The organism is Micromonospora sp. NPDC049060, from assembly GCF_040649055.1.
In the GTDB taxonomy this organism is placed as follows: Bacteria; Actinomycetota; Actinomycetes; order Mycobacteriales; family Micromonosporaceae; genus Micromonospora; species Micromonospora reichwaldensis.
Map to the genome: position 1 here is coordinate 1 of NZ_JBEZEV010000058.1, position 40,409 is coordinate 40,409.

Consider the following 40,409-nt stretch of genomic DNA (forward strand, 5'->3'; position numbering starts at 1 on the left):
GGTGACCAGGCGGGCGGTGCCGTGGGCGACCACCGAGCGGTAGTTGGCGCTGTGGTGGAACTGCGAGCGGCCGTGCGGTAATGCCGTGATCGTGAAGCCGAGTGAGGAGACGCCTGGGCGCAGTTCCGCCGCGCGGATGACGGCGTCGACGGAGCCGACCTCGACCGCGCGCCGGATGTTGTGCACCCGGTCGAACTCGGCGGCCACCTCGCCCAGCTTCTCCACGCGCACCGACGTGCGCAGCTCGTCGAGCTCCGCGGTCAACGCCGCGCGGTCGGTGCCGGAGGCCGCCGCGACGCGGGCCTCCAACTCCCGCACGCGCGGGTCGGCCGCGGTGCGGGCGTTGACGTCGCCGGAGAAGACCACCGCGGCGGCGGGGGCGCCGCCGAGGACCGAGGCGAACGAGCCTTCCAGCGCGAGCACGGTCATGTTCGGGTTCAGCGCCTTCGAGAACACCACGAACGCGCCACCGTGGTACCGCGAGATCACGCAGAACACGATGGGCCCGCGGAAGTTCACGATCGCACGGCCGATCTCGGCGCCGTACTCCAGCTGGAGATTGCGCATCGACTCCGGCGAGCCGTCGAAGCCCGACAGGTTTGCCAGCACCACCAGCGGCCGGTTGCCGCTGGCCGCGTTGATCGCCCGCGCGGCCTTCTTCGACGACCGCGGGAACAACGTGCCCGCGGTGTAGGTGTCCGGGCCGTCGGTGGGCGGGAAGCCGCGCCGCGGCACCGACCGTGACTCGATGCCGATCAGGCACACCGGCATGCCACCGAGGTGTACGTCCTGCACCGCCACGGTCTCCGCGTCGGCCATGCCCGCCCACCGTTCCAGCACCGGGTGGTCCTGGTCGGAGAGCGCCCGCATCACGGTCCGGATGTCGAACGGCTTCTTGCGGTCCGGGTTGGCCTCGGCGGAGAAGATCTCGCCGACGGTGGTGAAGTCGCTACCCGCCACGACGTGCGGGAAGGCGGAGACGTCGCGGTCGACGGGGTCGGTCGTCCGCGCCCGCCGTGGTGCCTGCTCGCCGGGCGCGACGTACGTGTGCTCGTAGTGCGCCATCAGCACGTCCCGCGCGGCGGCCAGGTTCGGCGCCCAGTACTGCGCCTGCCCGTTGGGGCCCATCACCCGGTCGTAGCCGCCGATGCCGAAGTTGTCCTCGGCCGACACCCCGCCGGAGAAGTCGAGCGACTGCTTGCCGGTGAGCACCATCGCCGAGTCCGGCGTCATCACCAGCACGCCCTTGGTGTGCATCAGCATCGTCGCCTCGGCGTTCCAGTACGGCTGCGCGCCGACGTTGATGCCCGCGACCACGACGTTGATCTCGCCGCCGTCCTGGGTGAACTCGACGATCCGCTTGAGCGCCGCGGCCACCCAGTCCATGTTCTCCGTGCCCGACTCCATGGAGATCCGGGCGCCCGCGGACAGCGCGTACCACTCCAGCGGCACCTGCATCCGCTCGGCCAGGTCCAGCGCGGCGATCACGCGGCGGCACTCCGGCTCCGACAGCGCGCCGAGGGCCTTCGTCGGGTCGCCGAGCAGCACGACCCGGGTGACGCCCTGCGGGTGCCGCCGGGTCGGCGTGGTCACCACGCCCGCCACGATCGCGGCGGTGTTCTGCCCCTTCGGCCGCGCGACCGGCACCAGCGCGTGGTCGTCGTCGAGGTCGTGCTCGACGAAGGTGCCTAGCAGGCCGGTCAGCTCGTACGGGTAGACCGCGTTGCGGCTGCTCGCGCGCAGCACCTTCTGCCGGTAGTCGTCGAGCGGCTCGACCGGCTCGTCCGACGGCTCGCCGACGGTCAGCGCGGTGCCGCCCGCGGCGTCGAACGAGACGCGTACGGCGATCTTGGTCAGCTCGCCGGTCCGGCGGTCGCGCTGCCGCGCGATGAACAGGATCTCCTCCAGCCCGGCGCCCGCGGTCGTGGGCAGCACCCGCCGGGCGATCATCTCCAGCTCCGCGCGGGTGAGGTCGCTCGGCGGCCAGACGTAGACCACGATCCGGTTGGTGCTGAAGCGCTTCCTCGACGGCCGCAGCGACTGCGCGCGACGGATCGAGTCGAGACAGGTGGCGAGGACGTCCTCGGCCGTGGGCAGCGCCACCAGCCGCCCGTCGTGCTCGCGCAGCTCGGTGAGGTCACGCACCTGCGCGAACGCGACGAGGCGATCGTCCGACGGGTTCTCCCGCGCCACGCACTGGAAGAGGTAGACCTCCTCGTCCGACGACGGCAGCCGGGTGAGGTCGAACTTGCTGAGCCGCTCCATCTGCATCCGCTGCGCGATGTACGGGTGCAGGCCGCGGATCAGCCGCTCCTCCATCATCCCGATGGTCGACGGGCGGAACGTGAAGTGGTGGTGCATCACCGCGCCGCTGCGACCCGCGACGGTGGTGGTGAGCCTGCGGACCTGGTTCGGCAGCGGGTGCGCGCTGACGACCTCGTGCAGCGCCGCCGCCATCGCGTCGAAGTCCGCCGGCTGGTTCTCCCACGCCAGATAGATGTCGACGTCGATGGCGTCGTGGCCGCTCGCCAGCTCCGCGAGGCCGCGCAGCGCGCTGCCCAGCGCGTCGAAGCCCACGGCGGCGGAGACCACGCACGAGCCCGTCCGCTCGGCGACCACGAACGTGCAGCCCTCGACCTCGCTGGTGCGTACGCGGTTGAGGTCCTTGTTGCCGTAGTAGCGCCGGGTCAGCACCTCCAGCATGACCGCGTTGTCCACGTCGTCGCGGACGAGCCGCTGGCCGAGCAGCCGCACCAGCGGCTCGGTGGAGCGCACCATCTCGGCGACGCGCTCGGCGCGGTCCGGCGCGTCCGGGTGCGCGTCGAGGTGGCGCAGGTGCCGGCGCACGTCGGCGTAGACGCGGGCGCGGTTGCGGCGCAGCAGCGGCTGGGCGAACCAGGCGAACACCACGCCGCGCGCGAGGTCGCAGACCACCGGGAAGCGGACCTGCGTCGCGGCCACCAGCCGCTCCAGCGCGAGACCGGCGGGCTCGCGCAGCGACTCGTCCGGCGGCGGCTCCCGCAGCCAGGCGCGCAGCAGCGTCGCGACGACCGTGGCGTCGGCGGACGCGCGTTGCAGGGCGAGGAAGATCCGGAACACGGCGGCTTCGAGCTCGGGGCAGCGCTCCAGCTCGGTGACGCCGTAGTGCCCGAGCGCCTTGGCGAGCTTGGCCTGGAACGTCTCCGGCAGCCCGGCCCGGTCCACGTCGAGGTACTGCAGGTAGGTGTGGAAGTACTCGCGGGCGCTCGGCACGTGGCCGGCGCCGCCGCCGTCCTCGCCCGTCGGCCGGTTGCGGCTGAGCTCGGTGAGATCGGCGAACACGTCGATGAGGCCGAGTTCCTCGGCCAGCGGCCGGTGACCGTCCTCGGTGGCCGCCCGGCGCGCGGCGAGGTAGTCGTCGAGCAGCCGGCGCTCGTCGTGCGGGTCGAGGTCGAAGCCGAGCAGCAGGCTGCGCAGGTCCTCCTGGCCGCGCGTGGCGCGCTCCCGCGCCGGGATCCTCGCGGGCGCCTCGGGCAGGTCCAGCTCGACGGACTCGATCACCGAGGTCTCCCCGGCCTCGGCGTCGTCGGCGAGCGGCTCCAGCCGCAGCAGCGGCGCGCCGGTCTCCACCTGGGTGCCCACGGAGACGACGCATTCCTTCAGCCGCGCCTTGAACGGCGCCCGCAGCACCGTCTCCATCTTCATGCTCTCCAGCACCAGCACCGGCGCGCCCGCCTCGACCTCGGCGCCGACCTTCAACGGCGTGGCGACGACCAGCGCGGGGCTGGGCGAACGCAGGACACCGCCCTCGTCGCGGGTGACCCGGTGCGCCACGCCGTCCACCTCGACCAGGTGGATCGGCCCGTGCGTGCCGATGAGCAGGCGGTAGCGAGTGCCGTTGACGACGACCTGCCCGGTGTGCCGGTCGAAGCGGTCCAGCTCGACGTCGGCGGTGCGCACGGCGCCGCCCGCTTCGACGCCGACGCGGAACCGGTGTGCGCCGACCCGCGCAACGCGCACGCGGTAGTCGACACCGCGCAGCTTGAGGTCCAGCGGCCGGCCGCTCTCGTGCTGCACCTGCGGGCGTCCGCCGAACGCCGTCGACAGCAGCCGCTGCCGCTCGACGCGCTCCTCCTCCTCGTACGCCTCGATGGCGGCGGCCGCCAGCGCGACGGCCGAGTGCCGGTGCGTGACCAGCCTGCCCTCGCCCCGGACGCGGTCGATCCAGCCGGTGTCCGCGCTGGCGTCGATCACCTCCGGCTGGTCGAGCAGGTCGAGCACGAAGCTCTTGTTCGTCGCGCCACCCTCGATGATCACCGTGGTCTGCGCCATCGCCCGGCGCAGCCTGCCGAGCGCCTCGTCGCGGTCGCGGCCGTACGCGATGATCTTCGCGATCATCGAGTCGAAGTCGGCGGGGATGGTGTCGCCCTCGCTGACGCCGGTGTCCACGCGGATGCCCGGCCCGGCGGGCAGGTCCAGCCGCGCGATGCGGCCGGGGGAGGGCGCGAAGTCGCGGTCGGGGTCCTCGGCGTTCAGCCGGGCCTCGATGGCGTGCCCGCGCTCCACCGGCGGCTCGCCCTCGAGCCGCCCACCCGAGGCCACGTGCAGCTGCGCCCTGACCAGGTCGAAGCCGGTGGTGGACTCGGTGATCGGGTGCTCGACCTGGAGGCGGGTGTTGACCTCGAGGAACGCGAACAGCCGGTCGCCGGGGTGGTAGAGGAACTCGACGGTCGCCGCGCCGCGGTAGCCGACCGCGACGGCGAGCCGTTCGGCCGACGTCTTGAGTTCGGCCGTCTGCTCAGGACCGAGCACCGGCGACGCCGACTCCTCGATGACCTTCTGGTTGCGCCGCTGCACCGAGCAGTCGCGGACACCGAGCGCCCACGCGGTGCCCTGGCCGTCGGCGATCACCTGGACCTCGACGTGCCGGGCGCCGGTGACCAGGCGTTCCAGGAACACGACGCCGCTGCCGAACGCCCGCGCGGCCTCCTGGCTGGTGCGCTCGTAGGCGTCGGCGAGCTCGGCCTCGTTGGTGATCACGCGGATGCCGCGCCCGCCGCCGCCCGCGGTCGCCTTGAGCATCAGCGGGTAGCCGATCCCGGCCGCCGCCGCCAGGGCGGCGTCCAGGGTCTCGACCGCGCCGCGGCTCCACGGCGCGACCGGCACGCCGACCTCCTCGGCGATCAGCTTCGCGCCGATCTTGTCGCCCAGCTTGCGCATGGCGTCCGGGCTCGGTCCGACGAAGGTGACGCCGATCCGCTCGCACAGCTCCGCGAACGCCGGGTCCTCGGCGACGAAGCCCCAGCCGACCCACGCGGCGTCGGCCCCGCTCTCCACCAGGGCGCGCTCCAGGACCTTCAGGTCGAGGTACGGGCGCGCGGACGCGGGACCGAGGTCGTAGGACAGGTCCGCCTCGCGGACGAAGGTGGCCGTACGGTCGACGTCGGTGTGCAGGGCGACGGTCTCGATCCGTGTCCCGGTCTCCGCGGCGATGTCCCGTACGGCGTGGATGAGCCGCATGGCGGCCTCACCACGGTTGACGATGGCGACACGAGTGAACACCGACCGAGCCCTCCTTTAGACCAATGATGCGCGGGCCGCGACGCGGCGGCACCTTCGGCAGTGTCCACCCTCGTGCCTGTGGATCAAAAGGTCAGGGGTCCGAATCCGTTCGGCGAACGGACGATGTTGTGGCGTTGACCAGCCAAAACGCCGGGCACAACCGTGATCGTTTCCCGGCATGTGTTGCGGCCGTCCACTTGGTGGGAGGGTGATGCGCCGGCGGTGCGCAGGTGTTACCGGCGGGTTCGGGTCGAGCGGTGCCGCGACGGAGCCTCAGCGCTGTCTCGCGACGGAGCCTCAGCCGGGACCGGTGCCGCCGTCGACGTCGCCGAGTAGCGGGCCCGGAACAGGCATCCGCCACGCGTCGGTGACGAGCTCCGTCAGGCGGTCGACGCCCACCTGCGCCAGCCGCAACATGACCAGGGGCAGCCCCTCGTACGCGGGCGTGGTGAAGAAGACCTCGGGCTCGCCGAGGAGCAACGCCTGCTTCTCCGCCTCGTCGCCGACGTAGAGCACCGCGACGTCCGTCCGGATCAGGCGCGACGTGCCGGGCCTGCGCTCGGGGTAGGACCAGACGAACCCCTTGTCGGCGACCCGGAAGTCGAAGCCCTCACTGTCGATCTCGACCACGTGCGGCAGCGCCAGCGCCAGGTGCCGGACGTCGTCGGCGTCAGCCATCGGGGTCGCTCCGCACCATCGTCTCCCACACCCGCGCAGATTAGCTGCCACGGGTGACAACATGGTGCTGGCGCGAGGGCCCGACCGGCGGGACCCGGGCCGCGCGCAGCGGCTCCGGGCGCCGTTCGGCCGCCGCCGCCCGACTGTGAACTCCGTTACCTCGCCGTCCGGCGGGAATGAGATCACCGGATCCGGATTTGGAGCCAGATGTGACTCCTGCACTCTTCCCAGCCCGGCTGCCCACCGACCGGCCGGCGGCGAGCCGATGACGGCCGCCGTCGACGCCCCCAGGGGGCCGGCAGCCCCGCTGACGCCCGGTGACCTGATGAGCCCCCGGCAACGCCTGCGGCTCGTCCTCGTCCTCGGGTCGCTGATCGCGGTGGGTCCGCTGACCATCGACATGTACCTGCCCGCGCTTCCCACGATCGTCGACGAATTCCAGACGACGTCGGCGGCGGTCCAACTGACCCTCACCGGCACGCTGGCGGGCCTCGCCCTCGGCCAGTTGCTGATCGGCCCGCTGTCCGACGCCGTCGGCCGGCGAGCGCCGCTGATCGCCGGCATCGCGCTGCACGTCGTGGCGTCGCTGCTCTGCGTCGTCGCGCCGAGCATCGCGGTTCTCGGCGCGTTGCGGGTGGTGCAGGGCCTCGGCGTCGCCGCGGCCTCGGTGGTCGCGATGGCCGTCGTCCGCGACCTGTTCGACGGTGCGGCCTTCGCGAAACTGCTCTCCCGGCTGCTGCTGGTCATGGGGGCGGCGCCGATCCTCGCGCCGACCCTCGGCGGCGGGCTGCTGCGTTGGACGGACTGGCGCGGCGTGTTCGTGGCGCTGGCCGCCTTCGGCGTGCTGCTCGTGGTGGTCGCCGCGTTCGGCCTGCGCGAGACGCTGCCCGCCGAGCGGCGCCGGCGCGGCGGCGTGGTCGCGACGGTGGGCGTGTACGGCGCGCTGCTGCGTGACCGTACGTTCGTGGGCCTGGTCCTGGTCGCCGGGCTGGCCATGGCCGCCCTGTTCGCGTACGTCGCCGGGTCGTCGTTCGTCTTCCAGGACCAGTACGGCCTGGACGAGCAGCAGTTCGGCCTGGCCTTCGGGGCGGGCGCTGTCGGGTTGATCGCGGCGACCCAGTTCAACGTACGGCTGCTGCGCCGCCACCCGCCGCAGCGGATCCTCGTCGTCGCCCTGGCCGCGGGGAGCGTGGCCGGGCTGGCACTGCTCGCCTTCGCCGTGACCAATTTCGGCGGGCTGCCGGCCCTGCTGGTGTCGTTGTGGGTGGTGCTCGCGGCGGCGGGTCTCGCGATGCCGAACGCGCCGGCCCTGGCCCTGTCCCGCCACGGCGAGGCGGCCGGCACGGCCTCCGCCCTGCTCGGCGCCGTGCAGTTCGGCGTCGGTGCGCTGGCCGCGCCCCTGGTGGGCGTCCTGGGCACCGGCGCGGTCGCCATGTCCGTCGTCGTCGCGGGGGGCATGCTGGCGGCGACGGCGGTCCTGTTCGTCGTCGTGCGACCGTCCCGGCTTGCCGGCCTCGAGCCGGACGGGGTGGTCCTGGCCGCGCACTGAGCGGGCCCGCCGGGTGCTGCGCGGGAAGCAGTTGTCGGCGGAACGGGTGGCGGCCTAGCCTGCTGGCTGTGTACGCCCCCTGCCGGCGGATGCGCCGGGTGCGCCGGTGAGCAGCCGCCTTCGTGAGATCGCCCGACAGGGCGACCTGCACTACAGCGACCGGGTCATCTACTCCCCGGGCGTGCCGGTGTTCCGCGACGACAAGGGCGGGCTGCTCGACGCGGCCTACCGGACGTCGTTCCTCACCGCCGCGGCGCCGAACCTCGGCGCGATCGTGCGCACCCAGCCCGCGCACGCCCCCGACGTGCCGGCGGTGCTGCGCCGGCGTGCGCGGCGGGTGCTCGAGGTGGCCGCCGCGCACGGGCATCGGACGATCGTGCTGGGCGCACGCGCCGAAGCCCGGCCACGACGCCGCGCCGAGTCCCGGCCCGGCGGTGGCCGCGAAGCCGCCACCGCCGCTCAGCCCGCCGCCGGTTCAGCCCGCCGACGCCGTGGTCAGCGCGGCTTTTCGGCGAGGTCCCGGATGCCCTGCAACGTGCCGGTCATGGCGTCCCGCAGGGCGTCCAGCCGGCGTGCGATGATCTGCTCTTCGTTCTCCGGGGCCTGGTCGATGATCAGGCTGAGCCCGGTGCGGCCGGGTCCGATCCGCACGGAGTGGGACAGCCGGCATCCGCCGTCCTCGGCGGTGAGGCGGTACTGCCAGCTGGCGCCCGGTCGCGCGGGGTCGGTGGGGCCGCCGCCGAAGCGGTTGTCCGGGTCGAGCACGACCCAGCCGAAGGCCCGCGGCTCGTCGAACCGCACGATGTGCGAGATGGTGCGCCACTCGCCCAGCGCCGGATGGTGGTTGTGCCCCTCGAACCGGGCGCCGGGCGTCGGCTCCCGGCTGCCGTCCAGCCATCGCACCCGGCGCAGCTCCGGACTGAACCGCGCGGGCAGCTCGATGTCCGTGACCAGCTCCCACACCCGGGCGGGATCGGCTGCCACATGCAGGTCGCACTCGACCGCCGGGCCGTCGACGTAGCGCACGGCATCCTCCTTCGTGTCCTCGACTGACTTCCGGTCCGCGCGCCGCACCCGCCGTCGTAGGACGGGCGACAGCCGCACCGGACAAGGATGGCCCCTGCGGGCCGACCGCGCAGCCCCGTGACGCTCACCTGGGTCGATGGCGAGGGCCGGTCATGGCGGCGGCGTAAACGGGTATGCCGTCGACATGGGAACCGAGGTCGCCGTGATCGGTGCCGGCTTCTCCGGGCTGGCCGCCGCGCTCGCGCTCGCCCGCGCCGGGGTGCGGACGCGGGTGCTGGAGGCGCGCGACCGGGTGGGCGGCCGGGTGCTCACCCGGTGGCTGGCCGACGGCACCCAGCTCGACCTGGGCGCCCAGTGGGTCGGCCCCACCCAGGACCTGGTCAACGGGCTCCTCGCCCGCTACGGGATCGCCACCTTCCCGTCCGCCGCGCACGGCGCGTCGCCGGTGATCTTCCCCGACGGCCGGCACGCCGAGGCCCCCGAGGCCGCCGCGCGGGTCCTCGACCTGCTCGACGCGTACGCCGAACGGGTCGACCCGGTCGCGCCGTGGGCGGGGGCCGAGGCCGCCGAGTGGGACCGTACGACGCTGGCCGGCTGGCTGCGCACGGCCGCGCCGGACCCGGCCACCGCCCGGTACCTCGGGCGGCTGCTCGCGGGCGGGCTGCTGGCCGCCGGCCCGGACGAGATCTCCGTGCTCCAACTGGCGTTCTACCTGCGCTCCGGCGGCGGCAGCCGGGCGCTGCTCGCGATGGCCGGCGGCGCGCAGCAGGACCGGATCGTCGGCGGACCGCCGGTGCTGGCCGAGGCGCTGGCCGCCGCCCTCGGCCCAGACGCGGTGCGGCTGTCCGCGCCCGTGCGGGCCATCGCGCAGGACCGTGCCGGCGTGGTCGTGCACACCGACACCGACCGCGTCGAGGCGGACACGGTGGTGGTCGCCGTGCCGCCGACGCTGGCCGGGCGCATCCGGTACGACCCGCCGCTGCCGCCCCTGCGCGACGCGCTCACCCAGCGGATGCCGATGGGCTCGGCGATCAAGGTGCACGCGGTCTACCCGGAACCGTTCTGGCGCGCCGACGGCCGTTCCGGTGTCGCGTTCTGCCTCGCCGGGCCGGTGACCGAGACGGTGGACAACAGCACCCCGGCCTCCCCGCGCGGGGCGCTCACCGCGTTCAGCTACGGTCCGGAGGCGAACGCGCTGCGACGGATGCCGCCGGGGGATCGCAGGGCGAGCCTGCTCGACGCCCTCGCCGCCGTCGCCGGACCGGCCGCCCGGCGGCCCGAGGAGTTCGTCGAGTACGACTGGTCGGCGGACGAGTGGACGCGCGGTTGCTTCTGCGGGGCGCCGACCCCCGGCTCCTGGTGCGGCTACGGCCCGGAGCTGCGCCAGCCGGTGGGACGGGTGCACTGGGCCGGCACGGAGACCGCCACCCGGTGGGCGGGGTACCTGGACGGGGCGATCGAAGCCGGCGAGCGGGCGGCTGCGGAGATCCTGGCGCGGACGGGCGGCTGACCCGCTCGGCCACCCCCGAGAACCTTCTCGAAGGCGGCCGATGTCTGTGCGACGATCGTCGGGCGTCGTGCCGACCGGTCCGCCCCGCCGGTGCGCCCACGCACCGGCCTCTGACAGGCATGCGGGAAGGCTCCCCCCACCTCGTACCCCTTGGAGAGCATGATGTCCTCGTCCCCGGCCCGGGTCCTCGCCGCGCTGAACGCGGTGCGGCCACCCGACCAGGCGTCCCCGGTCATCGGCAGGGCCGTCGTGGTCGGCGGCAGCGTCGCCGGGTTGCTGGCGGCCCGCGTGTTGTCCGACTACGCGGAGAGCGTCGTCATCGTCGACCGCGACGATCCACACGTGACCGGCGGTCGGCCGGGCGTGCCCCAGGGATCGCAGCTGCACGCGCTGCTGCCCGGCGGGTTCCTCCAGCTCGAACGCCTGTTTCCGGGATTCCGCGAACGGGCCGTGGCCCAGGGGGCGATCGAGGCGCCACCGGCGGCCAGGCGGAACTACCTCGACGGTCGGCTGAAGGTCGTCGTACCCGACGACGCCGACAGCCTGGCGGGCACCCGGCCCCTCCTGGAGGGGCTGATCCGCCAGCAGGTGCTGCGGCTGCCCAACGTCAAGACGGTCACCGCCCGCGCCACGGGTCTGGTGTGCGACGGCGGCGTGGTCACCGGCGTCCACTGCGAGACCGGCGGGGCGGCGGGCGTCGAGTCGGGTGACCTCGTGGTGGACGCGATGGGACGTTCGAGCAGGCTCTCCGAGTGGTTGGAGCAGGCCGGCTGGGACCGGCCCGCCCTGCGGCGGATGACCGTGGACCTCAACTACGCGACCGCGCTGTTCCGGCGTCCGGAGGCGGCACCGGAGGCCACGGTCGTCCTGGCGCTGCACACCGCGAGGATGTCGTCGGACGTGGCCGGCGCCGCGTTCTTCGCCGTGGAGGACGGCCGGTGGATGGCCATGATGGCCGGCTACGGCGCCAACCGCCCGGGGCGTACCGCGGACGACTTCGCCCGCCGGCTGCGGGAGCAGTTCCCGCCGGAGTTCGGCGCGCTCGCCGCGAACGAGATGCTCGGCGAGGTGCGGACCTACCGCCACGCCGACAGCCGGCGACGCGACTTCCACGGGCTGAGGCGCCTGCCGGCCGGGCTCGTCAGCGTCGGCGACGCGGTCGCGTCGTTCAATCCGGTGTACGGGCAGGGGATGACGGCGGCGGCGCTGCACGCGGCCTGCCTGTCGGCGTACCTGCGGTCGGGCCCGGACCTGGGCGTGCCCGCGCGCCGGTTCTTCGCCCTGCAGAAGGTCGTGGTCGACGTCGCCTGGTCGATGTCGACCTCCGCCGACCTGGCGCTGCCGCACGTCGACGGGCCCTACCCGCGCGGCTACCGGCTCTCCAGTTGGGCCAGCAGGCAGATCGTCACGGCGACCGTCACCGACGTGCCGACCGCCCGACGCTTCAACGAGGTCGTCTCCATGCTTGCGCACCCGCGCTCGCTGGCCACCCCCGGCGTGCTCCTGGGCGCGCTGCGTGCACACCGACGGGCCCGCTGACCGCGCCGTCCGCCGCTCCGGCCCAGGCGTCCTGCCCGCAGGGGATCGCCAGCTTCGAGCCGCAGGTCAACGGCACGTTCGCCGGGACCGGCATCACCATTCGCACCGGGCCCGGCTCCGACTGCACCTCGCGTGGCCACGGCCAGCCCGGCCAGACCGCGACGTCCCGCTGCTGACGGACCGGGCACGACGGGGCCCGCTGGACCTACCTGCACAACCGCGCGACCGGCGCGTCGGGCTGGTCCCGAGCCGACCTGCTCTCCGGAGGGGGCGCCACGGTCGCGTGCGGCATCTGATCCGCAGCGCGGGGGCCTCCCGAGGCGACAACGCCTCGGGAGGCCCTCGCCCCGGTCAGTCCGCGCACCACCGCCGATTCACGGTCGTCCCGAGACTCGGCGCCTCCTGCCCCTGACCCGCTACGCAGGAATTCGAGACACCCTCACAGGGTGGTTTCGCCGTTGAGGCCGAAGTAGTCGTGCCATTTGGTGGCGGGGTTGAAGGTGGTGCCGGTGGAGAGTCCTACGTAGACGTCGTTGGTGGTGCCTTTGGTGAAGACGATGATGTCGTCCTTGCCGTCGCCGTTGGCGTCGGCGAGGTAGGGGAATTCGCCGTTGAGGCAGAAGAAGTCGTGCCATTTGATGGTGGTGCCGGCGAATGATGTGCCGGTGGAGGTGGCGGCGTAGACGTCGGCGTTGGTGTTGCAGGTGAAGGTGACGATGTCGTCTTTGCCGTCGCCGTTGATGTCGCCGACGCGGGGTTGTTCGGTGCCGACGGCGAAGAGGTCGTGCCATTTTTGGGGTGCGCCGAAGTTGGTGCCGGTGGAGAGGGCGATGATGACGTCGGCGGCGGTGTTGGGGCCTTGGGTGAAGGTGATGATGTCGTCGCGTCCGTCGCCGTTGACGTCGCCGATGGCGGGGTGTTCGCCGGCGTTGGAGATGTATTCGTGCCACTTCACCGCGGTGCCGGTGAACGACGTTCCGGTGGAGAGGGCGACGTAGACGTCGGCGTTGGTGTCGTGGGTGAAGGTGATGATGTCGTCTTTGCCGTCGCCGTTGACGTCGCCGACTGCGGCGACTTCGGTGTGGGGGGCGAACCAGTCGTGCCATTTGGTGCTGGGGCTGAAGGTGGTGCCGGTGGAGAGTGAGACGTGGACGTCGGCGAGGGTGCCGTGGGTGAAGGCGACGATGTCGTCGCGGTTGTCGCCGTTGAAGTCTCCGGTGAGGAGGGTTTCGCCGTTGAGGCCGAAGAAGTCGTTCCATTTGTTGGAGGTGCCGGCGAATGATGTGCCGGTGGAGGTGGAGACGTAGACGTCGTTGAGAGTGCCCTGGGTGAAGGCGACGATGTCGTCCTTGCCGTCGCCGGTGAAGTCCGTGGGCGAGCCCGCCAGATACCGACCACCCGACGGGGACGGACCGCAGTTGTCGCTGACCAGGTACTTCTGGTGGTACTGGCCGGGATACGGCGCGAGCGACGTGCCGTTGATCATGATCGTCTGCCCGACGCCGTTGTAGAGCTGCTCGTAGTGGATGTGCGCGCCGGACGAGTTGCCGGTGCTGCCCGTGGTCCCGATCTGCTGGCCCTGCTGCACGTACGCCCCGTCGGGCACGGAGTAGGAACTGAGGTGGAAGTAGTAGGTGGTCCACCCGCCGCCGTGGTCGATGACGATGTAGTTGCCGGCGCCGCTGGGCTGCGAGTACCGCCGGGCGACCCCGGCCGCGGAGGCGAGCTGCGGCGTGCCGGCGGTGGATCCTCCGTCAGCCCGCACGAAGTCCAGGGCCAGACGGACCTCGGCGCTGTGGTGTCCGTACGTCCACCGCTGGCCGCACGGGAACGGGGCCTTGAAGTTCGGCGCGGCGAGCGCGGGGGACGACGTGGCCACCGCCCCCGTCAGTACGCCGACCACCAGGGTGAGTAGGGAGACCAGGATGCGACGCACCCTGCTCCTCGAATGCCGTGACATGGGTGACTCCGGTCAGGGAAGAGTCGGACGGGTGGGTCGCGCACCAGCAGGCCCCGCTCGGGCTCGTCGCGCGCGGAAGGAGACCAGCCGTCGGAGCCGGAAGAGACCCCGACGGAGGTGGGCGTTGCTAGAGCTGACGACGCGCCGCCGACGGTGTGTGGGCGGCGCGTCGTCAGCCGGGAGTCAGCCCGCGCGGCGAAGACGTGCGAGCATCCCGTTGAGGTCCTGGGCGAAGATGTGCTGCCGGAAGAAGTGCCCGCCGGGCTCCTCGCGCCACTCGTGGGGGATACCGGCGCGGCCGAGGGCCGCCCGGAACTCGCGCTGGCCGGCGAGTACCTGGTTCTCGTTCACCGTGTCGAACCAGTTGACCGGGTCCGGCGAGGTGCCGGCGACCATGAAGATCCGCTTGTGGCGGTAGCTCTCGATGCGCTGGATCGGGTTGTCGGCGCTGACCCGAGCCTCGTCCCACAGTGGCGCGCCGTAGACGAAGCCGCCGCCCAGGTCCACGGCGGCGGAGGTCGCGTTGGCCCAGTGCACCACGAGCCCGAAGTCCCGGCGCAGGCTGGCCGGGCCGGAGTGGGAGCTGACCGAGCAGAAGTGCCCGTAGTACTTGGCGGTGTACTTGAGGGCGCCGAACCCGCCCATCGAGAAGCCGGCCACAGCGCGGCCGTTGTACTCGGCGAAGGTGCGGAAGTTCGAGTCGATCCATGGCAGCAACTGCGCCATGTGGAACGTCTCCCAGTTGCGGGGCCCGGTGTTGCTGCTGACCGGGTTCGAGTACCACCCGGTGGAGGCGTCCGGCATGACGACGATGAGTTCCCTGCCGGCGGTCAGGTTGATGATGTTGTGGTGCATGTGGAACTCGCGGAAGTCGGAGCCGCCGCCGTGCAGCAGGTACAACACCGGGTAGCGCTTGCCGCTGGTGTGGTAACCGTCGGGCAGCAGGACGTTGACCGCCGGGTCCCACTCGATGGCGTCGGTGGCGAACCGGTAGTACTGGAGCCGGCCGTAGTTCTCGTGCCTGACGATGCGCAGGCCGTGGCCGTCGCCAGCGGCGGAGGCCAGCCCCGGGGCGGCGAGGGCACCGCCGAACGCGCCCGCGGCGGCGACGCCCGCGGCGCCGGCGAGCAGTCGGCGGCGGCTGACGGACTTGCGGTCAGCAGGGATGTTTTCCATGAATTCCTCCATCGGGGTGGACCGCGCCGGATGCCGGCACGGAGCGTATTTCCGTCTATGTGGGACGTTTCAGAGGGTGGTTTCGCCGTTGAGGCCGAAGTAGTCGTGCCATTTGGTGGCGGGGTTGAAGGTGGTGCCGGTGGAGAGTCCTACGTAGACGTCGTTGGTGGTGCCTTTGGTGAAGACGATGATGTCGTCCTTGCCGTCGCCGTTGGCGTCGGCGAGGTAGGGGAATTCGCCGTTGAGGCAGAAGAAGTCGTGCCATTTGATGGTGGTGCCGGCGAATGATGTGCCGGTGGAGGTGGCGGCGTAGACGTCGGCGTTGGTGTTGCAGGTGAAGGTGACGATGTCGTCTTTGCCGTCGCCGTTGATGTCGCCGACGCGGGGTTGTTCGGTGCCGACGGCGAAGAGGTCGTGCCATTTTTGGGGTGCGCCGAAGTTGGTGCCGGTGGAGAGGGCGATGATGACGTCGGCGGCGGTGTTGGGGCCTTGGGTGAAGGTGATGATGTCGTCGCGTCCGTCGCCGTTGACGTCGCCGATGGCGGGGTGTTCGCCGGCGATGGAGAAGTATTCGTGCCACTTCACCGCGGTGCCGGTGAACGACGTTCCGGTGGAGAGGGCGACGTAGACGTCGGCGTTGGTGTCGTGGGTGAAGGTGATGATGTCGTCTTTGCCGTCGCCGTTGACGTCGCCGACTGCGGCGACTTCGGTGTGGGGGGCGAACCAGTCGTGCCATTTGGTGCTGGGGCTGAAGGTGGTGCCGGTGGAGAGTGAGACGTGGACGTCGGCGAGGGTGCCGTGGGTGAAGGCGACGATGTCGTCGCGGTTGTCGCCGTTGAAGTCTCCGGTGAGGAGGGTTTCGCCGTTGAGGCCGAAGAAGTCGTTCCATTTGTTGGAGGTGCCGGCGAATGATGATCCGGTGGAGGTGGAGACGTAGACGTCGTTGAGAGTGCTCTGGGTGAAGGCGACGATGTCGTCCTTGCCGTCGCCGTTGAAGTCCGTGGGCGAGCCCGCCAGATACCGACCACCGGATCCGCCGCCCGCGTTGACCAGGGAGATGTAGTGGTTCCAGTTCCAGTGCGGACCCGGGTCGGTGTGGTCGTTGCCCGGCAGCTCGTGGTGGCCCTTGATCGCGGTACGGTTCTTCGGCAGGCCGTACTTGTCGCAGAGATAGCGGGTCAGCGCGGCCGACGAGCGGTACATGGACTCGGTGAACCAACTCGGGTTGTCGACGAAGCCCTCGTGCTCGATGCCCACCGAGTACGGGTTGGCCGACCGCGCGTGGTAGGCGGTGTCGCCCTCGCGCACCATCTGGGTGATCTCGCCGTTGCTCGACTTCACCACGTAGTGGGCGCTCACTCCCGCCGACGGGTTCTGGAACCAGCTCACCGTGCCGGCGTACGAGCCCTGGGTCACGTGCACCACGACAGTGGTGATCCGCGACGAGCGACCCGCCGCGTAGTTGCCGCCGTACGCCGAGATCCACCGGGCCGGCGCGTACTCCGGCACTGCCGCGGCGAGGGCACCCGGTGCCGCCGCCCCGGCGGGGGCGACGCGGGCGTACCGGCCGAGTTCCGGCTGCACCCGCTGTGGCGCGACCCGTACGGAGGGCGCGCTGATGCCGGCGCGCAGGAGGTCGTAGACGTGGTCGGCGTAGAGGCGGGCCGTCGCGTCGTCGGCGGCGTGCGCGTACCGCGCGACCACCGGGTACCAGGCGGAGATCCGGTCCCGGTCGGCGGCCGTGAGCCGCTCGGCGTCGGCGATGTCCCGCAGGAGGGCCGCGCCGCCCCTGATGTTGGCCGAGGTCACCGACTTCAGGTCGGCCACCGGTTGCCCGGTCAGTTCGGCCGCCCGTTCCAGCGTGCGCTGGCGGGGGTTGCTGACCAGGTGCATGACGCCGTAGCCGTTGGCCTGGCTGGGCTGCCCCTCGTGTCCGTCGAGCCGGGTCTCGCCGTAGCCGACGGCGACCAGCAGGTCCCTGGGCACGTCGAACTCGCCGGCCGCCCGGGTGAAGGCCGTGTCGAGCGGACCGGCGGCGGGCCTGGCCGGCGCGGCGGCGGCCGGCGCGACGGGGCCCAGCAGCGCCGCCGCGAGGACGACGGCGGCACCCCCGCGCCAGGAGAGTCTGTCGGGTCTCATGATGGTCTCCCGTTCGCGGGTCACAGGGTGGTCTCGCCGTTCAGGCCGAAGAAGTCGTGCCACTTGGCGCTGGCGGTGAAGGTGGTGCCGGTGGATAGCGCGACGTGGACGTCGTTGGTGGTGCCTTTGGTGAAGACGATGATGTCGTCCTTGCCGTCGCCGTTGACGTCGGCGAGGTAGGGGAACTCGCCGTTGAGGCAGAAGAAGTCGTGCCACTTGACGGTGGTGCCGGCGAAGGTGGTGCCGGTGGAGGTGGCGGCGTAGACGTCGGCGTTGGTGTTGCAGGTGAAGGTGACGATGTCGTCCTTGCCGTCGCCGTTGATGTCGCCGACGCGGGGGAGTTCGGTGCCGACGGCGAAGAGGTCGTGCCACTTCTGGGGTGCGCCGAAGGCGCTGCCGGTGGAGAGGGCGACGATGACGTCGGAGGCGGTGGCGGGGCCCTGGGTGAAGGTGATGATGTCGTCGCGTCCGTCGCCGTTGACGTCGCCCAGGGCCGGGTACTCGCCGGCGATGGAGAAGTACTCGTGCCACTTCACGGCGGTGCCGGCGAACGAGGACCCGGTGGACAGCGCCACGTAGACGTCGCCGGCCGCGTTGTGGGTGAAGGCGACGATGTCGGCGCGTCCGTCGCCGTTGACGTCGCCGACCGCGCCGATCTCCGCGCCGGGGGCGAACCAATCGTGCCACTTCTGGCCGCCGCCGAAGCTGGTGCCGTTCGACAGCGCCACGTACACGTCGCCGGTGTTGCCGTGCGCGAAGGTGACGACGTCGTCGCGGCCGTCGCCGTCGACGTCGCCGGTCGAGGCGGTCTCGCCGCCGATCGAGAAGAAGTCGTTCCACTTCACCGAGGTCCCGGCGAAGCCGGCGCCCGTGGAGGTGCTCACGTAGACGTCGGCGAGGGCGTTCTGGGTGAAGCTGACGATGTCGTCGCGTCCGTCGCCGCTGACGTCGGTGGCGGACCCGCCGGCGATGGCGTGGGTCCGGGCCGCCTCGTCGAGCAGGGTCCGCGCCTTCGTCGCCACCTGGTCGTAGCGGTCGGGGAAGCCGGAGCGCTGCACGCACTGGGCGACCTGGCCGGCGGTGTAGCGGGGGTTGTTGCGGTCGCAGACGATCGCCCGGGTGACGTACTGGGTGGTGGCGTAGACCGGGTCCATGATCTGCTCCGGCGTGCCCCAGCCGTAGTCCCACCGCTGCTGGAACACCCCGAGCGAGGACTTGTCGCCGCACGGCAGGTTGTTCATGTGCGACTCGACCCAGCCGGCCTCGAACGCGGAGAGCATGACCTTGTCGTTGACGTTGTGGGCGCGGGCGACCCGGTAGACGATCACGCTGATCGTGGGGTCGTGGTTGGCGGGGATGGAGGTGCAGGCCAGCGTGCCGATCGGGGCGTCGGCCTGCGCCGGCGCGGTCGCCACGACCGACGCCAGCGCGGTGCAGAGGCCGACCAGCAGGGCGAGGGGAGTACGTCTCACGATGCTCCTCTGAGTGGTGTCAGCGGTGCGGCGAGCGGTTCCGCCACGGAGGCGCGCTGCCGCCAGGAGGGCCGCCCGGGCTGACGGGTGCGCCGCCGCGTCGACACCTCCCCGTCGGTGGGAAATCGATTGCCGAGGAGTATCGCCAGGCCCCCGACGGCTGTCAATGCGTCCTGGAATCTTCCTTCGGCAACTGAGCGGTGGCGGTAAAGTATTGACATCTCGCGATACCCCCCGGTTAACTCCCGAGCAATCGATTTCTCGCGGCTCCGACGGTCATCCTGGAGGGACATCCATGAAGCCCCACCTTCGCCGCTGGCTGGCTCTGGCCGCGGCGCTGGCGACCGTGATCCCCCCGGCGGCGGCGCACGCCGCCGGGCCCGTCCCGGCCCCGCGCGGTGTCGGGGCGCTCGCCGTCGTCGACGACAAGGGCCCGGTCGGCTGGGACGTCTACCGCCGCCTCGACCGGCTGCCCGAGCTGGCGGCCGGCAGCCGCACCCGGCAGTTCTCCAGCTTCGCCCGGGACGGCTCCAACGACGACGGTTTCGTCGGCACCTACTCGTGTCTCCGCCAGGCCGGCGGCTGCGTCATCGCCGAGGAACGCGGAGCCGGTGAGCTGCAATCGATCTGGTTCACCCGCGACGAGGGCAACGTCAGCGCCACCGGCTGGATCCGCGTCGAGCTCGACGGCGTCACGGTGGTCGACACCAGCCTCCAGCGCCTCGTCGACGGTGGCCTCGGCTCCCCGTTCGTGTGGCCGCTGGTCACCAACGCCGACCAGACCTCCGGCGGGGTCACCGTCAAGGTCCCCATGCCCTACCGCGAGTCCATGCGGATCACCACCCAGTTCAATCCGCTGTTCCACCACGTCACCTACCGCACGTTCGCCGACGCGGTCGGGGTGCCCAGGTTCGACCCCGCCGACCCCGCCGCCGACGTGGTCGAGAAGCTGCGCGCCGCCGGCCAGCGCGACCCGAAGCCGAGCCAGCCGGGCGCGAGCACCAGGACCGCCCGCGTCGACGTCCCGGCGGGCGGGCAGTCGACACTCGCCACGCTCACCGGCCCCGCCGCGGTCACGGCGCTGCGGCTGCGGCTGCCCGACGCCACCGCCACCGCGTCGACGCTGTCGGGCCTGCGGCTGCGGATCACCTTCGACGGGCGCGCCACGGTCGACAGCCCGGTGGGCGAGTTCTTCGGCGCCGGCCTGGGCGAGCGCTCCGTACGCTCGCTGATGTTCGCCATGGACTCCGCACCCGGCGGCTGGTACAGCGCCTGGTGGCCGATGCCGTTCCGCTCCACCGCGACGATCTCGGTCGCCAACACCACCGGCGCCCCCGTCGCCGGCGTCCAGGCGGAGGTGACCACCGCGCCGGGCACCGCCTGGACCGGCGCCCTCGCCCCCGACGGCGCCGCCGGCTACTTCACCACCCAGTCCCGCCGCGCGGAGACGGTCGGGGGCGACGACTGGATCGTCGCCGACCAGGCCGGCCGGGGACGGTTCGTCGGCGTGTCCCAGACCGCCCGCGGCCACATCGTCGGCGGCAACACCCGCAACTACCTGGAGGGCGACGAGCGCGTCCACGTCGACGGCTCGCCCACGCCGCAGATCTACGGCACCGGCACCGAGGACTTCTACGAGTCCGGTTGGTACTTCAACCGCGGCGAGTACAGCGGCGTCTTCACCGGCAACACCGCCCACCTGCTCCGCTCCGGCGGCTGTGCCGACGAGTGCGACGCCATGTACCGGCTGATGATCGGCGACGCGGTGCCCTACGCCACGGCGCTGCGCTTCGGCATCGAGCACGGCCCCGCCAACGACATGCCGGCGACCTACGCCTCGACCGCCTTCCTCTACACCCAGCCGACCGTCGCCCTGCGCCGCACCGACACGCTGGTCACCGGCGACGCCGCCAGCCGCGCCGGGCACGCCTACACCGACTCCGGGACCCAGTACCCGCTGACCGCCGCGTACGAGGGCGACGACGACAACGCTCCAGTCGCCGGCCAGGTGCGCGCCATCGGTGGCGCCGCCAGCTTCCGGCTCGCCGTGGACCCCGCCAACCAGGGCGTACGGCTGCGCCGGCACGGTGACCAGGCCGGCGCGTACCAGCAGGTCGCCGTGTCGGTCGACGGCCGGCCGGCCGGCGTGTGGCGGCAGCCGCTGGGCAACGACCGGCAGCGCTGGCTGGCCGACGAGTTCGTCCTCCCGGCCGCGCTGACCGCCGGCCGCGCGGCGGTCACCGTCACCCTCACCCCGGCGGCCGGTGCACCGGCCTGGACGGCGGCCCGCTACGAGGCCGACAGCATGGTTCCCCCGTTCCTCGACGTCACCGCGCCGGGCGCGGTCACCGGGCTCGGCCTGGCCGGCGGTCGGGTGCACGCCCTCGGCCTGTCCTGGTCGGCGTCGCCGGACGACGTGGGCGTCGCCGGCTACCGGGTCTACGCCTCGCGCAATCCCGGCGTCGCGACCACCCCCGCCAACCTGGTCGGCACGACCCGGACGACCACCTTCCGGCACGGCCCGCTGCCGGCCGGGCAGACCCGCCACTACCGGGTCGTCGCGGTCGACGGCGCCGGCAACGCCTCCGCGCCCTCGGCCGAGGTGTCGGCCACCACCCGCACCCGCAACACCAGCGACGCCAACGGCGACCGCCGCGACGACGCCGTCGCGTTCACCCGGGGCGCCACCGCCGACGTGACCACGTCGGTGTCGGACGGCACCAGGTTCGTGCCGGACAGCCGGAGGTGGAACGACTTCTTCGCCGTCGGCGAGGAGATCCCGTTCACCGGCGACGTCGACGGCGACGGGCGGGCCGACGTCATCACCTTCACCCGGGGCGACAGCGCCGACGTCTACGTGGGGCTCTCCACCGGCACGACGTACGCCGCCGGGGTCAAGTGGCACGACTTCTTCGCCACGGGTACGGAGGTTCCCGCCGTCGGCGACGTCAACGGCGACGGGCGCACCGACATCATCACCTTCACCCGGGGCGCGGCGGCCGACGTGTACGTGGCGCTGTCGACCGGCAGCGGCTTCGGTCCCGGCGTCAAGTGGCACGACCACTTCGCGCTCGGCGACGAGCTGCCGGCGGTGGGCGACGTCGACGGCGACGGGCGCGACGACATCGTGACGTTCACCCGGGGCGCCACCGGCGACGTGTTCGTCTCCCGCTCCGACGGGACGCGGTTCGTCGAGGACGGCTGGAAGTGGCACGACTCGCTCGCGCTAGGCGACCAGCTGCCGGCGCTGGGCGACGTCGACGGCGACGGGCGCGACGACGTGGTGACGTTCACCCGGGGCACCACCGGCGACGTGTTCGTGGCGCTCTCCGACGGCACGCGCTTCGGCGCGCAGGGCGGCAGGTGGCACGACTGGTTCGCGGTGGGCGACGAACTGCCGGGCATCGGCGACTTCAACGGCGACGGAAGGGCGGACCTCGTGACGTACACGCGGGGAACCAGAGCGGACGCGTACGTGGCGCTGTCGACCGGCGGCGGCTTCGGCGCGGGCGTCAGGTGGCACGACCAGTTCGCGCCCGGCACCGACCTGCCCCGCCCGAGCGTGTCGTGATGCGCGCGCCCCGGATGCTCGCGGTGCTCCTGCTCGGCGCCGCCCTGCTGGCCGTCCCGGCCGCGCCGGCCGCCGCCGAGGACGTCGTCCGGGCCGAGGTGGAGTCGCTGACGGTGACCTCGTCGACCGCCCCGGTCGAGGCGCAGGCCAACTGCTGCGGGGTCGCCTGGTCGGCCGGCCGCCAGCTGTGGCTGCGTGCCGCCCGGGCGGGGGACTCGGTCACCGTGGCGCTGCCGCCGGTGTCGGCCGGGCAGTACGACATCGGCGCCGTGCTCACCCGCGCCGCCGACTACGGCACCCTGCGCTTCGCCGTCGACGGGGTGGCCGTCGGTCAGCTCTTCGACGGCTACGCCCCGACCGTGCGGCGCGTCGAGGCCGTACCGCTGGGATCGGCCTCGCTCGACGCCGGCAGCCACCGGCTGACGGTGACGGTGACCGGCCGCTCCGCCTCCTCGACGGGGTTCTTCGCGGGTCTGGACACGCTCACCCTGCGTCGCGTCGGCCCGCTGGCGGCGGTCACCACGACGGCGTACGAGACGATGGGCGAGACGCCGGCGCGGGGGCCGCTGACCCGGGTCTACGACCCGGGCGTGGGGGAGCCGACGGCGTGGTACTACAACGACCACACGATCGTGCGTGACCAGCGGACCGGGCTGTGGCACGCCTTCGCCATCGCCCACGCCGAGCCCGGTGCGCCGCAGGACGAGAAGAGCTTCGGCCACGCCACGGCGCCCACGCCCACCGGGCCGTGGACGAAGCGGCCACCGGCGCTGACGGCCGACCCGTCGAGGGGCGAACAGTGGATCTGGGCGCCCCACGTCGTCCACGACCAGGGCGTCTACTACATGTTCTACGCGGCCGGCAGCCCCGACTACGCGAACTACCGGATGCACCTGGCCACCTCGACCGACCTGTTCACCTGGACCCGCAGCCCGGCCAACCCACTGTTCACCGACGGCTGGGAGGCGCGCGACCCGATGGTGACTCGGGTCGGTGACCGCTGGGTCATGTACTACACGGCGACCTCGAACCCGCAGGGCGGCAACCACGTGGTCGCGTACCGGACCAGCACCGACCTGCGGACGTGGAGCGGCCGGGGCGTGGCGTACGCGTCGCCGCACACCGGCCGGGCCGCCGGGCAGACGGAGTCGCCGTTCGTGGTGCGCCGGGGGGACTGGTGGTACCTCTTCGTCTGCTGCGACGGCACCGACTACGGCGCGGCGTACCGGCGCACCGCCGTCTACCGCAGCCGCGACCCCCTGCGCTTCGACTTCGCGGAGAAGGTGACCGTGCTCGACGCGCACGCCGCCGAGGTCGTGGTGGACGGAAACAACTGGTACCTGAGCCACGCCGGCTGGGGCCAGGGCGGGCTGTGGCTCGCCCCGCTGACCTGGTCCACCCAGGTGGTCGCCCGCGGCTACCAGGTGAGCACCGGCTTTCTGCGCGCCGACGTGCGCACCTGGCCGCACACCCGGATCGCGTCCCTGGCGGTCGACCCGGCCGGCGCGGGGGCCTACCGGCCGGCGTTGGACTCGTCGCACCGGGGCACCGGTCCCTACCTGGCGGTCGGCCGCTTCGACGTCACGGACCGGGCGGGCCCGCCGGCCAGGGTGGACGTCTCCGCCGACGGTTCCCGGATCAACCTGGTCGGCATGCGGATGGGCGACGAGCCGGTCACCGCCGACTGGCTGCTGACCGTGGCGCCCCGCTGGACCGGGCCGGCGCTGCAGAGCGACGTCACCTGGTCGGTGACCGGCCAGACGACGGCGCCGGTCTGGGAGGTGGCGTTCAACGTCGACGGTGCCCTGCCGGCGGTCGGGGATCCCGCCGTGGCGGCCCGGCCGACGGGGGACGTGTCGGGGATGCCGACGTGGTCGATGGCCTCCGGCGCGGATCTGTCCCTCGTGGCCGCCCACCGCTGGGCCTCGGCGTGGCGCGGCGACAACACCTGGTACGACGCCGGCCACGCGATGGCGTCCTGGCAGCCGCTGTGGCGCAACGGGGGCGCCGCGTGGCCACCGGGGTCGTACCCGGGCGGGACGTGGCGGTTCGCCGCCAGCGGGGTGGGGCGGGACACCGCGTTCGCCGAGACCGTGTACGCGGCGGTCAACGCGGTGCCCTGAGGGGCCGCCGGTGCGGGTCGGGCGGCGGGGTGGCGGCCCGGCCCGTACCGGGGGCGTTGACACCACTTCGACGCCCGCCTACGTTTTCAGAAATCGATTTCCGATCTTCCCGGAGGCCAGCGTGAGCGACCAGGTGACCGTCGCCATGTCCGGCATCACCAAGCGCTTCGGCGGCGTCCACGCCCTGCGCGGCGTGGACCTCGTCCTGCGCGCCGGCGAGGTGCACGCCCTGCTGGGGGAGAACGGGGCCGGGAAGTCGACCCTGATCAACATCCTCTCCGGCGTCGTCACCGACCACGACGGGGAGATCTCGATCGGCGGCCGGCCCGCGCGCTTCGCCGGCCCGGCCGCCGCCCAGGCCGCCGGCATCGCCACGATCCACCAGGAACTCGACCTGGTGCCGGCGCTCTCCGTGGCCGAGAACCTGGTGCTCGGCCGGGAACCGCGCACCAGGCTGCGGACGCTCGACCGGCGGGCGATGACCCGCGCCGCCCGGGACTGGCTGGGTCCGCTCGGCGCCCAGATCGACCCGCGCCGGCCCGTCGGTTCGCTGCGCGTCGGCGAGCAGCAGCTCGTCGAGATCGCCAAGGCGCTCTCCCTCGACGCCCGCGTCCTCGTGATGGACGAGCCGACCGCCGCGCTCGCCGACGCCGAGGTGCGGCGGCTGATGTCCACCATCCGCGCGCTGCGCGAGCGCGGCGTGGCCGTCGTCTACATCTCCCACCGCCTCGAGGAGATCGAGCACATCGCCGACCGGGCCACCGTCCTGCGCAACGGCGAGGTGGCCGGCACGCTGCGCCCGGACCGCGCCGACCGGCAGCGGATCATCACGCTGATGGTCGGCCGCCCCGCCGAGGCGCTGTTCAGTGCGGGATCCGCCGGGCCCGCCCGCCCTGCGGGGCCCCCGGTGCTGGAGGTCGACGGCCTCGCCGTACGGCCCCGGGGCACCCGGCCCGGGCGCTGCGAACCCGCCGGCGTCAGCCTGACCGTGCGCGCCGGGGAGATCGTCGGCCTGGCCGGCCTGATGGGGGCGGGCCGCACCGAACTGCTGGAGACCCTGTACGGCGCCGGCCCGCCCGGTCGCCGCAGCGGCCAGGTCCGGCTGGCCGGCCGCCCGTACGCCCCGCGTGGCCCCCGGTCCGCGCTGCGCGCCGGCGTCGGCTTCGTGCCGGAGGACCGCCGCCGCTCCGCCCTGGTGCTCGAGCACCCCGTCGGCCGCAGCATCGTCCTGGCCGCCCTGCGCCGGGTCAGCACCGCCGGGGTCGTCCGCGCCGGGCGCGAGCGGGACGCGGTGCGCCAGCAGGTCGCCGCCCTGGCGATCAAGACGTCGTCGGCCGCCGCGCCGGTCGGCTCGCTCTCCGGCGGCAACCAGCAGAAGGTCGTCTTCGCCCGGCACCTGCTCACCCGCCCCCGCCTGCTGCTGCTCGACGAGCCGACCCGGGGGGTCGACGTCGGCGCCAAGGCGGAGATCTACCGGCTGCTGCGCCGCCTCGCCGACGACGGCATGGGCATCCTGCTCGCCTCGTCGGAGCTGACCGAGCTGACCGGCGTCTGCGACCGGATCGTGGTCCTGCGGCGTGGACGGGCCGTCGCGGAACTCGCGGCCGACGGGTGCACCGGCGAGGACATTCTGACCGCGGCCATGGGCGGCACGGCCGCCGGAGGGGACGACCGATGACCCACCTGCGCGCACCGGACCAGGGGCCCGGCACGCCGCTGGCGCCGGCCGGCGGCGACCCGGCGGCCGGCGTCGGCCGGTGGCGCCGGGCCGGCGGCCGGGGCGACCTCGTCGAGCGGCTCTTCGCCGTGCAGAGCCTCTTCGCGCTGCTGCTGGTGTTCGTGCTGGCCATCGCCGTCTCGCCGCGCCGCGACGGTGAGATCCTCTTCCTGTCCACGGAGAACCTCGGCAACATCGTCCGCGCGGTGTCCGAGATCGGGATCATCGCCATCGGCATGACGTTCGTCGTCCTGCTCGGCGGCATCGACCTCTCCGTCGGCGCCATCCTCGGCCTCTCCGCCGTCGGCACCGCGACGCTGATGGTCGACTCCGGGCTCGGCATCCTGCCCGCCGTCACCGTCGTGCTGCTGATCGGCGCCCTCTTCGGCGCGTTGCAGGGCTACGCGACGGCCCGGCTCGGCATCCAGTCGTTCATCGTCACCCTCGCGGGACTCCAGGTCGCGCGCGGCCTCGCCCGCATCTGGTCGGGCGGGCTCGGCATCCCGATCGCCTACGGCGACGGCCCGCAGGAGGCGCCCCCGGCGTTCGAGATCCTCAACGGCACGATCAACGGGGTGCTGCCCGTCCCGGCGGTGCTGTTCATCGGCATCGGGGTGGCCGCGATCGTCGTGCTGCGCAAGACCGCTTTCGCCCGCCACGTCTACGCCATCGGCGGCAACGAGAAGGCCGCCCGGCTCTCGGGCGTGCCCGTGCTGCGGGTCAAGGTCGCGGTCTTCGCGATCGCGGGCCTGCTCGCCGCGGTCGCCGGCATCATCCACGCCGGACAGCTCAACCAGGGCAGCCCCAACGACGGCGCCGGCTACGAACTCGACGCCATCGCCGCCGTGGTCATCGGCGGCACCAGCCTCGCCGGGGGCACCGGCTCGATGGGTGGCACCCTCGCCGGGGCGCTGCTGCTCGGCATCCTCAACAACATCCTCGCGCTCAACAACATCGACGCCAACGTGCAGCTGCTGATCAAGGGACTGGTGATCGTGGCCGCCGCCGGGCTGCAGAAGCTCCGCCGCAGCATCGTCTGAACCGCCACCGAACAAGGAGCGTCATCATGCGCACCCGTACCGTCCTTCTCGCGCTGCTGTGCACCGGCGCGCTCGTCACCTCCACCGCGTGCAGCGTGGAGAAGCCGTCCGACGGCGGCGACGCCACGGCCGCGAAGTGCGGCGTGGGCAAGGACTTCCTCATCGGCATGTCGCAGGCCAACAACGCCGAGCCCTACCGGCAGGTCATGAACAACGACGTGCAGACGGCGGCGAAGTCCGTCCCCGGGTTCACCGTGGTGGTCGCCGACGCGGCGCAGGACAACAGCAAGCAGGTCGCCGACGTCGAGAACTTCCTCACCCAGAAGATCGACCTGCTGGTCATCTCGCCGAACGAGGCCAAGCCGCTGACCGCGGTGGTGCGCAAGGCGTACGACCGGGGGGTCCCGGTGATCGTGCTCGACCGCAAGGTGGAGGGCGAGGCATACACGGCCTTCATCGGCGGGGACAACGTCGCCATCGGCAGGGCGGCCGGCGAGTTCTACGCCACGACGCTGCTGCCCGCCGGCGGCAAGGTCATCGAGATCGCCGGGCTGCCCGGCTCCACGCCGGCGGCCGAACGCGCCCAGGGCTTCCGGGAGGGCATCGCGGCCAACCCGAAGATCGAGGTTGTCGCCTCCCAGCCGGGGGACTGGCTGCGGGAGAAGGGCCAGTCGGTGGCCGACGCGCTGCTCAAGGCCCACCCCGACGCAGCCGCCGTGTACGCCCACAACGACCCGATGGCCGAGGGCGCGTACCTGGCCGCGAAGGCCGCCGGGCTGCACACGACTGTGAAGTTCACCGGCATCGACGCGCTGCCGGTGCCGTCGGGCGGGATCAAGGCCGTCGAGCAGGGCCGGCTGGCGGCGACCTTCCAGTACGCCACGGGTGGCCGGGAGGCCGTCGACCTGGCCCGCCGGATCCTGGTCGACTGCGCCGAGGACGTCCCGCGTACCACCACCCTCGACACGATGCGCGTCACGAAGGAGAACGCCGCCGAGACGTACGCGAAGCTCGGTGGCGTCGCCTGACCGCCGAGCCGGCGCGGCCCGGCGGGCCACGCCCCGGACCTGGAAGAGCAGGGGAGACCTGGCATGACGGTGGCCGCGGTGCTCGGGGTCGACATCGGCACGTCCAGCAGCAAGGGCGTCCTCGTCGACCTGTCCGGGCGCGTGCTGCGCTCCCGCGTCCGGGAGCACCGGGTGGACCGGCCGCGACCCGGCTGGGTGGAGATGGACGGCCGCGTCTGGTGGGACGAGTTCGTCGCCCTCACCCGTGAGCTGCTCGCCCCCGGCGACGCCCACGTGGTGTCGGTCGGGGCCAGCGGGATGGGGCCGTGCGTGCTGCTCACCGACGCCGCCGGCACGCCCCTGCGCCCGGCCGTCCTCTACGGCGTCGACACCCGGTCCACGCCGCAGATCGCCCGGCTGACCGAGCGCTTCGGCGCGGACGAGATCCTGCGCCGGTGCGGCTCGACGCTGTCGACCCAGGCGGCGGGGGCGAAGGTCGCCTGGGTCGCCGACGCCGAGCCGGAGCTGTTCGCCCGGGCCCGGCGGCTGTTCATGCCGAGCTCCTGGCTGCTCTGGCAGCTGACCGGCCGGTACCTGCTCGACCAGCACTCGGCCAGCCAGTGCACGCCCCTGTACGACAGCGCGGCGCAGACCTGGTACCGCCCCTGGGCCGACGAGATCGCCCCGGGGCTGGAGCTGCCCGAGCTGCGGTGGCCCGGCGACGTGGCGGGGACGGTCACCGCCGGGGCCGCCGCGACCACCGGGCTGCCACCGGGCACCCCGGTCGTGACCGGGACGATCGACGCCTGGTCGGAGGCGGTCAGCGTGGGCGCCCAGGGCGTCGGCGACCTGATGCTCATGTACGGCACCACGATGTTCCTCGTGCACACCGTGCCGCACCCGCTGACCAGCCCGTCGCTGTGGGGCACGGTCGGCGCGCTGCCGGGCACCCGCAACCTGGCCGGCGGCATGGCGACCTCCGGGGCGATCACCGGGTGGCTGCGGGAGCTGTTCGACGCCGCCGACTACCCCGAGCTGCTGCGCCTGGCCGAGCGGTCCGGGCCGGGCGCGCGGGGGCTGCTCATGCTGCCGTTCTTCGCCGGGGAGCGGACCCCCATCCTCGATCCCGACGCCCGGGGCGTCATCGCCGGCCTGACGCTCTCCCACGGGCGCGGCGACATCTACCGTGCGGCGCTGGAGGCGACCGGGCTGGCCGTGCGCCACAACATCGAGACGATCGAGGCGGCCGGCGGCGACATCCGCCGCGTGGTGGCGGTGGGCGGCGGCACCCGGGGCGACCTCTGGACGCAGATCGTCTCGGACGTCACCGGCCGGGCACAGCACATCCCGTCGGTCACCATCGGCGCGAGCTACGGCGCCGCGTTCCTCGCCGCCGGCGCGGTGCAGCGCGTCGACATCCACCGGTGGAACCCGATCCGGGAGGTCCGGGAGCCGCGTCCGGCGCTCGCCGCCGACTACGCGGAGCTGTACGGGCTGTACCGGCAGCTCTACACCGGCTCGAAATCCGTCGCCCACGCGTTGGCCACCCGGCAGACGCGTTTCGCGACCCAGCCAGGTACCGCCGAGCCAGTGGAGGAAGTCAACCCGTGAGCAACTACACCATGCCGGTGCTGGTCGACCCGCCGGCCGCCGCCCCCCGGACGGTCTACACGGTCGCCAGCGGCGACCTGCGGCCGGCCGCCAACGTCACCGGTTGGCCGACCCAGCAACGCCTGGAGGCGGACCTCGCCGACGCGGTGACCGCCCTGGGCTGGCGGACCCGGCGGGCCCATCCGGTGGACGCCGGCGCGGGCCACGGCTTCATCGACAGCCAGCGCGCCGGCATCGAGGTCTTCCAGGGGATCCCGGTCGACGCCCCGCTCGTCGTCGTGGAGGCGGTGTGGCAGTACAGCCACCACGTGCTGGCCGGGCTGCGCGCCCACCGGGGCCCGATCCTGCTCGTGGCGAACTGGAGCGGGGAGTTCCCCGGCCTGGTGGGCCTGCTGAACCTCGCCGGCAGCCTCACCAAGGCGGGCGTGCGGTACTCGGCGCTGTGGAGCGAGGACTTCACCGACGAGTGGGCGCGCGACGGGCTGAAGGCCTGGCTGGAGACCGGCGAGGTGGTCCACGACGAGAGCCACGTGCGGGACCTGCCGCCGTTGCCGCCCGACCCCGAGGTGGCGCTCGGCGTGGCGCTGGCCCGCCAGCTGCGGCGCCGGCCGGCCGTCGTCGGCGTCTTCGACGAGGGCTGCATGGGCATGTACAACGCGATCATCGACGACGAGCTGCTCAACCCGCTCGGCGTCTACAAGGAGCGGCTGTCGCAGAGCGCGCTGGTCGCGGAGATGTCGCGGGTGAGCGACGCGGAGGCACACGCAGTGCGGGCGTGGCTCGACGCCGCCGGCATGACCTTCCACACCGGCACGGACGAGGCCACCGAACTGACCGACGCCCAACTGCACAGCCAGTTCAAGATGTACGTCGCCGCGCTGCGCATCGCCGACGACTTCGGCCTGGACGCGGTCGGCATCCAGTACCAGCAGGGGCTCAAGGACACCGTGCCGGCGAGCGACCTGGCCGAGGGGCTGCTCAACGACGTGTCCCGGCCGCCGGTCACCAGCCGGGACGGCACGCGCGAACTCTACGCGGGACGGGCCCTGCCGCACTTCAACGAGGTCGACGAGGGTGTCGCGGTGGACTCGCTGGTCACCAACCGGATCTGGACCGCGATGGGGATGGACCCGGCCACCACCCTGCACGACATCCGCTGGGGGCAGTCGTACGGGCCGGACTTCGTCTGGGTGTTCGAGATCTCCGGCTCGGTGCCCGCCTCGCACAACGGCGGCTACGACCGGTCGTACAGCATGCGACAGCCGCCGATGTACTTCCCGCTGGGCGGCGGTACCCTCAGCGGCGTCTCCCGGCCGGGCGAGATCGTCTGGTCGCGGATCTTCATCATGGACGGGGTGCTGCACGCCGACCTGGGCCGGGGCACCGTGGTCGAGCTGCCGGCCGCCGAGACGCAGCGTCGGCTGCGGGCCACCACGCCGCAGTGGCCGATCATGCACGCCGTGCTGCACGGCGTGGGCCGCGACCAGTTGATGGCCCGGCACAAGGCCAACCACGTCAACGTGGTCTACGCCGACGACGCCGACGCCGCCGACCGTGCCCTGCGGGTCAAGGCCGCGATGCTCGACGCGATGGGGGTGCGGGTGCACCTGTGCGGCGACGTGGCGCTGTGACCGGGCGGGTGTCCCGCCGCCGGCTCACCGGGCCCGGGCGGGCCCACCCGCGCCTGCCGCGGGCTGTCCGTCCGGCAGGGACCGGACCGAACTCTCGCGGGTCCGCAGGGTCGTCCGCAGGGTGATGGTCGAGGACGCCTTCGCGGGGTTGGCGATCCGCTCGGTGAGCAGCGACGCCGCGGCCCGCCCCAGGTCGTACGTGGGCTGCGCGACGGTGCTCAGCGAGGGCCGCACCAGGTGGGCCCAGGGAATGTCGTCGAACCCGACCACGCCGCACCGGGTGGGCACGGCGATGCCCCGGTCGACCAGGCACTCCACCGCGCCCACCGTCATCAGGTTGTTGGTGACGAAGACCGCGTCCGGCGGCTCGGCCGCGTTCAGCAGGGACGCCATGGCCCGGTAGCCGCCGTCCTCCCGGAAGTCGGCGTACCGGACCAGGTCCTCCGGCGCGCTCCGGCCGGCCGCGCGCAGGGCCTGCTGGTATCCGCGTAGCCTCTGGACGGCGGTGGAGATCCGACGTGGTCCCGTGACACAGGCGATCCGGCGGTAGCCGCTGTCGATCAGGTGGGCGGTGGCCGTCTCGGCGCCGTGGACGTTGTCGACGAGCACGGTGTCCACGGCCACCCCGTGCGGCTGCCGGTCGATGGCCACGACCGGCATCCCGGCCTCGGTGAGCCGGTTGATCAGGGCCGGTCGTCCCGATGGCGAGATGATCACGCCGGCCATCCGTTCGGCCAGGGCCGCCGTCACGTAGCGGGTCTCCTTTTCGGGATCCTCGTCGCCGTTGCACAGGACCACGGAGAAGCCCGCCTCCTGCGCCACGTCCTCGATGCCGCGCACCAGCGAGGTGAAGAACGGGTTGCCGATGTCGGAGATGATCACCGCCCAGAGACTGGTGCGTTGCCGGCGCAGGCTGCGGGCCACCGCGTTGGGCCGGTAGTCCAGGTCGAGCACCACCTGGCGTACCCGCGCGGCCAGGTCCGGATCCACCGACGAGTGCCCGTTGAGCACCCGGGACACCGTCGACGCCGAGACCTCGGCCACCCGGGCCACGTCGTAGATGGTCGTCATGCGGTCGTCCCCTGTCGGTGTCTCGCGCCCGATACCGCACCGGACCCCCGGATACGACCGCACGAGCACCACCGTCCGTTGCGGCCCACCGCCCGAGAGTGGTCGGCCCTGAGATCCTATATGGCAGGGAATCGATTTCTTGAGCGTCGTGGCCGCGCGCCGGGAAGGTGTCGTCCGCCTGCCGCGTACGGCGCTGCGCCACATCGGCCGGCGGCGCGCGTACCGCCGGCCGGTCCGGTCGCCGGGGGCGGGAAGCCACCCGGTGACCGGACCTGGACGCGGCGGTGGTGTCGACGTCGCCCCGGCGTCAGCCGCAGGAGGCGGCGCGGCAGGTCACCTCGATCTCGTAGAGCCGGGCCTGCCGGTCCCGGCTGGCGAGGACGTCGAGGCGGACCGCGGTCGCGCGACCTGTCCCTGGTGGCCCTCGGCGATCCCACCCGGCAGGCCGAGACCGACCTCGACTTCACGGGCTTCCACATCGCCCGCAGGGAGATGGGCTGGCAGGCTGTCGAGGTGCGCGATGGCATCCTGTACGGCCGCGACAGCGACCACCGGCGCCTGCTGCCCTGCACTGGTCGAGGGCGAGACCCTCGGGCCCCCGGTGACCGGCCGGGCGTGACCGACCACCGGAGGGCGCCGTGGGCGGGGCGCGGGACGTGACGCCGAGCGGCGCAGACGACCTCGCGGGGGACACCGCCCGGACCATCGGGCTGGCGAGCCGGATCCTGCTCGCCTACTTCGACGACGACATGGGCCAGGTCGCCGCCCTGGTCAACCCCCGGCCGCAGGAGGCGGTCGAGGCGCTGATCATCCTGGCCCAGTCGGCGATGGTGCAGGCCACCGGCGGGCCCGCCGAGGCGATCGCCAGGCTGCGCGAGTTCGCCGTACGGGCCGAGATCGAACTGGGCGAGAACTACCCGGATCGACGGCGCTGACCCGGCAGCCGTACGGTCAGGCGCGGGTGATGCGTACGGCGTCGGCGATCACGTAGCCGCTGCCGCTGGTCCAGCGGCTCACCCCGACCTTGTTGCCGTCGCCGGCCGCGAGCGTGAAGACCCCGATCGACACCCACCGTCCGCCGTTGACGCGCTGGTCGACCGTCACCGACCGGTTGCCCGAGGCGGTGGCGACGACGTACGGCGTCTGGGCGTTGTATCCGGGGTCGGCGGGGTACCAGACCGAGATCTCGTAGGTCCCCGTCTCGGGGATGTTCGCCCGGTACCAGGCGACGTCGCTGGCCGAGGTCGGGTTCGCGAACCGGTAGTCGGTGCCGAAGCGCTGCCCGGAGTACGACGAGGTGCTCCAGTTGGTGCCCGCCGTGAACCGGCCGGACGTGGTGTTGTCGATCGTGGTGGTCCACTGCTGCGGGGGCGGCTGCTGCGACGTGCTCACGTCCAGGTAGTTGCGGTCGATCTTCATCGTCACGCCGCCCCAGGTCTCCGTGACGTCCCCGGCGTACTGGTGCAGCCGCTGGTGGTTCGCGTAGTAGGCGTCGGAGCAGTAGCTCCCGGCGTCGGTGTCGGCCACGCCGTTCCACCAGGCGATCCAGATCTGGTCCAGCCTGGTGTAGCTCGCGTTGTTGTACTCCAGGCAGACGTCCCTGATGCCCGAGGATCCGCTGGAGTACATGCCGGCCAGGTAGCCCTTGGTGTGCAACCGCTCGACCCACCCGGACAGGAACGACAGCACCGCGGCGCGGCACGACGCGGTCGTCGGGTAGTGCTCGATGTCGTTGTAGATGGTGCTGCCGGCGCCGATGCCCAGCGCCTGCGCGGCGCTGGCGGCGCTGTCGGCGGCGGTGCGGCCCTGCGAACGCGCGGTGGCGGGGTCGGCGGACATCTTCGGCGCGCGGGTGCCGCAGGGCGCCTGGTAGCCGAGTTCGATGGGGATGAGCCGCCAGCCGTTGGCGACCTGGTTGGTGACCCAGGTCGCCGTCAGGTTGGGCTGCGCACAGGTGCGGCTGGCCCCGCTGATGTAGATGCCCACCGCGCGGTACGGCGAGCTGGCCCGCCAGGCGTTCATCGCCGACTGCGACGGGGCGGTGCAGGTGTCGAAGCCCTTGCCGACGAAGGTGCCGGGCTGCGGACCGACGGTGGACACCGCCACGGACTGCGGCTGCGGCTGCGGCTGCGGGGCCGGCGCCGACTCGGCCACGGCCGCCGAGCCGAGCGTGATGGTGAGCCCCGCCGCGGTGGCGAGGCCCAGCAGCCAGGTGGTGGTCCTTCTCATCCCGGTCTCCCCCGAAGGTTTTCTTGCACGAGGTTGAAGTCAGTGAAGAACTTTTACACACCCATCGAAGGTTGGCAATAGTGCCAGATTGGTGACGCGTCGGTTACCAGGCGCAGGGCGCGTAGTCCTTAAGGAAGCAGCCGTACAGGTCCTCGCCCTGCTCGCCGCGGACGATCGGGTCGTACACCCGGGCCGCGCCGTCGACCAGGTCCAGCGGGGCGTGGAAACCGGCATCCGCCAGCCGCATCTTCGTCGGGTGGGGTCGCTCGTCGGTGATCCAGCCGGTGTCCACGCTGGTCATCAGGATGCCGTCGGTCAGCATCTCCTGGGCGCTGGTGCGCGTCAGCATGTTCAGCGCCGCCTTGGCCATGTTGGTGTGCGGGTGCCCCGGCCCCTTGTAGCCGCGGCCGAACTGGCCCTCCATCGCCGACACGTTCACCACGTACTTGCGGCGGGCCTTCGCCGCGGCCATCACCGGCCGCAGCCGACTGACCAGTACGAACGGGGCCGTCACGTTGCACAGCTGCACTTCCAGCAGCTCGACCGGGTCGACCTCCTGCACCCGCTGCACCCAGCTGTTGACCGGGTCGAGGTCCGGCACCAGGCCACCGGCGTCGATGGCGGTGGCCGCCGCGATCCGTTCCGGCGAGGCGGAGCCGCTGGTCAGCGCGAGGGCGGTGAGCGCGTGCGGGGTGAGCGGGGTCGACTGCGGCGAGGCGGTCAGGCCGCCCGCCGTCTCGCCCCGCCCGGCCGGCTTGGCGAACGTGACGATCTCCGGCAGGGGGCCCTCGGGCAGGGCCGCCGCCTCCGCGGCGACGAGCTGCGCGTACGCCCCGGGGCTGCGCCGCACGGTCTGCGCCGCGTTGTTGATCAGGATGTCGAGGGGGCCCTGGTCGCTGACCGAGTCGGCGAGCGCGATCACCTGGGCGGGGTCGCGCAGGTCGATCCCGACGATCCGCAGGCGGTGCAGCCACTCCCCGCTGTCGGGCATCGCCGCGAACCGGCGCACCGCGTCGTGCGGGAACCGCGTGGTGATCGTGGTGTGCGCGCCGTCGCGCAGCAGCCGCAACGCGATGTACATGCCGATCTTCGCCCGGCCGCCGGTGAGCAGCGCGCGCCGGCCGGTCAGGTCGGTACGGGCGTCGCGGCGCTCCCGGTTGAGCGCCGCGCAGGACGGGCAGAGCTGGTGGTAGAAGGCGTCCACCTCGCGGTAGCGCTGCTTGCAGACGTAGCAGCCGCGCGGATTGTGCAGGAAGCCGGCCGTCGTGCCCTCGGTGGGGGAGGCGAGCGGGATCCCCTGGGTCTCGTCGTCGATCCGGCCCGGCGCGCCGGTGGCGGTGGCCGCCGTCACCGCGCGGTCGGCCGCCGCGATGGCGTCCCGCCGCTCCTCGCGCCGGCGCTGCTTGATCACCTTGTAGAGCCGCGCGGTGGCCCGCTGCACGCGTACCACGTCGGGATGATCGGGAGGCAGGTCCTCCAACGCCTCGAAGACGCTGAGACAGGTCTCCAACTGGCTCCGGTCGATGCCGTCGTGGCCGGTTTCGGTGATGTTGTCCGCCGTCATGCCGTCGCTGTCTCGTCCCGTTTCCGCGCCGTGTCTTCCCGGCCCACGCCAAGTCCGACCCGGAACTGTACGTCACCGCCCGGCTGCCGGCGCATCCCGCGCCCGTCGACCGGCCGGGGCCCGCGCTCGGGCGGACGATCCGCGCGCCCCGGCCCGCGCCTGCCCGCGGGTGAACGACGACGGCCGTACGGCGAACGCCTCCGCCCTCACCCGCGCCGACGGGACGGGCGCTCGTGTTCGATGCCGGCGGGCGGGCGCCGCCCGGTCACGCCGGGCCGGCGCCGTGCCTGCCCGGGCGCGGGCGGCGCTCCCCGTCCTCACCGCGTCGCGGCTGCCGGTGACGCCGTCCGCTTGTCCCGGGCAGCCGCGCCGCCGGGGACCGGTACCCCGCCGGTGCCCGCATCGGCGAACGCGCTGTCCCCGAGGCCCGGAACACCAGCGACCGCCGCGTTGTTCGCGGCGCGGCGGCGGCGGGCCCGTACGACGGCTGCCGCCGCCACCATCGCCGCCAGGGACATCGCTGCCGCCTGTAGCAGCGGCACCCTCCTGCTGCGTCGACGCCTCATGCGCACTACCCCTCTCAGTTCCGAGTCCGACCTTGTTCACATCGTGGGGACACCGCGGCGGCGGCGAGGGACGATTCGCCGCAATCGACACAATCGGGTCATGCTGTCGCCCTCGAAGACCTGACCGTGGAAGGCGACGCCTCTGAAGCAGTGGCTGTACCTCGCTGGCGCCATCGGCCTGGAAGTGAGCGGGACCCTCGCGTTGCGGGCGGCAAACGACCATCCCGCGTGGATCGCGTGGTTGCCGGACCCGGACTGACGGTCCGGGGCCGGATGATCGTCGCCTCTGCGAAGGTGGGGGCATGGCCGCGCTGTTCCGCACCCGTCTGACCGACTGGACCGTCGTCACGCCGCTGCTGGCGATCCTGGTGTTGATCCTGACCTGGGGGCGCGACCTGTCCGGTCCTGTCGTGGTCGTGGTGGCCGTGTTGCTGGCGGGCGCGGTGCTGGCCGCCGTGCACCACGCCGAGGTGGTCGCCCATCGGGTGGGGGAGCCGTACGGCTCGCTCGTGCTCGCCGTGGCCGTCACCGTCATCGAGGTCGCCCTGATCGTCACGCTCATGATCAGCGGTGGCGAGAAGACGCAGTCCCTCGCGCGCGACACCGTCTTCGCCGCCGTCATGATCACCTGCAACGGCATCCTCGGGCTGTCGTTGTTCATCGGGGCGCTGCGCCGCCGGGTGGCGGTGTTCAACTCCGAGGGCACCGGCGGGGCGTTGGCCACCGTGGCGACCCTCGCCGCCCTGAGCCTCGTGGTGCCGACCTTCACCACCGGCCAGCCGGGCCCGCAGTTCACCTCCGCGCAGCTCGCCTTCGCCGCCGTGGTCTCGCTCGCCCTCTACGGCCTGTTCGTCATGGTGCAGACCGGCCGCCACCGCGACTACTTCCTGCCCGTCAACAGCCAGGGCCGGGTGCTCGACGCGGAGGGACACGCCGAGCCGCCGTCGGACCGGGCCGCCCTGCTCAGCCTCGGCCTGCTGCTGGTGGCACTGGTCGCCGTGGTGGGCGACGCCAAGTCGGTGTCCCCGGCGATCGAGTCCGCCGTCGCCGGGGCCAACCTGCCCCCGTCGTTCGTCGGCGTGATCATCGCGCTGCTGGTGCTGTTGCCCGAGACGATCGCCGCCGCGCGGGCCGCCCGCCGCGACCGCGTGCAGATCAGCCTGAACCTGGCCCTGGGCTCGGCCATGGCCAGCATCGGGCTCACCATCCCCGCGATAGCGATTGCGTCGATCTGGTTGGAGGGCCCGCTGCTGCTCGGCCTCGGCGGCACCCAGGTGACCCTGCTCGCCCTCACCGTCGTCACCAGCGTGCTGACCGTGGTGCCGGGGCGGGCCACCGTGCTCCAGGGCGGCGTGCACCTGGTGCTGCTCGCCGCCTTCGTCTTCCTCGCCGCCAGCCCCTGACCGCCCGCCGGTCGCATGGCGGACCCGCCGCCGGGGTACTGGACGTGGTGAAGCCGACGCCGGGGAGGGCACTGTGACGACGCGCGTGCAGGGCCGGTCGCGAAGCGCGCTGGCCGGCCTGCTGGTGGCCCTCGTCGCGGCGGCCGGGTGCGTGGTCGGTGGGGTGTCCGAGCCCGAGGGGCAGGAGCCCGCCCCGCCGCGGCCCGACGCCCCGGCCTCGCCCGGCGCCGGGCAGACCCGGGCCGACGGCACCACAAGCGTCGCGGAGTTCCGGCAGGACGTCGCCGACGCGCAGAGCATCGCCGAGCAGTACTGGGCTGCCCAGTTCCGTGCCTCGGGGCAGCGCTTCCGCCCGATCAGCCGGATCGTCCCGTACCAGCGCGCCGGGGAGGTCTCCTGCGGCGGGCAGCCGCTGCCGCGCAACAACGCCGTCTACTGCTCGGCCGGCGACTTCATCGCCTACGACGTGAGATGGTCGGTGGGCGCGTTCCGCCAGGTCGGCGACGCGTTCGTGTTCTACCTGCTCGGCCACGAGTACGCGCACGGCATCCAGGCCCGGCTCGGCATCCGCCACTCCTACACCATCCAGCAGGAGTTGCAGGCCGACTGCATGGCCGGGGCGTACCTCGGCGACTCGGTGCGCTCGAAGGCACTGGGGCTCGCCGACGGCGACCTGGAGGAGTTCCGCGAGGGGCTGCTGGCCGTCGGCGACGCACCCGACCAGCCCTGGTTCGCCGAGGGCGCGCACGGCACCGCCGAGCAGCGCACCGAGTCGTTCTTCCGTGGCTACGAACGGTCCCTGGCCGCCTGCGGCCTCACCTGAGCGGTCAGAACTCGCCCCACCACTGCCGCACCCACACCGAGGCCCCGCCGCCGTTGTCGCCGAGGTTCGGGTCGTTGAAGGAGAAGACCAGCCGCGACGGCGCACCGGCGTTGTAGTAGAGCATGCAGGCGCTGTCGGCGCCGACGGGGAACCACCGGCCCGAGCCGTAGATCAATCCGGTGCTGAGCACCAGCATGGAACCCGAGGTGACCTTCGCGATCAGGGCGTACCGGGGCGCGTCCGGCGCGGGCCAGCCGCTGCCTGCCAGCGGCAGCTCACCGGCGATCGACTTCTGGGTGCCCCAGTGGTCGATGCGGACCCGGCCCAGGGCGGACACCCGGAACACGTCCCGGTCGACCATGCCCACCGGCGTCGGCCACGCGGTGTGTCACGTTGCCCGGTGCGAACCAGTCCCGCTCGTCGGCGTGCTGGGGGGTCTCCAGGTCGTAGCAGCGCTCCAGCGGCAGGCTCGCGGCGGCGGCCGGCACCGCCGGCCAGATCGCGGCGGCGGCGGCCAGCAGGATCAGGGTGCACCGGGTGACCAGGGATCTGACGCGCACGGCGACCTCCGGGCGAGGGACCGCCGTGGATGGCGGCCGGTTGTCCCGAGTCTTGCGCCCGCGCGTAACCCGTCGGCCACGTCACCCCGCAGCACCTGGGCGCGCGCCGGCGGCGTGGTGGCTGAGAGGATCCCGGGGTACGCACCCGAGGGAGGACCCGCTGAACAGCCACCACCCCGCCGCCGTGCTCTTCGACATGGACGGCACCCTGGTCGACAGTGAGAAGCTGTGGGACGTCGCGCTGCACGAGCTGGCGGCGGAGTACGGCGGCACCCTGTCCGATCCGGCCCGCAAGGCGATGATCGGCTCCAGCATGGCCGTGTCGATGCGCCTCCTGCACGACGACCTGGGCCAGCCGGGGCGCGACCCGCAGGCCAGCGCGGCGTGGATCAACGCCCGGATCCTGGAGCTGTTCCGCACCGGGCTGCGCTGGCGTCCCGGCGCGCTGAACCTGCTGCGGGCCGTCCGGGCGGCGGGCATCCCGACGGCGCTGGTGACCTCCAGCGGCCGGCCTCTGGTGGAGGAGGCGCTGGACACCCTCGGGCGCGACAGCTTCGACGCGGTCGTCTGCGGCGACGAGGTCGAGGCGGCCAAGCCGCACCCGGAGCCGTACCTGACCGCCGCCCGGCTGCTCGGCGTGCCGATCGCCCGCTGCGTGGCGATCGAGGACTCGCCCACGGGGGTGGCCAGCGCGCTCGCCGCCGGCGCGGCGGTGCTGGCCGTACCGGCGGAGGTGCCGATCGGGCCGCTGGACGGCGTACACCAGCTGGAGAGCCTGACCGGCGCGGACCTGGAGCTGCTGGCCGCCCTGCTCGGCGCGCCGCCGCCCGGCATCGAGTACGACCCATAGCCGGCCGCCCGGTCCGCAGCCGGCCCGGCGACGGCGAGCGCGATCGAGATCGC

At 72.9% G+C, this 40,409-nt stretch carries 24 protein-coding genes and 2 pseudogenes; 15 read left to right on the forward strand and 11 right to left on the reverse strand.

Annotated features, from left to right (window positions below):
- Both AB0B83_RS20175 and AB0B83_RS20180 read right to left on the reverse strand, forming a co-directional pair.
- A partial coding sequence (locus tag AB0B83_RS20175) for a carboxyl transferase domain-containing protein (RefSeq protein WP_357579478.1) occupies nt 1-5,541 on the reverse strand: 5,541 nt, incomplete at its 3' end.
- A gap of 297 nt (nt 5,542-5,838) precedes the next feature.
- Nucleotides 5,839-6,219, reverse strand: a complete 381-nt coding sequence (locus AB0B83_RS20180; RefSeq protein WP_357579479.1) for a hypothetical protein — start codon at nt 6,217-6,219, stop codon at nt 5,839-5,841.
- Between the two features lie 325 nt (nt 6,220-6,544).
- Between AB0B83_RS20180 and AB0B83_RS20185 the strand changes: the two genes are divergently transcribed.
- Nucleotides 6,545-7,768, forward strand: coding sequence for a multidrug effflux MFS transporter (locus AB0B83_RS20185; protein ID WP_357579480.1), 1,224 nt, complete (start codon nt 6,545-6,547; stop codon nt 7,766-7,768).
- Between the two features lie 106 nt (nt 7,769-7,874).
- Nucleotides 7,875-8,144: pseudogene (locus AB0B83_RS20190) on the forward strand (TIGR02452 family protein); the annotation flags it as partial.
- Between the two features lie 119 nt (nt 8,145-8,263).
- Here AB0B83_RS20190 and AB0B83_RS20195 read toward each other — a convergent pair.
- Complete coding sequence (locus AB0B83_RS20195; protein WP_357579481.1) at nt 8,264-8,794, reverse strand: SRPBCC family protein; 531 nt, start codon at nt 8,792-8,794, stop codon at nt 8,264-8,266.
- A 184-nt stretch (nt 8,795-8,978) separates the two neighbouring features.
- On the opposite strand from AB0B83_RS20195, the gene AB0B83_RS20200 reads away from it, so the two are divergent.
- The gene (locus AB0B83_RS20200) at nt 8,979-10,304 is read left to right on the forward strand and encodes an FAD-dependent oxidoreductase (protein ID WP_357579482.1); all 1,326 of its coding nucleotides are present in this window, start codon (nt 8,979-8,981) and stop codon (nt 10,302-10,304) included.
- 162 nt (nt 10,305-10,466) lie between these two features.
- Nucleotides 10,467-11,843, forward strand: coding sequence for an FAD-dependent oxidoreductase (locus tag AB0B83_RS20205; RefSeq protein WP_357579483.1), 1,377 nt, complete (start codon nt 10,467-10,469; stop codon nt 11,841-11,843).
- A gap of 439 nt (nt 11,844-12,282) precedes the next feature.
- Here the strand turns inward: AB0B83_RS20205 and AB0B83_RS20210 are convergent, their stop codons facing one another.
- The 4 genes from AB0B83_RS20210 to AB0B83_RS20225 form a co-directional block, all read right to left on the reverse strand.
- Nucleotides 12,283-13,803 (reverse strand): VCBS repeat domain-containing M23 family metallopeptidase, encoded by a 1,521-nt coding sequence (locus AB0B83_RS20210; RefSeq protein WP_357579484.1) that lies wholly within the window; start codon nt 13,801-13,803, stop codon nt 12,283-12,285.
- A gap of 183 nt (nt 13,804-13,986) precedes the next feature.
- Entirely contained in the window at nt 13,987-14,979 is a 993-nt protein-coding gene (locus tag AB0B83_RS20215; protein ID WP_357579485.1) for an alpha/beta hydrolase-fold protein, read from the reverse strand.
- A gap of 69 nt (nt 14,980-15,048) precedes the next feature.
- The gene (locus AB0B83_RS20220) at nt 15,049-17,118 is read right to left on the reverse strand and encodes an N-acetylmuramoyl-L-alanine amidase (RefSeq protein ID WP_357579486.1); all 2,070 of its coding nucleotides are present in this window, start codon (nt 17,116-17,118) and stop codon (nt 15,049-15,051) included.
- Nucleotides 17,119-17,138: 20 nt separating this feature from the next.
- Nucleotides 17,139-18,590: a VCBS repeat-containing protein gene (locus tag AB0B83_RS20225; protein WP_357579487.1), complete on the reverse strand. Its 1,452-nt coding sequence runs from the start codon at nt 18,588-18,590 to the stop codon at nt 17,139-17,141.
- Nucleotides 18,591-18,885: 295 nt separating this feature from the next.
- Here AB0B83_RS20225 and AB0B83_RS20230 point away from each other — a divergent pair, with 295 nt between their 5' ends.
- The 7 genes from AB0B83_RS20230 (at nt 18,886) to AB0B83_RS20260 (ending at nt 31,290) form a co-directional block, all read left to right on the forward strand.
- Nucleotides 18,886-22,161, forward strand: coding sequence for a DUF2961 domain-containing protein (locus AB0B83_RS20230; RefSeq protein WP_357579488.1), 3,276 nt, complete (start codon nt 18,886-18,888; stop codon nt 22,159-22,161).
- The gene (locus AB0B83_RS20235) at nt 22,161-24,284 is read left to right on the forward strand and encodes a family 43 glycosylhydrolase (RefSeq protein WP_357579489.1); all 2,124 of its coding nucleotides are present in this window, start codon (nt 22,161-22,163) and stop codon (nt 24,282-24,284) included. Before AB0B83_RS20230 ends, AB0B83_RS20235 begins: the two co-directional genes overlap by 1 nt.
- Nucleotides 24,285-24,405: 121 nt before the next feature.
- On the forward strand, nt 24,406-25,962 hold the full coding sequence (locus AB0B83_RS20240) for a sugar ABC transporter ATP-binding protein (RefSeq protein WP_357579490.1): 1,557 nt from the start codon (nt 24,406-24,408) through the stop codon (nt 25,960-25,962).
- Nucleotides 25,959-27,041 carry an ABC transporter permease gene (locus tag AB0B83_RS20245; RefSeq protein ID WP_357579491.1) on the forward strand — a complete coding sequence of 361 codons (1,083 nt, stop codon included), beginning with the start codon at nt 25,959-25,961 and terminating at the stop codon, nt 27,039-27,041. The genes AB0B83_RS20240 and AB0B83_RS20245 overlap by 4 nt, the downstream gene beginning before the upstream one ends.
- A gap of 26 nt (nt 27,042-27,067) precedes the next feature.
- Nucleotides 27,068-28,069 (forward strand): substrate-binding domain-containing protein, encoded by a 1,002-nt coding sequence (locus tag AB0B83_RS20250; RefSeq protein ID WP_357579492.1) that lies wholly within the window; start codon nt 27,068-27,070, stop codon nt 28,067-28,069.
- A gap of 63 nt (nt 28,070-28,132) precedes the next feature.
- On the forward strand, nt 28,133-29,659 hold the full coding sequence (locus AB0B83_RS20255) for an FGGY family carbohydrate kinase (RefSeq protein ID WP_357579493.1): 1,527 nt from the start codon (nt 28,133-28,135) through the stop codon (nt 29,657-29,659).
- Nucleotides 29,656-31,290, forward strand: a complete 1,635-nt coding sequence (locus tag AB0B83_RS20260) for a fucose isomerase (protein WP_357579494.1) — start codon at nt 29,656-29,658, stop codon at nt 31,288-31,290. Before AB0B83_RS20255 ends, AB0B83_RS20260 begins: the two co-directional genes overlap by 4 nt.
- Nucleotides 31,291-31,314: 24 nt before the next feature.
- Here the strand turns inward: AB0B83_RS20260 and AB0B83_RS20265 are convergent, their stop codons facing one another.
- Nucleotides 31,315-32,361: a LacI family DNA-binding transcriptional regulator gene (locus AB0B83_RS20265; protein WP_357579495.1), complete on the reverse strand. Its 1,047-nt coding sequence runs from the start codon at nt 32,359-32,361 to the stop codon at nt 31,315-31,317.
- 638 nt (nt 32,362-32,999) lie between these two features.
- On the opposite strand from AB0B83_RS20265, the gene AB0B83_RS20270 reads away from it, so the two are divergent.
- Nucleotides 33,000-33,296: a hypothetical protein gene (locus AB0B83_RS20270; protein ID WP_357579496.1), complete on the forward strand. Its 297-nt coding sequence runs from the start codon at nt 33,000-33,002 to the stop codon at nt 33,294-33,296.
- 16 nt (nt 33,297-33,312) lie between these two features.
- On the opposite strand, the gene AB0B83_RS20275 is transcribed toward AB0B83_RS20270, so the two are convergent.
- Together AB0B83_RS20275 and AB0B83_RS20280 are read right to left on the reverse strand one after the other, a co-directional pair.
- Nucleotides 33,313-34,590, reverse strand: a complete 1,278-nt coding sequence (locus tag AB0B83_RS20275) for a glycoside hydrolase domain-containing protein (RefSeq protein ID WP_357579497.1) — start codon at nt 34,588-34,590, stop codon at nt 33,313-33,315.
- 103 nt (nt 34,591-34,693) lie between these two features.
- Nucleotides 34,694-36,154, reverse strand: coding sequence for an SDR family NAD(P)-dependent oxidoreductase (locus tag AB0B83_RS20280; protein ID WP_357579498.1), 1,461 nt, complete (start codon nt 36,152-36,154; stop codon nt 34,694-34,696).
- 868 nt (nt 36,155-37,022) lie between these two features.
- Between AB0B83_RS20280 and AB0B83_RS20285 the strand changes: the two genes are divergently transcribed.
- Both AB0B83_RS20285 and AB0B83_RS20290 read left to right on the forward strand, forming a co-directional pair.
- Nucleotides 37,023-38,123 (forward strand): ionic transporter y4hA, encoded by a 1,101-nt coding sequence (locus AB0B83_RS20285; protein ID WP_357579499.1) that lies wholly within the window; start codon nt 37,023-37,025, stop codon nt 38,121-38,123.
- 28 nt (nt 38,124-38,151) lie between these two features.
- Nucleotides 38,152-38,946 (forward strand): annotated as a pseudogene (locus AB0B83_RS20290) (neutral zinc metallopeptidase); the annotation flags it as partial.
- A gap of 4 nt (nt 38,947-38,950) precedes the next feature.
- Here the strand turns inward: AB0B83_RS20290 and AB0B83_RS20295 are convergent.
- The gene (locus AB0B83_RS20295) at nt 38,951-39,307 is read right to left on the reverse strand and encodes a hypothetical protein (protein ID WP_357579500.1); all 357 of its coding nucleotides are present in this window, start codon (nt 39,305-39,307) and stop codon (nt 38,951-38,953) included.
- 383 nt (nt 39,308-39,690) lie between these two features.
- Between AB0B83_RS20295 and AB0B83_RS20300 the strand changes: the two genes are divergently transcribed.
- A complete protein-coding gene (locus tag AB0B83_RS20300; RefSeq protein WP_357579501.1) occupies nt 39,691-40,356 on the forward strand; it encodes an HAD family phosphatase in 666 nt (221 codons plus the stop codon).
- Nucleotides 40,357-40,409 lie beyond the last annotated feature (53 nt).

What these genes read in the sequence shown, in the direction of transcription:
- AB0B83_RS20180 (WP_357579479.1), bottom strand. Translation starts at nt 6,219, where the DNA reads ATGGCTGACGCCGACGACGTCCGGCACCTGGCGCTGGCGCTGCCGCAC.
- AB0B83_RS20235 (WP_357579489.1), top strand. Translation starts at nt 22,161, where the DNA reads ATGCGCGCGCCCCGGATGCTCGCGGTGCTCCTGCTCGGCGCCGCCCTG.
- AB0B83_RS20205 (WP_357579483.1), top strand. Translation starts at nt 10,467, where the DNA reads ATGTCCTCGTCCCCGGCCCGGGTCCTCGCCGCGCTGAACGCGGTGCGG.
- AB0B83_RS20245 (WP_357579491.1), top strand. Translation starts at nt 25,959, where the DNA reads ATGACCCACCTGCGCGCACCGGACCAGGGGCCCGGCACGCCGCTGGCG.
- AB0B83_RS20295 (WP_357579500.1), bottom strand. Translation starts at nt 39,307, where the DNA reads ATGGTCGACCGGGACGTGTTCCGGGTGTCCGCCCTGGGCCGGGTCCGC.
- AB0B83_RS20185 (WP_357579480.1), top strand. Translation starts at nt 6,545, where the DNA reads ATGAGCCCCCGGCAACGCCTGCGGCTCGTCCTCGTCCTCGGGTCGCTG.
- AB0B83_RS20230 (WP_357579488.1), top strand. Translation starts at nt 18,886, where the DNA reads ATGAAGCCCCACCTTCGCCGCTGGCTGGCTCTGGCCGCGGCGCTGGCG.
- AB0B83_RS20255 (WP_357579493.1), top strand. Translation starts at nt 28,133, where the DNA reads ATGACGGTGGCCGCGGTGCTCGGGGTCGACATCGGCACGTCCAGCAGC.
- AB0B83_RS20220 (WP_357579486.1), bottom strand. Translation starts at nt 17,118, where the DNA reads ATGAGACCCGACAGACTCTCCTGGCGCGGGGGTGCCGCCGTCGTCCTC.
- AB0B83_RS20265 (WP_357579495.1), bottom strand. Translation starts at nt 32,361, where the DNA reads ATGACGACCATCTACGACGTGGCCCGGGTGGCCGAGGTCTCGGCGTCG.
- AB0B83_RS20210 (WP_357579484.1), bottom strand. Translation starts at nt 13,803, where the DNA reads ATGTCACGGCATTCGAGGAGCAGGGTGCGTCGCATCCTGGTCTCCCTA.
- AB0B83_RS20200 (WP_357579482.1), top strand. Translation starts at nt 8,979, where the DNA reads ATGGGAACCGAGGTCGCCGTGATCGGTGCCGGCTTCTCCGGGCTGGCC.
- AB0B83_RS20285 (WP_357579499.1), top strand. Translation starts at nt 37,023, where the DNA reads ATGGCCGCGCTGTTCCGCACCCGTCTGACCGACTGGACCGTCGTCACG.
- AB0B83_RS20280 (WP_357579498.1), bottom strand. Translation starts at nt 36,154, where the DNA reads ATGACGGCGGACAACATCACCGAAACCGGCCACGACGGCATCGACCGG.
- AB0B83_RS20275 (WP_357579497.1), bottom strand. Translation starts at nt 34,590, where the DNA reads ATGAGAAGGACCACCACCTGGCTGCTGGGCCTCGCCACCGCGGCGGGG.
- AB0B83_RS20215 (WP_357579485.1), bottom strand. Translation starts at nt 14,979, where the DNA reads ATGGAAAACATCCCTGCTGACCGCAAGTCCGTCAGCCGCCGCCGACTG.
- AB0B83_RS20250 (WP_357579492.1), top strand. Translation starts at nt 27,068, where the DNA reads ATGCGCACCCGTACCGTCCTTCTCGCGCTGCTGTGCACCGGCGCGCTC.